This is a genomic window from Comamonas brasiliensis (assembly GCF_018292285.1).
In the GTDB taxonomy this organism is placed as follows: domain Bacteria; phylum Pseudomonadota; class Gammaproteobacteria; order Burkholderiales; family Burkholderiaceae_C; genus Comamonas; species Comamonas brasiliensis.
In genome coordinates this window covers 168,311-224,014 of the sequence record NZ_JAANES010000007.1, presented here as the reverse complement: position 1 = coordinate 224,014, position 55,704 = coordinate 168,311, and the positions used below count along the sequence as shown (strand labels likewise).

Annotated in this window: 50 protein-coding genes and 1 tRNA gene (2 of these 51 only partly in view); 26 read left to right on the top strand and 25 right to left on the bottom strand. The window is 62.3% G+C overall.

Annotated elements, in window-relative coordinates; genetic code table 11:
* Positions 1 to 2,662: the 5' portion of an MdtB/MuxB family multidrug efflux RND transporter permease subunit gene (locus DJFAAGMI_RS23555; protein ID WP_211459607.1), read on the bottom strand. 539 nt of this gene lie to the left of the window's left edge; only the first 2,662 of its 3,201 coding nucleotides appear in the window; it begins with the start codon at positions 2,660 to 2,662; its stop codon lies off the left edge, out of view.
* Between the two features lie 24 nt (positions 2,663 to 2,686).
* Positions 2,687 to 4,441, bottom strand: a complete 1,755-nt coding sequence (locus DJFAAGMI_RS23550) for an MdtA/MuxA family multidrug efflux RND transporter periplasmic adaptor subunit (RefSeq protein ID WP_211459605.1) — start codon at positions 4,439 to 4,441, stop codon at positions 2,687 to 2,689.
* A gap of 267 nt (positions 4,442 to 4,708) precedes the next feature.
* On the opposite strand from DJFAAGMI_RS23550, the gene DJFAAGMI_RS23545 reads away from it, so the two are divergent.
* The gene (locus DJFAAGMI_RS23545) at positions 4,709 to 5,092 is read left to right on the top strand and encodes a nuclear transport factor 2 family protein (protein ID WP_211459603.1); all 384 of its coding nucleotides are present in this window, start codon (positions 4,709 to 4,711) and stop codon (positions 5,090 to 5,092) included.
* Between the two features lie 63 nt (positions 5,093 to 5,155).
* On the opposite strand, the gene DJFAAGMI_RS23540 is transcribed toward DJFAAGMI_RS23545, so the two are convergent.
* The 6 genes from DJFAAGMI_RS23540 to DJFAAGMI_RS23515 all read right to left on the bottom strand — a co-directional run bounded on the left by DJFAAGMI_RS23540 (position 5,156) and on the right by DJFAAGMI_RS23515 (position 11,855).
* A complete protein-coding gene (locus DJFAAGMI_RS23540; RefSeq protein ID WP_211459601.1) occupies positions 5,156 to 5,803 on the bottom strand; it encodes an SRPBCC family protein in 648 nt (215 codons plus the stop codon).
* Between the two features lie 13 nt (positions 5,804 to 5,816).
* Positions 5,817 to 7,058: a vWA domain-containing protein gene (locus DJFAAGMI_RS23535; RefSeq protein WP_211459599.1), complete on the bottom strand. Its 1,242-nt coding sequence runs from the start codon at positions 7,056 to 7,058 to the stop codon at positions 5,817 to 5,819.
* Complete coding sequence (locus DJFAAGMI_RS23530) at positions 7,045 to 7,965, bottom strand: AAA family ATPase (RefSeq protein WP_211459597.1); 921 nt, start codon at positions 7,963 to 7,965, stop codon at positions 7,045 to 7,047. Before DJFAAGMI_RS23530 ends, DJFAAGMI_RS23535 begins: the two co-directional genes overlap by 14 nt.
* A 178-nt stretch (positions 7,966 to 8,143) precedes the next feature.
* Entirely contained in the window at positions 8,144 to 8,929 is a 786-nt protein-coding gene (locus DJFAAGMI_RS23525) for an FAD binding domain-containing protein (RefSeq protein WP_043004732.1), read from the bottom strand.
* Positions 8,930 to 8,963: 34 nt separating this feature from the next.
* The gene (locus DJFAAGMI_RS23520; protein ID WP_211459595.1) at positions 8,964 to 11,351 is read right to left on the bottom strand and encodes a xanthine dehydrogenase family protein molybdopterin-binding subunit; all 2,388 of its coding nucleotides are present in this window, start codon (positions 11,349 to 11,351) and stop codon (positions 8,964 to 8,966) included.
* A 33-nt stretch (positions 11,352 to 11,384) separates the two neighbouring features.
* Positions 11,385 to 11,855, bottom strand: a complete 471-nt coding sequence (locus tag DJFAAGMI_RS23515) for a (2Fe-2S)-binding protein (RefSeq protein ID WP_211459593.1) — start codon at positions 11,853 to 11,855, stop codon at positions 11,385 to 11,387.
* Between the two features lie 158 nt (positions 11,856 to 12,013).
* On the opposite strand from DJFAAGMI_RS23515, the gene DJFAAGMI_RS23510 reads away from it, so the two are divergent.
* The 4 genes from DJFAAGMI_RS23510 to DJFAAGMI_RS23495 all read left to right on the top strand — a co-directional run bounded on the left by DJFAAGMI_RS23510 (position 12,014) and on the right by DJFAAGMI_RS23495 (position 16,389).
* Positions 12,014 to 13,186 carry a helix-turn-helix domain-containing protein gene (locus DJFAAGMI_RS23510; RefSeq protein ID WP_211459590.1) on the top strand — a complete coding sequence of 391 codons (1,173 nt, stop codon included), beginning with the start codon at positions 12,014 to 12,016 and terminating at the stop codon, positions 13,184 to 13,186.
* A 346-nt stretch (positions 13,187 to 13,532) separates the two neighbouring features.
* The gene (locus DJFAAGMI_RS23505) at positions 13,533 to 14,153 is read left to right on the top strand and encodes a TRAP transporter small permease subunit (RefSeq protein WP_003069181.1); all 621 of its coding nucleotides are present in this window, start codon (positions 13,533 to 13,535) and stop codon (positions 14,151 to 14,153) included.
* A 19-nt stretch (positions 14,154 to 14,172) separates the two neighbouring features.
* Positions 14,173 to 16,002, top strand: a complete 1,830-nt coding sequence (locus DJFAAGMI_RS23500; RefSeq protein WP_211459588.1) for a TRAP transporter large permease — start codon at positions 14,173 to 14,175, stop codon at positions 16,000 to 16,002.
* 189 nt (positions 16,003 to 16,191) lie between these two features.
* On the top strand, positions 16,192 to 16,389 hold the full coding sequence (locus DJFAAGMI_RS23495) for a hypothetical protein (protein WP_211459586.1): 198 nt from the start codon (positions 16,192 to 16,194) through the stop codon (positions 16,387 to 16,389).
* Between the two features lie 12 nt (positions 16,390 to 16,401).
* Here the strand turns inward: DJFAAGMI_RS23495 and DJFAAGMI_RS23490 are convergent, their stop codons facing one another.
* From DJFAAGMI_RS23490 to xseB, 5 genes are all read right to left on the bottom strand, one after another.
* Entirely contained in the window at positions 16,402 to 17,484 is a 1,083-nt protein-coding gene (locus tag DJFAAGMI_RS23490; protein WP_003052850.1) for a TRAP transporter substrate-binding protein, read from the bottom strand.
* 185 nt (positions 17,485 to 17,669) lie between these two features.
* On the bottom strand, positions 17,670 to 18,752 hold the full coding sequence (locus DJFAAGMI_RS23485; RefSeq protein ID WP_211459583.1) for a type 2 periplasmic-binding domain-containing protein: 1,083 nt from the start codon (positions 18,750 to 18,752) through the stop codon (positions 17,670 to 17,672).
* Positions 18,753 to 18,965: 213 nt separating this feature from the next.
* Entirely contained in the window at positions 18,966 to 20,834 is a 1,869-nt protein-coding gene (dxs, locus tag DJFAAGMI_RS23480; RefSeq protein WP_211459582.1) for a 1-deoxy-D-xylulose-5-phosphate synthase, read from the bottom strand.
* 66 nt (positions 20,835 to 20,900) lie between these two features.
* Complete coding sequence (locus tag DJFAAGMI_RS23475) at positions 20,901 to 21,842, bottom strand: polyprenyl synthetase family protein (protein ID WP_211459580.1); 942 nt, start codon at positions 21,840 to 21,842, stop codon at positions 20,901 to 20,903.
* Positions 21,843 to 21,880: 38 nt separating this feature from the next.
* Positions 21,881 to 22,120 (bottom strand): exodeoxyribonuclease VII small subunit, encoded by a 240-nt coding sequence (gene xseB, locus DJFAAGMI_RS23470; RefSeq protein WP_003052843.1) that lies wholly within the window; start codon positions 22,118 to 22,120, stop codon positions 21,881 to 21,883.
* A gap of 434 nt (positions 22,121 to 22,554) precedes the next feature.
* On the opposite strand from xseB, the gene DJFAAGMI_RS23465 reads away from it, so the two are divergent.
* The 5 genes from DJFAAGMI_RS23465 to flhC all read left to right on the top strand — a co-directional run bounded on the left by DJFAAGMI_RS23465 (position 22,555) and on the right by flhC (position 27,299).
* Positions 22,555 to 23,694: an aromatic ring-hydroxylating oxygenase subunit alpha gene (locus DJFAAGMI_RS23465; RefSeq protein ID WP_003078766.1), complete on the top strand. Its 1,140-nt coding sequence runs from the start codon at positions 22,555 to 22,557 to the stop codon at positions 23,692 to 23,694.
* Positions 23,695 to 23,778: 84 nt separating this feature from the next.
* Positions 23,779 to 24,693, top strand: a complete 915-nt coding sequence (locus tag DJFAAGMI_RS23460) for a DMT family transporter (RefSeq protein WP_211459578.1) — start codon at positions 23,779 to 23,781, stop codon at positions 24,691 to 24,693.
* A 196-nt stretch (positions 24,694 to 24,889) separates the two neighbouring features.
* On the top strand, positions 24,890 to 25,801 hold the full coding sequence (locus DJFAAGMI_RS23455) for a sulfurtransferase (RefSeq protein ID WP_211459576.1): 912 nt from the start codon (positions 24,890 to 24,892) through the stop codon (positions 25,799 to 25,801).
* 581 nt (positions 25,802 to 26,382) lie between these two features.
* Positions 26,383 to 26,709, top strand: a complete 327-nt coding sequence (gene flhD / locus DJFAAGMI_RS23450) for a flagellar transcriptional regulator FlhD (RefSeq protein WP_003069145.1) — start codon at positions 26,383 to 26,385, stop codon at positions 26,707 to 26,709.
* A gap of 38 nt (positions 26,710 to 26,747) precedes the next feature.
* Entirely contained in the window at positions 26,748 to 27,299 is a 552-nt protein-coding gene (gene flhC / locus DJFAAGMI_RS23445) for a flagellar transcriptional regulator FlhC (protein ID WP_003052834.1), read from the top strand.
* A 228-nt stretch (positions 27,300 to 27,527) separates the two neighbouring features.
* Here flhC and ppc read toward each other — a convergent pair whose 3' ends face one another.
* Positions 27,528 to 30,377: a phosphoenolpyruvate carboxylase gene (gene ppc, locus DJFAAGMI_RS23440; RefSeq protein ID WP_211459574.1), complete on the bottom strand. Its 2,850-nt coding sequence runs from the start codon at positions 30,375 to 30,377 to the stop codon at positions 27,528 to 27,530.
* Between the two features lie 78 nt (positions 30,378 to 30,455).
* Here ppc and hemC point away from each other — a divergent pair, with 78 nt between their 5' ends.
* Genes hemC through DJFAAGMI_RS23420 form a run of 4 tightly spaced genes read left to right on the top strand, consistent with a single transcriptional unit; the run spans position 30,456 to position 34,687 of the window.
* Positions 30,456 to 31,400 carry a hydroxymethylbilane synthase gene (hemC, locus tag DJFAAGMI_RS23435; RefSeq protein ID WP_211459572.1) on the top strand — a complete coding sequence of 315 codons (945 nt, stop codon included), beginning with the start codon at positions 30,456 to 30,458 and terminating at the stop codon, positions 31,398 to 31,400.
* A 13-nt stretch (positions 31,401 to 31,413) separates the two neighbouring features.
* Positions 31,414 to 32,247, top strand: coding sequence for a uroporphyrinogen-III synthase (locus tag DJFAAGMI_RS23430; RefSeq protein ID WP_211459570.1), 834 nt, complete (start codon positions 31,414 to 31,416; stop codon positions 32,245 to 32,247).
* Positions 32,244 to 33,359, top strand: a complete 1,116-nt coding sequence (locus DJFAAGMI_RS23425) for a uroporphyrinogen-III C-methyltransferase (protein WP_211459568.1) — start codon at positions 32,244 to 32,246, stop codon at positions 33,357 to 33,359. The genes DJFAAGMI_RS23430 and DJFAAGMI_RS23425 overlap by 4 nt, the downstream gene beginning before the upstream one ends.
* Positions 33,360 to 33,376: 17 nt before the next feature.
* Positions 33,377 to 34,687: a heme biosynthesis protein HemY gene (locus tag DJFAAGMI_RS23420; RefSeq protein WP_211459567.1), complete on the top strand. Its 1,311-nt coding sequence runs from the start codon at positions 33,377 to 33,379 to the stop codon at positions 34,685 to 34,687.
* Positions 34,688 to 34,822: 135 nt separating this feature from the next.
* On the opposite strand, the gene DJFAAGMI_RS23415 is transcribed toward DJFAAGMI_RS23420, so the two are convergent.
* From DJFAAGMI_RS23415 to DJFAAGMI_RS23405, 3 genes are read right to left on the bottom strand one after another with little or no spacing between them, the layout of a single operon-like run.
* Positions 34,823 to 36,109: a cytochrome c gene (locus DJFAAGMI_RS23415; protein ID WP_211459566.1), complete on the bottom strand. Its 1,287-nt coding sequence runs from the start codon at positions 36,107 to 36,109 to the stop codon at positions 34,823 to 34,825.
* Positions 36,102 to 36,671, bottom strand: a complete 570-nt coding sequence (locus tag DJFAAGMI_RS23410; RefSeq protein ID WP_211459565.1) for a (2Fe-2S)-binding protein — start codon at positions 36,669 to 36,671, stop codon at positions 36,102 to 36,104. Before DJFAAGMI_RS23410 ends, DJFAAGMI_RS23415 begins: the two co-directional genes overlap by 8 nt.
* Positions 36,671 to 39,478: a xanthine dehydrogenase family protein molybdopterin-binding subunit gene (locus DJFAAGMI_RS23405; protein WP_211459564.1), complete on the bottom strand. Its 2,808-nt coding sequence runs from the start codon at positions 39,476 to 39,478 to the stop codon at positions 36,671 to 36,673. Before DJFAAGMI_RS23405 ends, DJFAAGMI_RS23410 begins: the two co-directional genes overlap by 1 nt.
* Positions 39,479 to 40,001: 523 nt before the next feature.
* Between DJFAAGMI_RS23405 and DJFAAGMI_RS23400 the strand changes: the two genes are divergently transcribed.
* The 4 genes from DJFAAGMI_RS23400 to DJFAAGMI_RS23385 all read left to right on the top strand — a co-directional run bounded on the left by DJFAAGMI_RS23400 (position 40,002) and on the right by DJFAAGMI_RS23385 (position 42,755).
* Positions 40,002 to 40,547 (top strand): cytochrome b, encoded by a 546-nt coding sequence (locus DJFAAGMI_RS23400; RefSeq protein ID WP_211459563.1) that lies wholly within the window; start codon positions 40,002 to 40,004, stop codon positions 40,545 to 40,547.
* A gap of 148 nt (positions 40,548 to 40,695) precedes the next feature.
* Positions 40,696 to 41,259, top strand: coding sequence for a YceI family protein (locus DJFAAGMI_RS23395; protein ID WP_211459562.1), 564 nt, complete (start codon positions 40,696 to 40,698; stop codon positions 41,257 to 41,259).
* An 82-nt stretch (positions 41,260 to 41,341) separates the two neighbouring features.
* The gene (locus DJFAAGMI_RS23390; protein ID WP_003052814.1) at positions 41,342 to 41,917 is read left to right on the top strand and encodes a YceI family protein; all 576 of its coding nucleotides are present in this window, start codon (positions 41,342 to 41,344) and stop codon (positions 41,915 to 41,917) included.
* Positions 41,918 to 42,098: 181 nt separating this feature from the next.
* The gene (locus tag DJFAAGMI_RS23385; protein ID WP_052223874.1) at positions 42,099 to 42,755 is read left to right on the top strand and encodes a VOC family protein; all 657 of its coding nucleotides are present in this window, start codon (positions 42,099 to 42,101) and stop codon (positions 42,753 to 42,755) included.
* A gap of 116 nt (positions 42,756 to 42,871) precedes the next feature.
* Here the strand turns inward: DJFAAGMI_RS23385 and DJFAAGMI_RS23380 are convergent, their stop codons facing one another.
* Positions 42,872 to 43,213 carry a zinc ribbon domain-containing protein YjdM gene (locus DJFAAGMI_RS23380; protein ID WP_211459560.1) on the bottom strand — a complete coding sequence of 114 codons (342 nt, stop codon included), beginning with the start codon at positions 43,211 to 43,213 and terminating at the stop codon, positions 42,872 to 42,874.
* Between the two features lie 270 nt (positions 43,214 to 43,483).
* Here DJFAAGMI_RS23380 and DJFAAGMI_RS23375 point away from each other — a divergent pair, with 270 nt between their 5' ends.
* Positions 43,484 to 46,375, top strand: a complete 2,892-nt coding sequence (locus DJFAAGMI_RS23375) for a valine--tRNA ligase (RefSeq protein WP_211459558.1) — start codon at positions 43,484 to 43,486, stop codon at positions 46,373 to 46,375.
* 72 nt (positions 46,376 to 46,447) lie between these two features.
* Positions 46,448 to 47,335, top strand: a complete 888-nt coding sequence (gene galU / locus DJFAAGMI_RS23370; RefSeq protein ID WP_003052802.1) for a UTP--glucose-1-phosphate uridylyltransferase GalU — start codon at positions 46,448 to 46,450, stop codon at positions 47,333 to 47,335.
* 70 nt (positions 47,336 to 47,405) lie between these two features.
* Here the strand turns inward: galU and DJFAAGMI_RS23365 are convergent, their stop codons facing one another.
* From DJFAAGMI_RS23365 to cysM, 3 genes are all read right to left on the bottom strand, one after another.
* Positions 47,406 to 47,633, bottom strand: a complete 228-nt coding sequence (locus DJFAAGMI_RS23365) for a sulfurtransferase TusA family protein (protein WP_003052800.1) — start codon at positions 47,631 to 47,633, stop codon at positions 47,406 to 47,408.
* Positions 47,634 to 47,701: 68 nt separating this feature from the next.
* Positions 47,702 to 48,325, bottom strand: a complete 624-nt coding sequence (locus DJFAAGMI_RS23360; RefSeq protein WP_211459556.1) for an NUDIX domain-containing protein — start codon at positions 48,323 to 48,325, stop codon at positions 47,702 to 47,704.
* Positions 48,326 to 48,522: 197 nt separating this feature from the next.
* Complete coding sequence (gene cysM / locus DJFAAGMI_RS23355) at positions 48,523 to 49,428, bottom strand: cysteine synthase CysM (protein ID WP_003052795.1); 906 nt, start codon at positions 49,426 to 49,428, stop codon at positions 48,523 to 48,525.
* Positions 49,429 to 49,468: 40 nt separating this feature from the next.
* Between cysM and DJFAAGMI_RS23350 the strand changes: the two genes are divergently transcribed.
* Positions 49,469 to 49,553 (top strand) — tRNA-Leu (locus DJFAAGMI_RS23350).
* A gap of 467 nt (positions 49,554 to 50,020) precedes the next feature.
* On the opposite strand, the gene DJFAAGMI_RS23345 is transcribed toward DJFAAGMI_RS23350, so the two are convergent.
* The 3 genes from DJFAAGMI_RS23345 to DJFAAGMI_RS25225 form a co-directional block, all read right to left on the bottom strand.
* Complete coding sequence (locus DJFAAGMI_RS23345) at positions 50,021 to 50,191, bottom strand: hypothetical protein (RefSeq protein WP_211459554.1); 171 nt, start codon at positions 50,189 to 50,191, stop codon at positions 50,021 to 50,023.
* A gap of 30 nt (positions 50,192 to 50,221) precedes the next feature.
* The gene (locus tag DJFAAGMI_RS23340; protein WP_211459552.1) at positions 50,222 to 50,986 is read right to left on the bottom strand and encodes a LuxR C-terminal-related transcriptional regulator; all 765 of its coding nucleotides are present in this window, start codon (positions 50,984 to 50,986) and stop codon (positions 50,222 to 50,224) included.
* Between the two features lie 490 nt (positions 50,987 to 51,476).
* Positions 51,477 to 51,656, bottom strand: coding sequence for a hypothetical protein (locus tag DJFAAGMI_RS25225; protein ID WP_349305270.1), 180 nt, complete (start codon positions 51,654 to 51,656; stop codon positions 51,477 to 51,479).
* On the opposite strand from DJFAAGMI_RS25225, the gene DJFAAGMI_RS23335 reads away from it, so the two are divergent.
* From DJFAAGMI_RS23335 to DJFAAGMI_RS23325, 3 genes are all read left to right on the top strand, one after another.
* Complete coding sequence (locus DJFAAGMI_RS23335) at positions 51,574 to 52,197, top strand: hypothetical protein (RefSeq protein WP_349305269.1); 624 nt, start codon at positions 51,574 to 51,576, stop codon at positions 52,195 to 52,197. The genes DJFAAGMI_RS25225 and DJFAAGMI_RS23335 overlap by 83 nt on opposite strands.
* Positions 52,198 to 52,450: 253 nt before the next feature.
* The gene (locus DJFAAGMI_RS23330; RefSeq protein WP_249334751.1) at positions 52,451 to 53,014 is read left to right on the top strand and encodes a hypothetical protein; all 564 of its coding nucleotides are present in this window, start codon (positions 52,451 to 52,453) and stop codon (positions 53,012 to 53,014) included.
* Between the two features lie 30 nt (positions 53,015 to 53,044).
* Positions 53,045 to 53,377 (top strand): hypothetical protein, encoded by a 333-nt coding sequence (locus DJFAAGMI_RS23325; RefSeq protein ID WP_211459546.1) that lies wholly within the window; start codon positions 53,045 to 53,047, stop codon positions 53,375 to 53,377.
* An 876-nt stretch (positions 53,378 to 54,253) separates the two neighbouring features.
* Here DJFAAGMI_RS23325 and DJFAAGMI_RS23320 read toward each other — a convergent pair.
* Entirely contained in the window at positions 54,254 to 54,472 is a 219-nt protein-coding gene (locus tag DJFAAGMI_RS23320; RefSeq protein WP_211459544.1) for a hypothetical protein, read from the bottom strand.
* 199 nt (positions 54,473 to 54,671) lie between these two features.
* Here DJFAAGMI_RS23320 and DJFAAGMI_RS23315 point away from each other — a divergent pair, with 199 nt between their 5' ends.
* Together DJFAAGMI_RS23315 and DJFAAGMI_RS23310 are read left to right on the top strand one after the other, a co-directional pair.
* Positions 54,672 to 55,061 (top strand): CidA/LrgA family protein, encoded by a 390-nt coding sequence (locus DJFAAGMI_RS23315; RefSeq protein WP_211459542.1) that lies wholly within the window; start codon positions 54,672 to 54,674, stop codon positions 55,059 to 55,061.
* Positions 55,058 to 55,704, top strand: partial view of an LrgB family protein gene (locus tag DJFAAGMI_RS23310; protein WP_211459540.1) — the 5' portion only. Its footprint extends 94 nt past the window's final position; 647 of the gene's 741 nt are visible here — the first part of the coding sequence; it begins with the start codon at positions 55,058 to 55,060; the stop codon falls past the right edge of the window. The genes DJFAAGMI_RS23315 and DJFAAGMI_RS23310 overlap by 4 nt, the downstream gene beginning before the upstream one ends.

Below are 55,704 nucleotides of genomic sequence, written 5' to 3'. Positions count from 1 at the left end.
GCACGCCCAGCACGATGTACATGGTGATGATGGCGGCCAGCACCAGCAGCAGCGTATTGGACAGCGAGGCCTGGAAAGCCAGCGCCGCGCCCTGGAACTGCGAGTCCACCGACAGCGGGATCTGCCCTTCGTCGCGCAGCTGCCCGATGATGGCCTGGGCCGCCTCCACCGCATGGCCCAGCGACACGCCGGATGCGGTGTTGAACGAAATGGTGGCCGCAGGCAGCTGCCCCACATGGTTGACGGCCAGCGCCATCGGGCGCTCGCTCACCGTGGCAATCGAGGACAGCGGCACCGGCGCTCCGTTGCTGGATGCGGCATAGATGTTCTGCAAGGCCTCGGGCCCGATCTTGAACTGCGGCGCCACCTCCAGCACCACCCGGTACTGGTTGGATTGCGTGAAGATGGTGGAGATCAGGCGCTGACCGAAAGCGTTGTAGAGGGCCGAGTCTACCGACGAGACCGTCACGCCCAGACGGCTGGCCTGCGCACGGTCGATCTGCACATAGGCCTGACGGCCCTGGTTCTGCAGATCGCTGCTCACATCCAGCAACTGGGGCAATTGCTGCAGACGCTCCACCAGAATTCGGGTACTGGCCGTGAGCTGGTTCATGTCCGGCGAGGAAAGCAGCAACTGGTACTGGGTGCGAGCCTGGCGGTCCTCTATCGTCAGATCCTGCACAGGCTGAGCATAGAGACGGATGCCGGGCACGGCCTGGGAATCGTCGGCCAGGCGATTGAGCACCACCGGCAGGCGATCGCGCTGGGCATGGGGCTTGAGGTCGATCTGAATGCGGCCGGTATTCAGCGTGGTATTGGTTCCATCGACGCCGATAAACGAAGAGATGGAAGCCACGGCCGGGTCCTTGAGCAAATGCTCGGCCAGCGCCTGCTGGCGCTCGGCCATGGCGGCAAAGGAGATGGACTGGTCGGCCTCGGTGGTCGCGGCAATCGTGCCCGTATCCTGCTCGGGGAAGAAGCCCTTGGGCACGACGAAGTACAGCAGCACCGTGACCACCAGCGTGGCGATGAACACCAGCCAGGTCAGCTTGCTGTGATCCAGCACCCAGGTCAGCATGCGGCCGTACTCGGCAATCACCTTGTCGAAAAAGCGCGCGACCGCAGCGCCGAAGCCCTTGGACTGCGCCTGGTTCTTCTCGCCCTCGGGCCGGTGGCGCAGCAGGCGCGCGCACAGCATGGGGGTCAGCGTGAGCGAAACCACGGCCGAGATCAGGATCGCCACCGTCATGGTGATGGCGAATTCGTGGAACAGACGCCCCACCACATCCCCCATGAACAGCAGCGGAATCAGCACCGCGACCAGGGAGATGGTCAGCGAGATGATGGTGAAGCCGATCTGCTTGGCACCCTTGAGCGCGGCCTGCATGGGCGCCTCGCCCTTTTCCACATAGCGGGCAATGTTCTCGATCATCACGATGGCATCGTCCACCACAAAGCCCGTGGCGATGGTCAGGGCCATCAGCGTGAGGTTGTTGATGGAAAAGCCCGCCAGATACATGACGCCGAAGGTGCCTATCAGCGACAGCGGCACCGCCACACTGGGAATCAAAGTGGCTGATGCGCTGCGCAGAAACAGGAAGATCACCATCACCACCAGGGCGATGGCCAGGGCCAGCTCGAACTGCATGTCCTTGACCGAGGCTCGGATGGTCACGGTGCGATCGGTCAGCACCTGCACGTCGACGGAGGCAGGCAGCGTCTCCTTGAGCTGGGGCAGAAGGTTCTTGATGGCATCGACCGTTTCGATCACATTCGCGCCGGGCTGGCGACGGATATTGAGAATCACGGCCGACTTGGAGCCGGTCTCCGGAGTGCCCGACCAGGCGGCCAGACGCGTGTTCTCGGCGTCGTCCACGGTCTGCGCCACATCGGACAGGCGCACGGGATTGCCGTTCTTGAAGGCGATGATCAGGTTGCGGTACTCGGCCGCCGACTGCATCTGGTCGTTGGCATCGATGGTCGATGCGCGGTTGGGGCCGTCAAAGCTGCCCTTGGCGGTCTTGACGTTGGCCGCAGAGATGGCGGTGCGCACATCATCCAGCGTCATGCCGAAGCTGGCCAGCGCAGCCGGGTTGGCCTGGATGCGCACGGCCGGGCGGCGCGCGCCGGCAATGGCCACCAGACCCACACCCTTGACCTGGGAGAGCTTGGGCGCGAGGCGGTTCTCCACCAGGTCGTTGATCCTGATGACGGGCAGCGAAGGCGAGCTGATGGCCAGCGTCAGCACCGGCGCATCGGCCGGGTTGACCTTGCTGTAGAGCGGGGGCATGGGCAGATCGCTGGGCAGCAGATTGGTGCCCGCGTTGATCGCGGCCTGCACCTGCTGCTCGGCCACGTCCATGGACATATCGAGTGCAAAGCGCAGGCTGATGACCGATGCGCCGCCCGAACTGGTCGAGGACATCTGGTCCAGGCCCGGCATCTGACCAAACTGGCGCTCCAGCGGTGCCGTGACATTGGAGGTCATCACATCGGGGCTGGCCCCGGGGTAGAGGGTGGTGACCTGTATGGTGGGGTAGTCCACCTCGGGCAGGGCCGAGATGGGCAGCAGGCGGTAGGCAAGAATGCCCGAGATCAGCACCGCCACCATCAGCAAGCTGGTGGCGATGGGCCTGAGAATGAAGAGGCGCGAGAGATTCATGATGGCCGCAGGCTCTGACTATGCTCAGCGACCCGCGCCGCCGGCTGCCGTTCCGGTCTGACCATTGGCTTCGCGCTCGGCGCGCAGCTTCTGGAAGAAGGCGCGGCGCTCTTCGGGCGACAGGGCCTCCAGCTTGGCGCGCTGCTCGGGCGTCAGCTGGGGACGGTCACCCCGGCCCTCGGCTCTTTCGGCTCGGCCCTCGCCGCCGCCACGCTCGGCGCCGGCCTGAGGCCTGGCCTCGCTCGCAGCGGCAGGCTTGCCATCCGGCTTCGCATCGGTCTTGGCGTCCGGCTTGGAGGGACTGCCCTGCGCCTCACGTGGCTGATCGCCACGGGCGTCCGCGCCGCGAGGTCCCGGGCCAGCATTGCCGCCATTGGCACCGCGCTCGGCGCGCAGCTTCTGGAAGAACTCCTTGCGTTCCTCGGGCGTCATCTTGGAGACTTTTTCACGCTGCTCGGGACTGAGGTTGCGCATCATGCCGCGCGGCTGGTTGGCGGCATCCTGCACGGCCTGGTCGACTTTCTTGACTTTTTCCGAGTCCACCACCGTCACCTGGGCGCCTTCGCGCAGACGGTCGATGCCGTCGGTCACCACCTTGTCGCCGGGCTCCAGCTCGCCGCGCACGCTGACATAGTCACCGTCCGTCACCCCTACCGTGATCTTGCGCTGGGTGACCGTGTTGTCGGGTTTGACCAGATAGACAAAGTTGTTCTGCACCGCATTCGCGGGCACGACCAGCGCCTGATCGATCTGGCGCAGCTGCAGCTTGACGTTGACGAACTGATTCGCGAACAGCTTGCGCTCCGCATTGTCGAACGAGGCCTTGGCCTTGACCGTGCCCGTGGTCGTGTCGATGGTGTTGTCCAGCGCATTGAGCTGGCCCTTGGCCAGTATCTGCTTTTGCTCGCGGTCCCAGAGTTCTACGGGCATGACCTTGCCCTCGCGCAGTTGCTGGGCCAGCGTACCGACATGGGCTTCGGGGACGGAGAAAACGGCATCGATGGGGCGAATCTGGGTGATCGTCACCAGCCCGTTGGTATCGGAAGGATTGACCACGTTGCCGAGGTCGGCCTGGCGCAGGCCCAGGCGCCCCGAGATGGGAGCCGTGATCCTGGTATAGCTCAGCTGCAGCTTGGCCGCGTCAACCTGACCCTGATCGGCCGCCACCGTACCCTGCAGCTGGCGCACCAGAGCTGCCTGGGTATCGACCTGCTGGCGGGCAATCGAGTCCTGGGCCTGCAGCTCCTTGTAGCGCTGCAGATCGAGCTGCGCATTCTTGAGTTGGGCCTGATCACGCGCCAGAGAGCCCTGCACCTGCGCCAGCGCGGCCGCAAAACTGCGCGGGTCGATCTCGGCCAGCAACTGACCGGCCTTGACCTCGTCACCTTCCTTGAAGTGCAGCTTGAGCAGCTCGCCCGAAACCTTGGCACGCACCACGGCTGTGGCACGTGCATTCATGGTGCCGATGGCGCTGACGAGCACACGCATGTCACGCTGCTCCACCACTCCGACGCTCACAGGCTGAGCCTGGCTCATGCCGCCGGGGCCGCCCGGCCCGGAGCGACCGTTGCGCCCGGCGCGAGCGCCAGACCCACCCGCTCCCTGTTTAGGAGCTGCAGACGCAGACGTATCGCCGCTTGCACCTTGTTTTTGCGTATACCACCAATAGCCGCCGCCAGCGGCTGCCACAGCGAGCACCACAGTGGCAAGCAAGGCAGGCCGGACCTTGCCCTGCTGTGGAAAATGACGATTGGGGTGCAGATTGGATGAGCTGGACATGGTTGAGCGCAGGAATTTCGAGCCTGAATTGGCGCCAATGGTATCCAGTTGCAAGCAAATTCCAGGTCAGGCAGCGCCGGCTTTGCCAGCATTTACCCCGGCTTTACCTCGGGTTTACCTCGTGAAGTTCCCTCTTGGCAGACTAAAACAGTGCTGACTTTCATAGCCGCAATGCCGGTGTTTTCAGGCCTCATGCTTGGCGGCTGACACTGCCATTGCTGCGTCCGCCTTGCGGCGCAAGGAATCCGGCTCCAAGGAGAAACCCATATGAACACCGAACGCCTGACCAATCACCCCGAAGAAGCCGCCGTGCGCGTGCCGCTGGAGCTGTACATGCGCGGCCATGCCGAAGACAAGGCCGAGCATATGCGCGCAGCCTTCATGCCCACGGCCCGGCTGGAGTCCGTGCGCGAAGGCCCGCTGACTTCATGGGACCTGGACTTCTACTGCCAGCGCTTCAAGAACACGCCCGCTGCCGACGAAGCCACGCGTCGCCGCGTCATCGACTCCCTGGACATCGTGGGCACGGCCGCCATGGCCAAGGTCACGCTCTACCATGGTGCAGTGACCTTCACCGACTACTTTGTGCTGCTCAAGACCGAGCAGGGCTGGAAGATCGCCAACAAGGCTTTCCACGCCCAACCTCAATAAGGCCAAGCCACCTGCACCAAGCCCCTGACCTCAGGCCCAGGGGCTTTTTTATTCATGCGCTGGTCAGCGAGTCAGCAGCCAGAGCGCGCCCAGGACGATGACAGCCCCCAGGCCCCAGGCCCAGACGGGGATGCCAGGCGATTCGCGCGGCGGCGCCGAGGGCGTGGCGTCCAGCGGTGCGTAGCTGGTGGAAGCCGCGTCGTGCTCCCAGGAGCGTGTATCCAGCTCCTCCGCACCGCCTTCGTCTTCGGGCGGCTCGCTCGGGTGGCGCTGCTGCATCAAGGCTTCGAAGCGCGCAAAGAAGTCCTCGGCCATGCTCTTGGCTGCACCGTCGATCAGGCGCTGGCCCAGCTGGGCAATCTTGCCGCCGACCTGGGCCTGCACCTCGTACTGTAGCTCGCAGTGGCGTTCATCGGCGGGAGTCAGATCCACCTTGGCCTGGCCCTTGCCAAAGCCGGCCACACCGCCCTGCCCTTCAAAGGCAATCGTGTAGCTCCTGGGCGGCTGCACGTCCGACAGCGTGACCCGGCCATTGAACTTAGCCGATACCGGACCGATCTTCACGGACATGATCACGGCATAGGAGCCATCGCCCGCATCCTCGAACTTCTCGCAGCCGGCCAGGCATTGCTGCAAGGTTTGCGGATCGTTGAGCGCCTCCCAGGCCTGCTGCTGGCTCACGGCAAGAGGGCGGCTGGCATGCATTTCCATGGTGTTCTCCTTTTCAATCTCGGTGCGGCAGCTGCAGCAGCTTCGCCAGGTGGGCAGCCAGTTGCTGCAATGACTGCAGGTTGTGCACGGCCAGCATGGCATGGCTGTGACGATGCAGCACCTGCGTGCCTTTGGCCAGCGGGGCATACCCGTCAAAGCGCAACAAGGGGTTGAGCCAGACAATGCGCGCGCTGTGCCGTGCCAGCCACTGCAGCTCGCGCTCCAGCAGCACACTGTCGCCGGTATCCAGCCCGTCGCTGACCAGCAGCACCAGGGTGCGCCTGCCCACCAGATGGCGCGCCTGCTGCCGGCGCAGCTGTGCCAGGCATTCCCCCAGGCAGGTGCCGCCGCCGAAATCGTCGATGTCGCGATTGAGCTGGGCCAGCATGGCATCGGGGTCGCTGTGGGCAAAAGCCCGGTTCAGCTCCTGAAGGCTGGTTCCCATGCTGTAGACATGGCGGCGCAGCTGCGGATAGCGCCGGGGGCTGGTGGCCTGGTGCAGAAATGCCAGCAACAGACGCACATAACGCTCCATGGAGCCCGACACATCGACCAGCGCCAGCCAGGGCATGGGCAGCCGCTTGCGCCTGCGCCATTTGAGACTTGCCAGCTCGCCACCCGTGGCTGCCGCAGCTTTCAGACTGGCGGGCCAGTGCACACGCAACCCCGAGGCGCGCAACTCGCTTCTGCGGCTGCGATAGCTGGGCAGCGGCAAGCGGATATCGCGCGCCAGTTGCTGCACCAGGCGGTACTCGCTGGCACTGAGCTGATTGAAATCCGCATGCTGCAGCCTGTGCCGGTCGCTGGCCGACATGGCGGCATCCAGCGTCAGTTCCTCGCTCGCGAGCGTTTGCTGCGCGGCACGAATCGCCGACAAGGCCTCCTGCACACGTGGCCTGTGACGCGGCCTGGCCGCCTCCGGCGAGCTTGGCAGCAGCTGGCTCAGAAGCTGCTGGGCCACCTCGGGATTGCGAAAGTAGGCCGCAAACAATTCGCGAAAGACCGCCAGGTCCTGTTCACGCGAAACCAGCACGGCCTCCAGCGCGGCGGCCACGTCCTTGCGGTTCATGTCCACCAGCATCAGGCCTTGCTGGGCCAGCGCCAGACGCTCGGCATCCACCGCCAGCCCCGCACGGCGCAGCGCGCGGCCAAACCCCAGCAGATTGATGGGCAGTTTGCCGCTGCGCGCGTCCCCCCACCAGCTCACGCTTGCGGGCCGCTCTGGCGACTGTGCTTGCAGCTCAGGCTGTGGCATCGGGCTCCAGCAATTGCTGCAGACGCTCTGGAGTGAGCGCCGCCACATCTTCGCGCTGCTTGAACAGAATGCCCGCCGTCTCGTGCACCAGCTCGGGGTCGATGACCAGCGTGTCTAGCGCTACCAGTGCCTTGGCCCATTCCACGCTTTCGGCAATGCCGGGCGTGCGCTCGAAGGCATCGGCAAACGGGCGGCTGCGCAGCCGGTCCACAAAACGGGCGATCTGTTCGGTCAACGCCGCCCCGGCTTCGGGCACCTTCGACCGGACAATGGCCAGCTCGCGCTCGCGCTCGGGGTAGTCCAGCCAGTGGTAGAGGCAGCGGCGCTTGACCGCATCATGCAGATCGCGCGTGCGATTGCTGGTCAGGATGGTGACGGGCGGCACCTGGGCCCGGACGACGCCGAGCTCGGGAATGCTGACCTGGTACTCGCCCAGATACTCGAGCAAAAAGGCCTCGAAAGGCTCGTCGGCCCGGTCCACCTCGTCAATCAGCAGCACCGCGCCGGGCGCAGGTGCCTGCAGAGCCTGCAGCAAAGGGCGGCGTACCAGATAGCGAGGCTGATAGACCTCCTGCTCGACAGCTTCCAGTTCCGCCGCGCCACGCAGCTCGGCCGCGCGCAGGTGCAACAGCTGAGCCGCGTAATTCCACTCATACAGCGCTTCCCGCTGCTCCAGGCCGTCATAGCACTGCAGCCGGATCAGCTGCCGCGCCAGCACCTGGGACAGCGCCTGCGCCAGCGAGGTCTTGCCCACGCCCGGTTCGCCCTCCAGCAGCAGGGGCCGCTGAAGCCTGAGCGCCAGAAACACGGCCGTGGCCAGACGCCGGTCCGCAAAATAGCCCACCTCCTGCAAGGCGGCGAGCAGCCCATCCACCGACTGCAGAGCGCTCTTCACTTCAGTATTCATAGCTGCTTGCGCTTTACCGATAAGGGATTAAGCCACTTTTTATTCAAAAATCACATCCTATGACAGTCACACTGCCGCAAAGAGACGGCAAGCAAGCGGCCTGCCGACCGCCCACTCGCCCCACCCTTGGCGAGGCTGCCCTCCGCCCAGGCAGGAGCAGCCACCCAGACAAAACCGCTCAGGGAGAGAGCAGTTGATCCACTGCCCGCTGCGTCAGGACGCTGATCAGCTGCGCCCGGTAGCGCGCACTCGCGTGCAGATCGCTGTTGAGCTCGCTGTCGTCAATAGGCACCGCAGCCGCCGCAGCGGCCGTGAGACTCTGGTTGAGCGCCGCTTCCAGGCCTGCGTGGCGGAAGACCGATAGTCCCGCACCGGTCACGGCCACGCGCACGCCCTGCGCCGTCTGCGCCACAAACACGCCCACCAGTGCAAAGCGCGACGCGGGCTGCTTGAACTTGATATAGGCAGCCTTTCTGGGCACGGGAAAGCGTACCGCCTTGATCAGCTCCCCCTCTTCCAGTGCCGTGGTGTACATGCCCTGGAAGAAGTCGTCCGCCGCAATTTCGCGCCGACTGGTGACCACGACAGCGCCCAGACCCAGCACCGCACTGGGATAGCAGGCCGCAGGGTCGTTATTGGCCAGCGAGCCGCCAATCGTGCCGCGCGCTCGCACCTGGCGGTCGCCAATACCGCCTGCCAACTCGGCCAGCGCAGGAATGGCTGCCTGCACCTCACGGCTGGCGGCGACATCGGCATGACGGGTCATGGCGCCGATCTCGACCTGATCGCCGCCAACGCGGATTCCCGCCAGGCCATCGACCTGGTTGAGATCCACAATCGCGCCGGGCTGGGCCAGGCGCAGCTTCATGGAAGGAATCAGGCTCTGGCCGCCGGCCAGAAACTGACCGCTGGCAACGCTCACCTCATCCAGCGTCCGGGGGTTGGAGTAACTGAAGGCATACATATGTGTTGTCCTCTCTTCCTCTCAGTCGGGTGCCTCAGGGGCGTGCAGCATCAATCGCTTCCCACACGCGGTGCGGGCTGGCAGGCATGTCCAGGTCCTTGACGCCCAGGGAATGCAGGGCATCGAGCACGGCATTGATGACGGCGGGCGGCGAGCCTATGGCCCCAGCCTCGCCGCAGCCCTTGGTACCCAGCGGGTTATGCGTGCAGGGCGTGCAGACCGTGCCCAGCTTAAAGTCGGGCAGATCGTCGGCGCGGGGCATGGCGTAGTCCATGAAACTACCAGTCAGCAACTGACCCGAGTCACGGTCGTAGACGCAGTTCTCCAGTAACGCCTGACCTATCCCCTGGGCCAGTCCGCCATGAACCTGACCCTCCACGATCATGGGATTGATGATGGTGCCGAAATCGTCCACGGCACTGAAGCGGTCGACGCGCACCACGCCCGTGGCAGGGTCCACCTCGACCTCGCAGATATAGGTGCCGGCCGGGAAGGTAAAGTTGGTGGGGTCGTAGAAAGCAGTCTCGTCCAGCCCCGGCTCCAGCTTGTCCAGCGGATAGTTGTGCGGCACATAGGCCGTCAGCGCAATCTGGGCAAACGGCAGCTTTCTGTCGGTGCCGCGCACCGTGAACTCGCCTCCCGCGAAATCGATGTCGGCATCGCTGGCCTCCATCAGGTGGGCGGCGATCTTCTTGGCCTTGGCCTCGATCTTGTCCAGCGCCTTCATGATGGCCGCCCCTCCCACGCTGATGGAACGCGAGCCATAGGTTCCCATGCCAAAGGGCACACGACCCGTATCGCCATGGACGATCTCGACATGCTCGACGGGAATGCCCAGCCGCGCCGCCACCACCTGGGCAAAAGTCGTCTCATGCCCCTGACCGTGGCTGTGCGAGCCCGTGAACACCGTCACGCTGCCCGTGGGGTGGACGCGCACCTCGCCGCACTCGAACAGACCGGCACGTGCACCCAGCGCCCCGGCAATATTGCTGGGCGCCAGACCGCAGGCTTCGATGTAGCTGCTGTAGCCCAGGCCGCGCTTGAGGCCTCTGGCCTCGCTGGCCGCGCGCCGCGCCGCAAAGCCCGCCACATCGGCCAGTTGCTCGGCCTGATCCATGCAGGCTTTGTAGTCGCCGATGTCGTACTGCAGCGCCACCGGCGTCTGATAGGGAAAGCTGGTGATGAAGTTGCGGCGCCTGATCTCGGCCTGGGACAGATTCATCTCCCAGGCACAGCGGCTGACCAGGCGCTCGAGCAGGTACGTGGCCTCGGGGCGGCCAGCGCCCCGGTAGGCATCCACGGGCGAAGTGTTGGTGAACCAGGCATCGACCTCGATATGGATTTGCGGCGTGGTGTACTGCCCCGCCAGCAGCGTTGCGTAAAGAATCGTCGGAACGGCGCTGGCGAAGGTGGACAGGTAGGCGCCCAGATTCGCATCGGTGTGCACACGCATGGCGAGGAACTTGCCGTCGGCATCCATGGCCATCTCGGCATGGCTGACATGGTCGCGGCCATGGGCATCGGTCAGAAAGGACTCGCTGCGATCGGCCGTCCACTTGATGTTTCGGTTGAGCTTCTTGGCAGCCCAGGTCAGGCAGACATCCTCGGCATACAGGAAAATCTTGGAGCCAAAGCCGCCACCCACATCGGGCGCAATCACGCGCACCTTGCTCTCGGGCAGACCCATGACGAAGGCCGTCATCAGCAGCCGCTCCACATGCGGGTTCTGATTGGCCACGTACAGCGTGTACTCATCCATGGCGCGGTTGTAGCTGCCTATGGCCACGCGCGGCTCCATGGCATTGGGTATCAGGCGGTTGTTGACCAGATCCAGACGGGTCACATGGGCGGCGCCGGCAAACACCGCATCCACTGCCGCCTTGTCGCCAATCGCCCATTTGTAGCAATGGTTGTCAGGGGCAATGTCGTGAACCACGGCGCCAGGCTTTTTGCCGCCCGCCGCGTCGGCCACGTTCACGACCGCAGGCAGCACCGCGTAATCGACCTCCACCAGCTCGGCCGCATCGCGTGCCTGCTGCAGGGTCTCGGCGACCACCATGGCCACCTGATCGCCCACATAGCGCACGGTATCGAGGGCCAATATCGGGTGCGGCGGCTCCTTCATGGGCTCGCCATTGGTGCTGGTGATCAGCCAGCCGCAGGGCAGGCCGTTGATGCCGGCGGCCGCCACATCGGCCCCCGTGAGCACGCCGACCACGCCTGGTGCCGCCTTGGCGGCATCCACGTTGACGCTGCGCAGCCTTGCATGGGCATGGGGCGAGCGCACGAACACCGCATAGGCCTGTGCGCCCAGTGTGATGTCGTCCGTGTACTGGCCAGCGCCGGTCAGAAAGCGATCATCCTCGCGGCGCAGAACGGCTTCGCCGATATGCGGCAGCTTGGAAAAGTCAGATGCACCCATGGTGTGTCTCCTCTTCTAGTTGTGATGCGCTGCTCAGGTGGCGCTCATGCCGTCGCGACCCGCTTTGACGGCGGCGACGATGTTCTGGTAGCCCGTGCAGCGGCAGATATTGCCTTCGAGCAGTTCGCGGATCTCGGCATCGGTGGCCTGAGGCTTCTGGCGGCACAGGTCCACGGCACTCATCACCATGCCGGGTGTGCAGAAGCCACATTGCAGGCCGTGGCACTGTTTGAAGGCCGCCTGCATGGGGTGCATGGTTCCATCGGCAGCGGCCATGCCCTCTATGGTCTGAACCTCGGCACCCTGGGCCTGCACGGCCAGCATGGTGCAGGACTTGATGGCCTTGCCATTGACCAGCACCGTGCAGGCTCCGCACTGGCTGGTATCGCAGCCCACATGGGTGCCCGTCAGGCGCAGCTGTTCACGCAGCGCCTGCACCAGCAAGGTATTGGGGGGGACGTCAATGCTGGCCGCGCGGCCATTGACCGTGAACTGAACATTCATCGTGATGCCTCCTGCCTATATCCGAAGAATTGGGTAACAAAGCACAACCGCACTCTCTATGGTGGGCAGTTACCACCATGCAAGGCGCTAGGGTTGACCCCCAAGCCAGGCGAAACACGCACAGATATTCTCAAAATGAAACACTGTCCGGAGTCCGCATGTCGCCCGCCAGCCTCGCCACATCCGCGCAAGCCGCAGCCCATCCAGGTGCACGCCATTCCCTGCTTGCCCAGGCCAGGCAGCAGTTGCTGGCGATGGACTCATCCCATGCGTTGGTTCCGTCTGGTCTTGCCCCCTGGCTCTGGCGCTCTTGGCAGCGCTGCGTGGCGCAAGGCCGTCATCCCGCTCAAACAGTGGAGTTCGAGGCCGTCGGACCTCACGCGCTGCGCCACGCCCAGGACAAGCACCAACTGCTGCTGCAGGCCGCACGTCCGGTCATGACGCAACTGGTCGCAGCCGTGGGCGCCATGCGCTACTTCTGTCTGCTGACCGATGCCCAGGGACTGGCCCTGGAAGTGCAAGGCCCCGTCGACCACAGCGATCTGCGTGCGCTGGCCGTGGGCCGTGTCGGTGTGGATCTGTCCGAGCGCGGCGTGGGCACCTCGGCCATAGGCGCGACACTGGCCGAACTCAGCCCGGTATGGCTGCACAGGCAGGAGCATTTTTTTGACGATCTGCGCGACTACAGCTGCGCAGGTGCTCCGGTATTCGGCCCTCAGGGCGAATGCCTGGGCATGCTGGACATCACCGGCATTGATGTCCCCGAGCGCCCCGAGCTGCTGCTGCTGGCGCTGCGCTGCGCACGTGCCATCGAAGATCGATTGCTGCGGGCCCTGCCTCACACCCTGCTGCTGCGCGTGAACTGGCCCGGCGGGCCGCTGGGCCAGGAGGGCGAAGGCCTGATGGTGTTTGATGCCGAAGGCCGATTGCTGGGCAGCAATACCGTGGCCAGGCAACTGGTGCCACGTCCTCTGCAAGCCCCCGGGGAGGACTCGCTCATTCAGAGCCATGAGCTGCTGGCCCTGCCCTGGAGCCATCTGATCGAGCATGCGCGCCAGCGACCCGAGGCGCCACTGCAGCTGCCGCTGTGGTCCGGTCTGCGCCTGCTGGCGCTGGCACAGGCCGGCCCCTTGCTGCGCACTCCCGTCATGACTGGTTCCGGCGCAGCCAGCCGGGGAGTACCTGCCAATGCCATGGCCACACCGCTGCGCACCAGCGAGTTGCTGCTGATTCAGCAGGCCATGCAGGAGGCGCACGGAAATGTAAGCGTGGCAGCCCGCAACCTGGGATTGAGCCGGGCCACGCTCTACCGCCGACTCGCCAGCAAATAGGAGGTCTTGAACCGGATTCAAGGCAGTTTGACTCCCTCAGGATTTGCCCTAGTTTCAGCACGCAGACACCTTCCACGACAGCAGGCGCACACTAGCACCCAAGCCCATCAAGAACACAAAATACCTCAATAAAACAATCACCTAAGCGGCACCAGCCATGCGCTTGCAGCTATCGTGCGCATAGCAGACACAACTGACGCTCGGGCGCCACATTTGCGTGCGTATTTGTAAAAAACACCATACCTGCGTCCGTAGAATCTCCAGTTCGGTTCAAAAACTCAGATCGCCCTAAGGCTTACCAGCCCCAACAGCGCGACGCATACACGGCCTACTTTTTGGAGACACCATGCAGGCTTTACTTGCCCTGTCCAGGGCTATCGACAGGCTCAACGCCTTTGTCGGCAAATATTCAATCTGGCTGATATTTGCCGCCACCTTCATCAGCGCCGCCAACGCCATTGTTCGCAAGGCCTTCGACACCAGCTCCAATGCCTTTCTGGAAGTCCAGTGGTATCTGTTCGCATGGTCCTTTCTGATTGCGGCGGGCTACACCCTTCTGCACCGCGAGCATGTGCGCATCGACGTGATCAACAGCCGTCTGTCCAAAAAGGCCCAGGTCTGGATCGACATCATCGGCTTTGCCTTCTTTCTCACCCCTCTATGCCTGACCATTCTGTGGCTGAGCATGCCGGTGGTGATTCAGATGTACCAGTCCGGCGAGATGTCGGGCAACCCCGGCGGACTGATCCGCTGGCCCGTGTGGACAGCGATTCCTGTGGGCATCACCTTGCTGCTGCTGCAGGGCATCTCCGAGCTGATCAAGCGCATTGCCTTCCTGACCGGTGACGGCCCCGACCCCATGGGCAAGCTCAGCGACAAGAGCGCCGAGGAAGAGCTGGCCGAGGCCCTGCGTGCCGAAGCCGATCGCAAGCAGGCTGAGGCGCTGGCCGCCCAGGCCAAGGCATAACGGTAGCGGGAGACAATCAATGGAATTCATCGCTACCAACTACGCCCCCATCATGTTTGCGGGGCTGATCTGCTTTTTGCTGCTGGGCTTTCCAGTCGCCTTCAGCCTGGGTGCTGCGGGCCTGGCCTTCGGCTTTCTGGGCATCGAACTGGGCGTCTTCCCCTCCTCCGTAATGGCCTGGCTGCCCCAGCGCCTGATTGGCATCATGGCCAACGACACCCTGCTGGCCGTGCCCTTCTTCACCTTGATGGGCCTGATTCTCGAACGTTCCGGCATGGCGGAAGACCTGCTTGACACTGTCGGTCAGGTCTTCGGTCCCATCCGCGGCGGTCTGGCGCTGGCCGTGATCTTTGTGGGCGCCTTGCTGGCTGCCACCACCGGTGTGGTTGCCGCTTCGGTGATCTCCATGGGCCTGATCTCTCTGCCCATCATGCTGCGTTACGGCTATGACCGCCGCCTGGCATCGGGCGTGATTGCGGCCTCTGGCACGCTGGCCCAGATCATCCCGCCCTCGCTGGTGCTGATTCTGATGGCCGACCAGCTGGGCAAGAGCGTTGGAGATATGTACAAGGGTGCCTTCATCCCCGGCTTCATGCTCATGGGCCTGTACGTGGTCTGGGTGGCATTCCTGGCCATCTTCAAGCCCCATACCGTGCCTGCACTGCCGCCCGAAGCACGCATCTACCGCGAGTCCAACGGCAACTCCGGCTACACCTCGTTGGTCGTGGTGATGGGTCTGTCCACCATCGTGGCCATCTTCCTGGCCAGCCACATGGCCGACCTGCACACCTGGTGGCAGGGCAAGGAAATCACCGAAGTCGCCACCGACGAGAAGATCGTCACCGCCATGTGCGGCGGCACCTTCATCGCCTTCGTGATCGCCTCACTCAACCGGGTCCTCAAGCTGGGCCTGCTGTCCAAGCTGGCCGAGCGCGTGACCTTTGTGCTGATCCCCCCTCTGCTGCTGATCTTCCTGGTGCTGGGCACCATCTTCCTGGGCATTGCAACACCTACCGAAGGCGGTGCCATGGGCGCCATGGCGGCACTGATCATGGGTTTTGCCCGCCGTCGCCTGAACATGGACCTGCTCAAGCAGGCCCTGGCCTCGACCACCAAGCTGGCCAGCTTTGTGATGTTCATCATGATCGGCGCCACCACCTTCAGTCTGGTCTTCCAGGCTGCAGACGGGCCCAAGTGGGTGGAGCATCTGCTGACCAGCCTGCCCGGCGGCCAGGTGGGCTTCCTGATCGTGGTCAACATCATGATCTTCTTCCTGGCCTTCTTCCTGGACTACTTTGAACTCTCGTTCATCGTGGTGCCACTGCTGGGCCCCGTGGCCGAGAAGATGGGCATCGATCTGATCTGGTTCGGCGTACTGCTTGCCGTGAACATGCAGACCTCGTTCATGCATCCGCCCTTCGGCTTTGCACTGTTCTTCCTGCGCTCCGTCGCGCCGGACAAGCAGTACATGGACAAGGTCACACACAAGGTGATAGCGCCCGTCACCACCATGCAGATCTACAAGGGTGCCGTGCCCTTTGTGCTGATCCAGCTGGTGATGGTGGGCGTGCTGATCGCCTTCCCCGGCATCGTGACCGGCGCACTCGACAAGCCCGTGGTTGTGGACATGAACAAGGTGGGCGATGAAATGCTCAACCAGCTCAACGATGCCGGCGGCGGCTATGGTGCGGACAACCCGTTTAGAGCGCCTGAAGGCGGCGAGGAAGGCTCGGCCCCTGCAGAAGGCAGCCAGCCGGCTCCGGCTGCGCCCGATGCCAACGGCTATGGATCGGATGACCCGGCCAAGGCCTTGCAGGATTCACTGAGCGCGGCACCTGCAGCCAAGTAAATCGACAGCTGCTACCGACATAGCCCCGGCTCGCCAGAGCCGGGGCTTTTTCATGGCTTGGAGGTTGATGGGTAATAGATTCGCTATCCATCGGCAAGCCCTCCTGAGCATCACCGAGCTGCTGACTGCCGTCCCCGTCAATCCTGTGCCGATCTGCTGTCTCAAGCCGCCAATGCCCAGGAGTCTTGTGTGGAGCCGGCCTATCGCAGCAGCGATGGAATGCTGGCAACCGAAGGAATATGGGAACTGCCCTGCCGGGCCGATGTCATCCGCCTATCGAAAGACACCACCGAGGCAGCGCAGGAGGACTCCCGGCATGATCTCGATGGCATGAAAAAACCGCAGCAAGCTGCGGTTTTTTCAACAGCCAGCGCATGGCGCCGGTGACTCTGATCGGGATCAGATCTTGGCAGTCGCCATGTACTGATTGAAGGGGAACTCGGAGAAGCGGTTCCACAGGATCTGGTCGCGCTGGAAAGCGCGCATGTCCTGGTGAATCTTCTTGAATTCGGGCGACTTGGCTTCGTGCTCGGCAAACACCTCCATGGAAGCCTTGAAACCGGCGTCCATCAGCGGCTTGGGGAACATCTTCAGCTGGGTCTTGTTGGCCACCAGGCGCTTGATGGCCTGAGGGTTGAGCACCTGGTACTTGCTGGTCATGTCGGCGGCAGCCACGCGGGTTGCGGCGTCCAGGATCGCCTTGTTCTCGGGCGACAGTGCGTTGTACTTCTTCAGATTGATGAAGAACTCCAGGTCAGCAGAACCTTCCCACCAGCCGGGGTAGTAGTAGTAGGGAGCAACCTTGTTGAAGCCCAGCTTCTCATCGTCATAGGGACCGACGAATTCCACGGCATCCAGCGTACCCTTTTCCAGGGCCTGATAGACATCGCCGGCAGGCATGTTCTGTGCCACCACGCCCAGCTTGGCCATGGCTTCGCCGAACACGCCGCCACCCAGACGCATTTTCAGACCCTTGAGGTCTTCCACGGTCTTGATTTCCTTGCGGTACCAGCCACCCATCTGGGTCGTGGTGTTGCCTGCGGATGCGGTCTTGAAGTTGTACTTGGCAAAGAAGGCATCCAGCAGCTTGCGGCCATTGCCATGGTCTTTCCAGCCGTTCATCTGCAGCGTGGTCAGGCCGAAGGGCACGGCGCAGCTGAAGGCGAAGATGGGGTCCTTGCCGGTGAAATAGTAGGCCGCAGTCTGTGCCATATCGATGGTGTCGCCCTGCAGTGCATCCACCACACCGAAAGCGGGCATCAGCTCGCCAGCGGGGTGCACCGAGATCTCGAACTTGCCGCCCGACATGGCCTTGACCACTTGCGACAGCTTTTCAGCGCTGCCGAAGATGGTGTCCAGCGACTTGGGAAAGCTCGAGGCCAGGCGCCAGCGCACGGCGGCCTGGGCGTGAACAGCAGGTGCGGCGCCCGCAGCCAGCACGCCAGCGATACCGGCATTTTTCAGAATGGAACGACGATCCACTTTAGTCTCCTTGAGGAACAGATTGGCTGACACAGACCACTGATCTATGCCAGCTTGACTTATGCAACAGGCACAAAATGTACACGAGTCAATCGTTCAGCATGCGATAAAAAGTGACCGTTAGCTTAAGAAGTTCTACCTAGTTAGGTGTATCGAATTCGGCCTCGGCGGCCTGCCTGCGCTGCTTACAGCCGTACCGCGCTCATATAGCTGGCATAGCGGAATTCGGAGAAGCGATCCCAGAGCAGCTGGTCATGCTGGAATCCACGCATGCTGCGGTGAATTTTCTTGAACTGCGCCGACTTGGCCTCATGCTCGGCCATGGTGGCCATCACGGCCTTGAAGCCCGCATCCATGAGCTCGCGTGGAAAGGCGCGCAGCTGCACGCGTTCGCTGAGCAGCTTTTTGAGTGCCGCAGGGTTGTATGCCAAGTATTTGGCCGTCAGATCCTTGGCGGCCAGTGCCGCCGCGGCTTCCACCATGGCGCGCAGCTCGGGCGTCAGCGCCGCAAAGGACTTGGTATTGATGAAATAGGCCAGCTCGGCACCGCCTTCCCACCAGCCCGGATAGTAGTAGTAGGGCGCGATCTTGCCGAAGCCCAGCTTCTGATCGTCATAGGGGCCGACGAACTCCACCGCATCGAGACGATTCTTTTCCAGCGCCTGCTGCGCATCCGCAATAGGCATGTTGACGGCTTGCACGCCCAGCTTTTGCAGCGCATCGCCGAGCAAGCCGCCGCCGGCGCGCATGCGCAGCCCGTGCAAGTCCTGCACGGTCCTGATTTCCTTGCGGTACCAACCGCCCATCTGCGTGCCAGTGTTGCCGGCGCTCAGGCTCTTGATGTTGTACTGGGCGTAGAAATCATCCATGAGCTTGCGCCCGCCGCCCCACTCCATCCAGGCATCCATCTGCCGCGCCGTCAGACCGAAGGGCACGGCGCACCCGAGTGCAAAGCAGTAGTCCTTGTCGGTGAAGTAGTACGGTGCCGTCAAAGCCATTTCGACCACGCCGTTCTGTACTCCCTCCATCACGCCAAACGCGGGCATCAGCTCGCCCGCGGAGTGCACGCTGACTTCGATCTGACCACCCGACATGAGACGCAGCGACTGGGCAAACTTCTCGGCCCCGCCAGAGATGGCGTCAAGGACTTTGGGAAAACTCGTCACCAGGCGCCAGCGCAGCACCTCCTGGCTGCGCACTGCCGGAGCCACGCCAGCAGCCAGCACACCAGCCATGCCCACATGTTTGACGAGTGAGCGACGATCCATGAATATTTCTCCGCTAGTAGTTGTCGATTGCCAAGCTGGCCGCAACCGTCCGATCACAGCCGGCAGCCACAGGCATTCTAGGAACGCAGACGCCGTCCGTGTGGCGATTCACGGTTGCCGTCAGTTTTCTTGACAGCAAGCAAAGAAAAAGGCCCTCCATGGAAGGGCCTGGTGTCAATCCATCGGACTTGCGCAAACCATGTCCGTATCGCGTCAGCCTGCAGCCAGACGCTTGCGGATGGAGGCTTCGATGCCTGCGGCATCCAGCCCCTGCAGCGCCAGCAGCTTGGCGGGATCGCCATGCTCGATGAACGCGTCGGGCAGGCCCAGCTGCAGCACGCTCTTGCTCAGACCGTTGGCGGCGAGGCACTCCATCACGGCACTGCCAGCGCCGCCCATGACACAACCCTCTTCCAGCGTGACGATGAGTTCATGCTCGGCGGCGATCTTGAGCAGCAGTGCTTCGTCAAGCGGCTTGGCCCAGCGCATATTGGCCACGCTGGCGTCGAGCGCTTCGGCAGCTTGCAGCGCGGGATAGAGCAAGGTACCGAAGGCCAGAATCGCCACTTTCCCGGAGCTCGATTCGCGGCGCATCTCACCCTTGCCAAAGGGCAGACCTTCCAGGCTTTCCAGCGGCGTCACCCCCACACCGGCACCGCGCGGATAGCGCACGCAGACGGGGTGATCCTGCTCATAGGCCGTGGTCAGCAACTGGCGCGTTTCGCGCTCGTCGGCCGGACAGGCCATGCTCATATTGGGAATGCAACGCACAAACGCAATGTCATAGGCGCCCGCGTGCGTGGCCCCGTCGGCACCCACCAGACCTGCGCGGTCCAGCGCGAACACCACGGGCAGGTTCTGCAGCGCGACGTCGTGGATCAGTTGGTCATAGGCACGCTGCAGGAACGTGGAATAGATGGCCACCACGGGCTTGACGCCTTCGCAGGCCATGCCGCCGGCAAAGGTCACGGCATGCTGCTCGGCAATGCCCACGTCGTAGTAGCGACCTGGAAAGCGCTTGTGGAACTCCACCATGCCCGAGCCCTCGCGCATGGCGGGCGTGATGCCGACCAGGCGCTGGTCCTTGGCAGCCATATCGCAGAGCCAATGGCCGAACACCTGGGTGAAGGTCTGCTTGGCAGGGATGGCGGACTTGACCAGACCGACAGCCGGATCGAATTTCCCGGGCCCGTGATAGGCCACGGGATCGGCCTCGGCCAGCTTGTAGCCCTGGCCCTTCTTGGTGACCACATGCAGAAACTGCGGGCCCTTGAGACCCTTGATGTTCTCCAGCGTGGGGATCAGCGAGTCGAGGTCATGACCGTCGATGGGACCGATGTAGTTGAAGCCGAACTGCTCGAACATGGTGGCAGGCACGACCATGCCCTTGGCCTGCTGTTCCAGGCGCTTGGCCAGCTCCAGCAAGGGCGGCACCTGCTTGAGAACGCTCTTGCCCACATCGCGGGCCTTGGCATAGAACTGCCCGCTCATCAGCTGTGCCAGATAGCGATTGAGCGCACCCACGGGCGGACTGATGCTCATGTCGTTGTCGTTGAGGATGACCAGCAGATTGGCATCGTGCACGCCACCGTTGTTCAGTGCCTCGAAAGCCATGCCGGCCGTCATCGCACCGTCGCCGATCACGGCGATTGCACGGCGATCCTCGCCTTTTTGCTTGGCGGCCAGCGCCATGCCCAGCGCAGCAGAAATGCTGGTGGACGAGTGTGCCGTGCCAAAGGTGTCGTACTCGCTCTCGGCACGCTGAGGAAAGCCGGACAGGCCGCCGAACTGGCGCAGGGTGGCCATGCGATCGCGGCGACCGGTCAGGATCTTGTGCGGATAGGTCTGGTGGCCCACGTCCCAGACGATGCGGTCATAGGGCGTGTTGAACACCGAGTGCAGCGCCACGGTCAACTCCACCGTCCCCAGGTTGGAGCTGAGGTGCCCGCCGGTCCTTGAGACGCTGTCGATCACATAGGTGCGCAGCTCTGCGGCCAGCGTCTTGAGCTGGGCACGCGAGAGGCCGCGCATGTCTGCGGGATCGTTGATGTTGTGCAGCAGGGAAGAAGTATTCGTGGACATGTTCTATATTTTTTAATAGCTGCTAGCGCCAGCCAATATTCGGTTACAGAGCTTTTCCATTCAATCTCAATGGGTGCGCTGCACGACCATATCAGCAAGTGCGGCCAGGGCCTGGGTGTCGGCCAGACCGCTGCGAGTCAACGCGGCGTGGGCCAGCAGGCGCAACTCCTCGGCATGGGCTCTTGCAGCCTCCAGCCCCAGCAGCGATACAAAAGTGGGCTTGTCATTGGCCGCATCCTTGCCCGCCGTCTTGCCCAACGTTGCAGAGTCGGCCACTACGTCCAGAATATCGTCCACCACCTGGAACGCCACGCCCAGTGCCTGGCCGTAGTCGGTCAGCGCGGCCAGTGCCCTGGCGTCGGTCTGTGCATTGCAGGCGGCCCCCATGAGCACGCTGCCCAGCAGCAGCGCACCGGTCTTGAGACGGTGCATCTCGCGCAGTTGCGCCTCGCTCAGTTGCTTGCCCACGCTGGCCAGATCGATGGCCTGACCGCCAGCCATGCCGTGGCTGCCCGCCGCCGCGCCCAGCAGGCGGCACAGCCTGGCCTGCATGGAGCAGGGAATGCCATCGTCTTCAGGCAGCAGCAGCTCGAAGGCCAGGGCCTGCAGAGCATCGCCGGCCAGCAGGGCCGAGGCTTCGCCGAACTGCACATGCACGGTGGGCTTGCCGCGACGCATGGTGTCGTTGTCCATGCAGGGCATGTCGTCGTGCACCAGGGAGTAAGCATGAATCAGCTCCACGGCACAGCCGGCACGCAGCGTGGCCGCGGCCTGACCGCCAACCGCCTCGGCGGCCGCCCAGACCAGCAACGGCCGCAAGCGCTTGCCGCCATCGAGCACGGCGTAGCGCATGGCCTCACCCAGACCCGCAGGTGCATTGATGCCCACCCAGCGCGACAGCGCGTCTTCGGTGCGCACCAGTCGCTCCTGCATCCAGACGGAAAAATCCAGGGCAGTCTTGCCCTCGTTCAAAGGCGTCGATGGTTCGGCAATCATTGATTCATTCATGGGCTGCATCTTCAAGGCAAAACGCGCGGACACCGGGATCAGTCCTGGGTCCAGGCAGACAGCTTGCCTTCGTCCAATACCTTGACCTGCTCCTGCACCGCATCGAGCTGGCTACGGCAAAAAACCAGCAGCTCCGCAGCGCGCTGGTAGCCGCTGAGCATCTGCTCCAGCGGCAGCTGACCGGATTCGATCTGTGCAATCAGTTGCTCCAGCTCCTGCAAAGCAGCTTCATAGCTGACAGGCTGTTCAGATTTTTTGGCGGCAGCGGCCTTGGGCATGGATGGTGTGGTCGATGTTGGACGGAAGCGACGATTTTAGGCGTCCCTGCACCATTGGCGTGCAATGCCCGCAAAGCCGGCTGGCGCGATATGTTTTGGCTGTAAATTCCCGACCGGTCCGGGCCTGCTGCGCCCGCCTTTTTGCCCAGCGGCAAGGGTTTGCAGGCGGCTGGCAACTTGCTGACAGGCTCCGACGGCACATGGACGAAATAGCGTCAATACACGTACCAGAAAAACGGAAATAACCCCACAGCCTATAATCCCATTCCCGTCAAGCCGGCCCCGTGCCTGGTCATCCTGGTCGGGCAAACGCGTCGGCAGGCCATGCGCCACCGCCCATTGCCTGAGGCCCGTGTCCAGACAAGGCCGGTTTCGTTTTTTACCGTGTGCGCACGTGCACCCTCCCTGTGGGGAGTCTTTAGGTCAAGTCATCCATGACTGATTTAAGTCTTCAACTGCAGCAGGCCGCAAGCCAACTACCAGTTTCAAGTTATTTCGACGAAGCGCTGTTCCAGCGCGAGTTGGAAACGATTTTCAAGCGCGGCCCGCGCTACGTGGGCCACCAGCTGGCCGTTCCCGAGATAGGCGACTACTACGCCCTGCCTCAGGAAAAAGAGGGGCGGGCGCTGGTACGCAATGCCAAAGGCGAGATCGAGCTGATCTCCAACGTCTGCCGCCACCGCCAGGCCGTGATGCTCAAGGGGCGCGGCAATCTGCTGTCCGAAGGCAAAGGCCATGCCGGCGGCAATATCGTCTGCCCGCTGCACCGCTGGACCTACAGCACCAGCGGCGAGCTGCTGGGCGCCCCGCATTTCAGCCACGACCCCTGCCTGAACCTCAACAACTACCGCCTGCGCGAGTGGAACGGACTGCTGTTCGAGGACAACGGCCGCGACATCGAGGCCGATCTGGCCGGCATGAAGCTGCGCGAGCAGCTCCAGTTCGACGGCTTTGTGCTCGACCATGTCGAGATGCACGAGTGCAACTACAACTGGAAGACCTTTATCGAGGTCTATCTGGAGGACTACCACGTCGGCCCCTTCCACCCCGGTCTGGGCAACTTCGTCACCTGCGACGATCTGAAGTGGGAATTCGCCAGCGAGTACTCGGTGCAGACCGTGGGCGTGGCCCCCAGCTTCGGCAACCCGGGCTCGGACATCTACAAGAAGTGGCACGAGGTGCTGCTGGCCTACCGCAACGGCGAACTGCCCGATCGCGGAGCCATCTGGCTGACCTACTACCCCCACATCATGGTGGAGTGGTATCCGCATGTGCTGACCGTCTCGACCCTGCACCCGCTGGCCGTGGACAGGACGCTGAACGTGGTGGAGTTCTTCTACCCCGAGGAAATCGCCGCCTTCGAGCCAGAGTTCGTGCAGGCCCAGAAGGCCGCCTACATGGAAACCTGCATCGAGGACGACGAGATCGCCGAGCGCATGGACGGTGGCCGCAAGGCCCTGTATGAACGCGGCGACAACGAGGTCGGCCCCTATCAGAGCCCCATGGAAGACGGCATGCAACATTTCCATGAGTGGTATCGCCGCATCATGGGTGACAGCGTTCCCCAACGCTGAATGAGGTAAACCTCAAAGACTGATAGCTGCTATCGCTTACCCCATAAGCACAGCAGCTATTTTTTATGCTGAATTGAGTGAGATATGCAAGCCCTGTGGATGGTGTTGGCCGCGTTGATTTTTGCGGTCATGAGTGTGTGTGTGAAGTTTGCCTCCCAGGACTTCAATGCGGCAGAGATCGTGTTCTACCGCGGCCTGGTCAGCATGGCGCTGCTGGTCTGGCTGGCCAGGCGCAGCGGCGTGACGCTGACCACCCAGTACTCGCGCGAACATGCCTGGCGCAGCTTTGTCGGCGTGATCTCCATGGGAGCCTGGTTCTACGCCATCGGCCACCTGCCGCTGGCCACGGCCACCACGCTCAACTCCATGAGCAGCATCTGGATGGCGGTGTTTCTCATCGCCCAGGGCCTGTGGATGCGCCATACGCTGCGCAAGTCCTATGCGGCCGAGCCCGAAACCCGCCGTGCCATTCCACCCTTCCCCTGGGGCCTCGTGTCCACCGTGGTGGCGGGCTTTGTCGGCGTGCTGCTGGTGCTGCGCCCGACCAGCGCACCGGCCAGCGAATGGGTGGCCGCGCTCGGCGGCCTGTTTGGCGGTATGTTTGCGGCCATGGCCTATATGCAGGTGACAACCCTGTCGCGCCTGGGCGAGCCTGAGACCCGCGTAGTGTTCTATTTCTCGGTCGGTTCGGCCATTGCCGGCGGCATCACCATGCTGTTGACCGGCATCTCGCCCTTCCCCGGCTGGAGCGCTCTGTGGCTGGTGCCCGTGGGCGTGCTGGCCGCCGTGGCCCAGGTCTGCATGACCAAGGCCTATGCCTCGGCCGGCAGCAAGAGCAACACCCTGGTCGTCGCCAATCTGCAGTACTCGGGCATTGTGTTTGCCGCCTTGCTCAGCCTGGTGCTGTTCGGCGAGAGCATTCCCCTGATCGGCTGGGGAGGCATCGTGCTCATCGTCGCCAGCGGCGCCGCTGCCACTACCTTGCGCTCCAGAGGCTAACCGTGCCGGGGGTGCGGAGCATCTGCGCCATGCCCCCTGCCTGCGGCAGCGGCCAGGCCAGATCCGCGCGGCTGGCCATATCCAAACAATGAAGGCCGCTTGAGTCCGGTGCGCTGACCCGATCGCATAATGGTTTGCATCGCGCAAGGCTGCACGCAGTGCCGTCTGCAACAGTCAATCTTTGGAGCAGCAAGCCATGAACCACTCGACGCCCGAGCACTACAACACCCTGATTTCCGTCGAACAGCTGGCCCGGCTCAAGGCCAGCGGCAAGCCCTTGATGGTGTTTGACTGCAGCTTTGACCTCATGAACCCGCCTGCCGGCCGCGAGCAGTATCTGCAGGCCCATATCCCGGGCGCCGTCTTCGCCGACCTAGACAAAAATCTCAGCGCGCCGCATGGCACGCCCGGCGAGGATGGACAGGTCGCCACCAGCGTGCAATCGGCTTCGGGCGGTCGCCACCCGCTGCCCACGCGCGAGCGCTTTTCCGCCTGGCTGTCTTCCATAGGCTTTGCCAACGATATGCAGGCCGTGGTTTATGACCGCAACGCCGCCAATTACTGCGGCCGCCTGTGGTGGATGCTGCGCTGGGCCGGCCACGATGCCGTGGCGGTGCTCGATGGCGGGCTGCAGGCCTGGCAGGCGGCCGGCCAGCCCCTGGGCAGCGGGGAAGAGCCCGGCCATTTCCAGTCCAACTTTGAACTGGGCCAGCCGCTGGAGACGCTCAAGACCGTCGCTCAGGTCGAGGCCGATCTGGGTCAGGCCACCCAGACCCTCATCGATGCCCGCGCCCCGGCTCGCTACCGCGGCGAGGTGGAGCCCCTGGACCCGGTGGCGGGCCATATTCCGGGCGCGCTGAACCGCCCGTTCAGCAGCAATATCGCCGCCGACGGACGCTTCAAGCCCGCAGCGCTGCTCAAGGCCGAGTTTGACCAGTTGCTGGCCGGACGCGATCCCGCCAGCGTGGTGCACCAGTGCGGCAGCGGCGTCAGCGCCACCCCCAATGTGCTGGCCATGCGCATTGCCGGCTTCGCGCCCACAGCCTTGTTTGCCGGCAGCTGGAGCGAGTGGTGCAGCCAGCCTTCGCGGCCGGCCGAGAGGGGCTGAGCCTGACGCATGCCGGTGCCGCTCCAGGCACCGGCTTCGAGCGGGCATGCCTGTCTCCCTGCACTTGCCGGGTTCACTCCCCGATCCTTGAGCAGGCCAGGCCGTGATCAGCGCCGTACCCATGTAGGCCAGGCCCGCTCCATCGCAGTGCTCCGGGTCTTGGCGGCATGGCCGACATCCATGTCCGCGCTCGCATGTCGATGCGGCTTGGCAACCCGGATGCAGGCCGTTATCACAGGGAATCCGGGCCGTCTTGTTTCATAGGCGATCAGATACCGAACAAAAAGCCGCCTATTTCCTCGTTTGTCATGTTCCGGACAGATTCACAATACATGCACCAGCGGAATCCGGCCTGATGCAATGTCAGCCCCCAACCGGCATCCCGAGTCATCCCGACGGACGGCAAGGCAGTAAGGGAAATCTTACAGGCCTGCCTGTGAAACCAGACCGGCGATACCGACGCTCCCCGACTTCAGTTCGATCAAGGCTTGAAACACAATTCATTTCAACAGATCGAAACACTTTTAACGTCTTGTTTGTGTGTGCCGTGACGGTCTGTCGAGATTGAAAGGACTGGACCCATGAACAACGAACAACTGCTTGCCGAGATCCGCGAAGCCAACCTCACCTACCTGATGCTGGCCCAGACCCTGATCCGCCAGGACAAGGCCGAGGCCGTGTTCCGTCTGGGTCTGAATGAAGAGTCCTGCGACCTGCTGGGCTCGCTGTCTTCGGCCCAGGTGCTCAAGCTGGCATCGCGCAACACCTTGCTGGCCAGCTTCCGCGCCGATGACGAAATGGTCTGGAGCCTGCTGACCAACCACAGCAGCAACAAGATCGGCAACGCCGCCACCAATACGCTGCACGCCAACATCCTGATGGCCAGCCGTGTCTCCGAAGTGCTCTGAGCACCCGCTAGCGACTACCTGGTTTTAAGGAGAGACAGATGCCCGCCGCCAAGACTGCCACCAAAAGCGTTCTGAACGAATCCAAGCAAATCGAGCGCGCCGCCATGCTCATCGAGATGGGCGCCCGCATGCAGGTGCTGGAGTCCGAGACCACGCTGTCTTATGAACGCCTGATCCGGCTGTACAAGGAAATCTCGGGCAAGTCTCCCTCCAAGGGCCAGCTGCCGTTTTCCACGGACTGGTTTCTGACCTGGCAGGAAAACATCCACAGCTCGCTGTTCCTCAACATCTACGAATACCTGTCCAAGGGTGTGGAGCTGGACTCGGCCGAGCAGCTGACCAAGGCCTATCGCCTCTATACCGAACAGATTCAGGCTGCCGAACTCGAGGTGCTGCTGTCCTTTACCCGCGCCTGGCGCCTGGTGAAGTTTGTCGATGCACAGATGCTGACGCGCACCCAGTGCTCGGTCTGCAAGGGCCAGTTCGTGACCGAGCCTTACGAGAATGCACGCCACTACCAGTGCGGTCTGTGCAATCCTCCCGCTCGCGCCGGCAAGAGCAAGGCGGCTGGCTCCTTGATGCTTCACTAACCCCCTGAGCGGCTGTGCCGCCTCCACCTCTCTCTTCGGGAGGGGGACGGCAGCCTCGCGGCGCGGCGGCGCTTGCTCGCTGCCTCTGGCCTGAAACACGCCAGTTTTAAAACTCAACTTTCATAGCTGGTAGCGCCATTCAACAAAGGGTTTGAAGCAAATAAATGCCTCAAACCCTTTATTCATAGGCGCAAGAAGCTCCTGATTCAGGAGCTTGCACGATCTGCCTCAGCCCGTGTTGCGCACTCCGGCGGCAATGCCGTTGATGGACAGGTGTATGCCGTTCTTGACCCTGTCGTCGGTCTGTCCCGCGCGCCAGCGGCGCACCAGCTCCACCTGCAGGTGGTTCAGAGGATCGATATAGGGGAAGCGGTGGCGGATGGAACGCGCCAGCGCGGAGTTGTGCTCCAGGCGCTGCTTGTCGCCCGTGATCTGGTTGAGCGCTTCCACCGTGCTCTGCCACTCGGCCTCGATCGCACCGAAGATGCGGCGGCGCAAGCGTGTGTCGGTCACCAGTTCGCTGTAGCGCGAGGCCAGGTTCAGGTCGCTCTTGGCCAGCACCATGTCCATATTCGACAGCAGGGTGCGGAAGAACGGCCACTGGCGGTACATCTTCTGCAGCAGCGCCAGCTGCGCCTTCGCATCCTTGCCGGGGCGGTGGATGAAGGCCTGAATCGCCGAGCCGAAACCGTACCAGCCCGGCAGCGTCAGGCGGCACTGACCCCAGCTGAAGCCCCAGGGAATGGCGCGCAGGTCCTCGATGGCCTGGGTCGCCTTGCGCGATGCGGGGCGTGAGCCGATATTGAGCTCGGCGATCTCGCGAATCGGCGTGCTGCTGAAGAAGTAATTGGTAAAGCCCGGAGTCTCGTAGACCAGGGCGCGGTAGGCCGCCATGCTGGTTTCGGACAGAAACGCAGCAGCCTCCAGGAAGGCCTTGGTCGCCGGCTTGGTCGGCTGCAGCAGCGTGGCCTCCAGCGTGGCGGCCACCAGGGTCTCCAGATTGCGGCGTCCGATCTCGGGGTTGGCATATTTGGAGGCGATGACCTCGCCCTGCTCGGTCAAGCGGATCTGACCGCGCACCGTGCCTGGCGGCTGCGCCAGAATGGCCTGGTAGCTCGGGCCGCCGCCACGCCCCACCGTGCCGCCGCGGCCGTGGAACATGCGCAGCCGGATGCCGTAGTGATCGGCCAGATCGTCAAACAGATCGACCAGCGCAATCTCGGCCCGGTACAGCTCCCAGTTGCTGGTGAAGATGCCGCCGTCCTTGTTGCTGTCGCTGTAGCCCAGCATGATGTCCTGCTCGCCGCCGCTTTTCCGGACCAGCTCGGCAATGCCGGGCAATTGGTAGTAGCGGCGCATGATGGGCGCGGCATTGCGCAGGTCCTCGATGGTCTCGAACAGCGGCACGACGATCAGATCGCATTGCGCACCGTCCTGCAGGGTGCCGCGCAGCAGGCCCACTTCCTTTTGCAGCAGCAGCACCTCGAGCAGATCGCTGACGGTCTCGGTGTGGCTGATGATGCAATGGCGAATCGCCTCGCCGCCCAGGCGCTCGCGCAGGCGTTTGGCGGTCTCGAAGATGGCCAGCTCGCTGCGCGTGTGGTCGCCGTAGTCGCCGCCCATGACGCGCAGGGGGCGTGCGTCTTCGAGCAGACGCACCAGCAGCGCGCATTTGGCGTCTTCCTCAAGCAGGCTGTAATCGAGCTCGACCTTGGCGACCGAGAGCAGCTCGCGCACCACTTCCTCATGCTTGTCCGAGCTTTGGCGCAGGTCCACCGTGGACAGATAGAAGCCGAAGACCCGCACCGCGCGCATCAGCGGGCGCAGGCGCTGCGGCGCCAGGGCGTCGCCGTGATAACGCGACAGCGAGTCGTCGATGATCTGCAGATCGGCCAGAAACGCATCGGCCGATGCATAGGCATTCTGGGGCGCCACGGCATGGCGTGCCGCCTCGCCGCCCGTCAGCTGCCTGAGCGTCGCGGCCAGACGCGCATAGATGCCCGTCAGCGCCCGGCGATAAGGCTCGTCGCTGCGGTGCACATTGTGGTCGGGCGATGCATCGGCCAGCGCCTGCATCTCGGGCGTGATGTCGACCAGATTGGCCGACAGCGACAGCTCGCCGCCCAGGTAGTGCACCTCGCGCAGATAGTGGCGCAGCGCCACGTCGGCCTGACGCGTCAGGGCCAACTCCAGACTCTCGGCCGTCACAAAGGGATTGCCGTCGCGATCGCCGCCAATCCATTGGCCCATGCGCAAAAAGCTCTGTTCGGGCAGCTTCTCGCCCAGCTCCTGCTCCAGCTGCTCGTAGATCTTGGGGATCTCCTGCAGGAACGTCGCCTCGTAATAGGACAGGGCATTCTCGATCTCGTCGGCCACCGTGAGCTTGGAATGGCGCAGCAGCCGGGTCTGCCAGAGCTGGGCCACGCAGGCACGCAACTGCGCCTCCACCCGCGTCAGCTCGCGCGGGGTCAGTGCATCCTTGGCACTGTTGTAGAGCTGGGCGCGCATCAGGATATCGTCGCGCTCGGCCAGCAACTGGGCAATGCGGCGCTCGGCCGTCAGAATGCTCTGGCGCTGCACCTCGGTGGGGTGGGCCGTCAGCACGGGCGAGATGAAGCTCCTGGCCAGCGTGTCGACCACCGTGGCGGGCGAGATGCCCGCCCAGCGCAGGCGTGCCAGTGCCACCTCGATGCTGCCTTCCTGTGTGTTGCCGGCGCGCTCGTGCACGGCGCGGCGGCGGATGTGGTGGCGGTCTTCGGCCAGATTGGCCAGGTGCGAGAAATAGGTGAAGGCGCGAATCACGCTCACCGTCTGGTCGCTGGACAGTCCCTTGAGCAGCTTCTTGAGCGCCTTGTCGGCCGCTTCGTCGGCATCGCGCCGGAAGGCCACCGAAAGCTGGCGTACCTGCTCGACCAGCTCGTAGGCCGGCCCACCTTCCTGCTCGCGAATCACATCGCCCAGAATGCGCCCCAGCAGCCGTATGTCCTCGATCAACGGCAAATCCTTGTCGGTCTTGCGTGCCGGTTTTTCGCCATGTTTGTCTGCATGTGCGGCGCTCTTGGGGCGGGCGGAAGGCATGAACTATTCTCCTTGGGCACGGTGTAAGGCAACTCGCCATGCTAGCATTCCCTGTTACCCGTTCGAGACCGCGCCGTCATGAAATTTTCTGCATCCTCACCCACATCCATCGTCATTGCCACACGCGAGAGCCAGCTGGCCATGTGGCAGGCCGAGCATGTGCAGGCGATCTTGCGCGGCCGCGGCCACAGCGTGGATCTGCTGGGGATGACGACCAAGGGCGACCAGATTCTGGACCGTGCCCTGTCCAAGGTGGGCGGCAAGGGCCTGTTCGTCAAGGAGCTGGAAGTGGCTCTCGAGGAAGGCCGCGCCGATCTGGCCGTGCACTCCTTGAAGGATGTGCCCATGGAGCTGCCCGAGGGCTTTGTGCTGGCCTGCGTGATGACGCGCGAAGACCCGCGCGACGCCTTTGTCTCCAACCGCTATGCATCGCTGGACGAGCTGCCCCAGGGTGCCGTGGTCGGCACCTCCAGCCTGCGTCGCCAGGCCCTGCTGCAGGCGCTGCGCCCCGACCTCAAGATCGAGGCCTTGCGCGGCAATGTCAACACCCGCCTGCGCAAGCTCGACGAAGGTCAGTACGACGCCATCGTGCTCGCCGCCGCCGGCCTGATGCGCCTGGAGATGAGCGATCGCATCCGCACCAGGTTCGATCCGGCCCAGATGCTTCCCGCCGCCGGCCAGGGCGCTTTGGGCATCGAGGTGCGCGCAGACCGCCAGGACATCATCGACGCCCTGGCCCCGCTGGCCCATATGCCCACCTGGCTGACCGTGACTGCCGAGCGCGCCGTCAGCCGCTGCATGGGTGGCAGCTGCTCCATGCCGCTGGCCGCCTATGGCCGCTTTGAAGACGACACCCTGCACATGGATGCTGCCTGGGGCGACATGGAAGGCGACAAGGGCCTGGTGCGCGTACAGGCCAGCGCCAGCGTGACGGACTTTGCCAGCGCCAACGCCCTGGGCGAACAACTGGCCGCGCAGCTGCAAGCGGCGGGTGCCGTGCCTGCTGCCCCCAAGCGGGACTGAGCCGCGCCTGCCCATGCGCCGCGTTCTGGTCACCCGCCCTTTGCATGATGCGAAACCCTGGGTCGACGCGTTTCGTGCCCGCGGCCTGCAGGCCGAGGCCTTGCCGCTGCTGGCCATCGCTGGCTGCGCGGACCCGGCTGCCCATCAAGCTCTGCTGAGCGCACGCCAGCTGGCGCTCAAGCCCGGGCACTACCGGGCCGTGATGTTTGTCAGCGGCAATGCAGCGCAGTATTTCTTTACGCCAAACACACCTCAAACGCTTACTGGAAAAGCGCTTTTAGCTCCTGATACCAGAGCATGGACTCCGGGCCCGGGTACGGAGCGTGCCTTGCTGGAACTCGGGTTGAACTCCCACCAGATCGACGGCCCCAGCCCCGATGCCGCCCAGTTCGAGTCCGAAGCGCTGTGGCAGAACGTCCATGATCAGATCCGGACCGGCGACCGCGTGCTGATCGTGCGCGGCGCCAGCCCCGCCACCGGCAATGCTGGCAAGCCTGCACCATCCACCCAAGGTGCGGGCCGTGACTGGCTCGCAGCCCGGCTGCGTGAAGCCGGCGCCGAGGTGGAGCTGCTGGCCGTGTATGAGCGCCAGCTTCCCAGCTGGACGGCGCAGCAGCTGGATGTCGCGCGGCAGGCCGCCAGCGACGGCAGCCTGTGGCTGTTCAGCAGCTCGGAAGCTGTTGCCAACCTGCAACAGCTTCTGCCCCAACAAAAATGGGACCTGGGGTTAGCGCTCACCACCCATGAACGCATTGCCAGCAAAGCACTTTCAGCAGGTTTCGGTCGGGTTTTGCACAGTCGCCCAAGTCTGGACGATGTGGTGGCGTCTATAGAATCGGCTCTATGAGCTCCGATGCCATCCCCACCTCCGACAAGCAACCCATAGCCCCACCACCCAGCCAGGACCATCCCGCCCCCGTTCAGACCGGGCGGGGCGCGCCCGTGGCTCTGGTGCTGACGCTGGGCACGGTGGCTGCCGCAGCCCTGGTTGCCTGCGGCATGCTGTGGCAGCGTGTAGGCAATATGCAGGAGCAATTGGCGCGTCAGTCGGCGCAATCGGGCGCTCAGTCGGTGGAGGCACGCACCCTGGCCAAGGACGCTCAGGATCTGGCCCGCGACAGTGCTGCACGCGTTTCCGTAATGGAGGCCCGGGTGGCCGAAATCAGCCTGCAGCGCAACCAGCTTGAAGAGCTGATGCAGAGCATGTCACGCTCACGCGATGAAAACCTGGTGGCAGATATCGACTCCTCGGTACGCATGGCCCAGCAGCAGGCCGAGCTCTCGGGCAGCCTGCAGCCGCTGGTCGCCAGCCTCAAATCGGCGAGAAAGCGTGTGGAAAGCACGGCCCAGCCGCGCCTGGCCCCGGTGGTGCGCGCCATCGACCTGGATCTGGACAAGCTCTCGCGCATGAGCGTGACCGACACCACGGGAGTGCTCAGCCGTATCGAAGACCTGATCCGTCAGGTGGACGACCTGGCCCTGATCAACGATGTGGGTCGCCCGCGCGCGCGCGATGCCCAGCCCCGCAAGACGGCGGCCGCCCATGACACGCCCGAGGACGCCAATCTCTCGCCCACGCAGTGGATCTGGTGGCAAGGCCAGGGCCAGCGGGTCTGGGACTCCTTCAGGGACGGCGCGGCCGATCTGGTGCGCGTGCGCCGCATCGATCACCCCGAGGTGGCCCTGCTGGCTCCCGAGCAGGGCTATTTCCTGCGCGAAAACCTCAAGCTGCAACTGCTCAATGCCCGTCTGGCCCTGCTGTCACGCCAATGGGAGTCGGCCCGTGCCGACCTGAGCGCGGCAGGCGCCCTGCTCAACAAATACTTCGACGCACGCTCGCGGCGTACCCAGATCGCCCAGGCACAACTGCAGCAGATTCAGGCCAATCTGCATTCGGGCGGGCGCGTACAGCTTGAAGACACGCTGAATGCACTGGCCACGGCGGCAGCCGGCCGCTGATCGGGGAGGACACAGAAATGCGCGCCGCCTTGTGGTTGATGGGTCTGTTTGCCGTGGCCGTGGCCATGGCCTTGTTTGCCGGCAATAACCAAAGCTCGGTCACCTGGTTCTGGTCGCCCTACCGGGTGGACATGTCGCTGAACCTGGCCCTGGTTCTGCTCTTTCTCGCGTTCGTGCTGCTCTATGCCGCGCTGCGCGCTCTGGCGGTGCTGCTGCAAATGCCGCACCAGGCACGCCGCTGGCGCATGCAGCAAAAAGAGCGCGGCATGAACCAGAGCCTGCTCGAAGCGCTCTCGCATCTGCAAGCCGGCCGCTTCTTGCGCGCCCGCAAGTCCGCGCTCGCGGCCCTGTCCACCGAGCAATCGCTGCGCGACGCCAAGGCTGGCCTGCCTTATGGCGAGCGCCTCAACGCCACCGCCCATCTGATCGCCGCCGATGCATCCCATGCCTTGCAGGATGCCGCCCTGCGCGACCAGCACTGGCAGCAGGCTCTGGACGTGCTGCCAGTGCCCGGCAACACCCAGGACTCGGAAATTCGCGAAGGAACCCAGATGCGCGCCGCCCGCTGGGCACTGGACGACCGCGATGCCGCCGAATCGATTCGACGCCTGGGCGAGCTGCCACTGGGTGCGGGCCGCCGCACGATTGCCCTGCGAATCAAGCTCAAGGCCGCACGCCTGTCCGGCAACACGCAGGTGGCGCTGGACACCGCCCGTCTGCTGGCCAAGCACCGCGCCTTCTCTCCCGCAGCCTCGGCCAGCGTGGTGCGCGGCCTGCTGCTGGCCAGCATCCGCGATGCGCGCGACACCTCGTCGCTGCAGCAGTTCTGGCTGTCGCTGGACGAGGACGAGCGCGCCATGCCCGAAGTGGCCATTCCGGCCACCGAGCGCCTGATCGAACTGGGCGGCGAAGCCCAGCAGGCGCGCACCTGGCTGCTGCCGGTTTGGGAACATCTGCTGACCCAGCCCGGCCCGCGCACGGAAACGCATCTGCCCAAGCTGGTGGAGGTGCTGCAATCGAGCCTGGGCAAGCTGGATGGCGCCTGGCTGGCGCGCATGGAGGCTGCGGCCAATGCCAACCCGCGCGAGCCGCGCCTGCAATACCTGGCCGGCATGGCCTGCGTGCAGCGCGAGCTGTGGGGCAAGGCCCAGCAGTTGCTGACCCGCGCCGCACCGCTGCTGCAGGACCCCCAGTTGCGCACCCGCGCCTGGCAGCGTCTGGCGCTGATGGCCGAGCACCGTGGCGATATGGAGGCCTCGGCCATCGCCTGGAAGCTCGCAGCCCAGGCCATGGTGGTGCTGCCGGACAATCCGGCGCAGGACGAATAGGCGCAGCCTCGCAAGGAACACGGCGTCGCGCGAATGCTGTGCGGCCAACGACCCCGCAGCCCCGCTGGCGCAAAGCAAAAGGCCACAGCCGCCGCGGCAAATCGCGAGCGACCGTGGCCTCAAGCCAGTCCGGAGTTACTTGCTGTGCTCTATGGTCTTCACATGCTCAGCCACCTGCGCGGCGGTCACGTCGCCAGGGCGACCGCCCCAGGTCTGACGCATGTAGTTGACCAGGTCGGCCATCTCCTCGTTGCTGAGCTTGTCGGCATAGCCCGGCATGGTCTGCATGCGCTCGCCATGAGCCAGATCACGCTCGTGCACGCCCTCGCGGATCACGCGAATCAGGTTGATGGGCGTGGGGAACATGGCCGTGGTGTTGGTGCTCATGGGCACCGACGAATGCGGCTGGCCCTGGCCTTGCGCACCGTGACAGCCCGCGCACAGGCCCAGGTACAGGTTCTCACCCTTGACGCTGATCTGCCCCTCGGCAGCCTTGACCTTGGGCCCGGGCATCTCGCGGTTCTGGGTCAGATAGGCGGCCATGGCGCGCACATCGGCCTCTGCCATGCGCGAAGTGGAATGCTCGAGCACCGATGACATGCGGAAAGTCATCACCCCTTGCGGCGACAGGCCGGTGCGGAAGAATCTGACCAGATCGTCCTTGGTCCACCCGCGCTCGCTCAGGGCATCGGGGGTCAGCGCCGGAGCGTACGAACCCTCGATGGTATTGCCATCGAGATAGCGCGAGCCATCCATGGCGAAGGTGGCCTTGGTGCGCGGGCTGTGGCATTCGGCACAGTGGCCCAGCACATCCACCAGATACTTGCCGCGCACCAGTTCGTCCACCGACATGTCGAACTCCTTGGCAGCGGGGCGATTGAGCGCATTCCACATGGCCACGGCAGGACGGATGTTGAACGGGAAGCTCATCTCGCTGGGCTTGTTGGCGACTTCCACGGCCGGCTGCTTCATCAGCCACACCCAGAGCGCATCGACATCGGCACGCGTGATCTGGTGGTAGCTGGCATACGGCATGGCCGGATACAGGTTCTTGCGCCCTGGTGCCATGCCGGCAGCCACTGCCCGGTACAGATCGTCGGCCGTCCAGCCACCGATGCCGTGCTCCTTGGAAGGAGAGATATTGGTACCGTAAAGCGTTCCCATGGGAGTGACCATGGGTACACCGCCCGCCAGTTCCGCCCCCGTGGTCGGAGAGCTGTGGCAGGCCGCGCAGTCACCACCGCGAAACACCTGCTCGCCGCGCTTGTACAGCGCATCGAACTCCTGCGGGCCCAGCTTGGCAAAGTCCACCGTGGCCGGCGGGACGTCACCGCTTGCGCTGCCGTACAGGTACATGCCTCCGGCCACGAGCACGCCCAGAATGGCGGCTGCGCCCAGGCCCTTGATCCAGGTTTTAGCCATTGTTCACGACCTCCTTGCTGCGCTTGCCTGTGGTCAGGCCCGGCGTCTTCAGGATCACGTCGCGCACGGCGTTGTAGTAGCGCACATAGCCGGTACAGCGGCAGATATGGGGCTCCAGCTGCTCCTCGATGGCTTTTTCCACATCATCGGCGGGCACGGGGTGCTTCTGGAGTTTTTCCACCAGCACGGTGGCCGAGTTCACGAAACCGGGCGTGCAGTAGCCGCACTGAAAGGAGTAGTGCTCGAGAAAAGCCTTCTGCACCGGCGAAGGATGGACCACCCCCTTGTCGTCCACCGAGGCAATGCCCTCCACCGTACGAATGGTCTTGCCGTTGAGCCAGGTCACGCCGGTCACGCAGGCCGGCACGGTGATCGAGCCTTTTTCCGGGTCGTCGACGATGATGGTGCAGGCGCGGCATACGCCCTGGCCGCAGCCCAGACGTGTGCCGTTCATGCCCGCGTATTCCTGCAGGAACTCGATCATCATCAAGTCCTTGGGAACGTCTACGGGGCCTACCTGTTTGCGATTGATGGTGGCGGAAAATTGAATACGGTCCTGCATCACAGTGCCTCTTTGATTTTGTCGGGGGTCACGGGGGTGGCATGAAAGCGCTTACCCGTGGCATGGGCGATGGCGTTGACGCAGGCGGCGACCACCGGAATCATCACCACCTCGGCCATGCCCTTGGGCGGATCGGTGCGCGACAGCGGCGGCAGCACCACGCCCTCGGCCGTCCATACGGCCACTTCGCTGGCGCGCGGCACGTGGTAGCGGTTCAGGTTCCACTGGCCGTTGCCGGGGCCGGTCTCATGGAGCGGCAGGTCTTCGTACAGCGCATGGCCAATGCCCATGGCCACGCCGCCCTGGATCTGGCCGGATACCAGCTCGGGCACGATCTGCGTGCCGCATTCCAGCCAGGTCTTGTGCGAGAGAATGTTCACCTTGCCCGTGCCCGGGGACACGGACAACTCCACCATGGTGGCGCAGGGCGCGTAGTACACCGTGCCCGCATTGGTGCGCTGCACCGGCGGGTAATAGACCTTGTCGCGTGCGATGAAGGCATAGCCGCCGGATTTCATCGCAGCCTTCTTGGCCTCGCCGGCACCCTTGCCGTACTGCACGGACAGGGCGTCGATCATGGCCTGGAACTTTCTGCCCTCGACCGTGAAGTCGGCCTTGGCCCAGGCCCAGCGGTTGAAGGCATGCACACAGACACCGGTCACCATGCCCAGCTCGTGTGCGCGAGCGGCCAGGCGCTCCAGGCTCAGCGGCTCCAGGCCCTCGGCCACGAGCATGCGATCACGCCACTCCAGCATGTCTTCGGTGACGGTGCTCGGCAGCAGCTGACCACCACCCTCCTTGCCGGACCAGATCGACTGGGCCGCAGGCCACAGGCAGAGCTTGAGCAGCAGCTGCGCTGCCTGCTGCGTGGCGTGGCGGAAGTAGTAGGCCGAGTTCGAAGCCGATACCGGCGAGACCAGGCGTGGTGTCCAGGTCGGGTCCCGCGCCAGCTCGTCCTCCTTGGCCTGAGGTGTGGTGTAAGGCTCGTCCTTGGTATGCAGCGGCAGGTTGTCCCAGTGGTTCACCGCGAAGTCCACATCGTCGGCCGGGCGGCCCAGGAAAGGCTCGACCGCCACCAGCTGCGCCGTGGTGCTGCCGGTGCCGATCTCGGTGGCGATGTGGCGCATCTTGATGCGGCCCTCGGGCGTGATCTCCAGTTGCGCGATCGAGGCTTCCGCCCCGGTGCCGAAGTCCTTTTGCACCGCACCGAAGCCTATGCCGTAGCGCAGGCCGGGGTTGGCAGCCTCGAAGTCGGCCTTGCGCTTGGCGCGCTCGGTCCACATCGCATCCTTGGCAGCCATGTCGAGGATCTCGCCAATGCGCAGATGCCCCGAGGGCGAGGCACCCTGAGTGTTCTTCATGCTGCTCTTGAGCACATTGCGTCGGCGCAGCTCGATGGCATCCAGGCCGATCTCCTGGGCGATCTCGTCGACCAGCATCTCGGTATAGGCCATGGACTGCACCGTGCCGTAGCCGCGCATGGAGCCGGCCGTGACGCCGATGGAGGGGTACACCTCGGTCGACAGGTCGCTCTCGGGGAAGTAGTAAATGGATTGCGCCGCCGTCACCGCCACCGTGCCCACCGAGGGGCTGAAATTGGTCACGCCGCCGCCGTCGCCCACCATATGGCAGGTCAGTGCGTGGAACTTGCCGTCCTTGTCCACCGAGATCGCAGTCTCCACATCGAAGGGATGGCGCTTGAGTGCGAACTGGAAATGCTTCCAGCGATCCAGCGCCAGCCGCACCGGGCGGCCCTGTGCGTACAACGAGGCCAGTGCCACATAGAACGGGAAGGGATGATGCTCCTTCTGCCCGTAGCCCACGGTGTAGGAGCTGATGTAGTCGAGCTGGTTCAGCGGCAGCTTGCTGTCCTTGAGCATGTGCATCACATGCTCGGCCGTGCCGTAGGGAGCCTGGCTCGCGGCGACCATGTGCAGCGCACCGCTGTCACGTTCGTACCAGGCCAGGCCGTTTTCCATTTCCATGGCCACATGCTCGATGGACTGGCTGTAGTACTTGCGTGCAAACGCGCGCAAGCCGTCCTTTGGCTGCTTCATCTCGGCCTGGATGCGGGCCGACTCGCCCATCAGCGCCCCGAAGGCCGGGTGGCTGCTGTCGGGCCAGTGCACGCCTTTTTCATCGAGCTGCGGCCAGATGACGGTGTTCTTCATGGGCGAGAACCTGTCCTCGCCATAGCCGTCCTCGCCCTGCACTCGCACATAGCGCGCAGCCACATAAGGCGCGCGCGGTGGCTGGGCAGCCTCGGCACCGAAGCGGAAGATCGCGTCATTGAAACGCAGGCGCTGGCTGGCCACGCGGAACTTCTCGTAGTCGTGCCAGATGGCCACGGCCACCGGGTGCCCCAGCATGGGCGAGACCTGACCCTTCTTGACGAAGAACTCGCCGTAGAAGCCCGGCTCGGGCATTCCCACGCCGTCGGCGGCGATGGACTCGGCGTCGATCAGCACATCGGGCTGGTAGTCGCTACCCAGCACCGACAGATCCAGGCCTTCGTAGATGCGGTCGGCGCGCGGAATATGGATGGTCAGTGCATGCGACTGCTGCGCGGGCCAGCCCTGCATGTCCCTGGCGCGCAGGTCGATGGCAAAGACCTTCTGCCCGGTGACCTTGGCCAGGCCGTCGCGGCGGTAGTTGAGGGTGTTGCCATTGATCCAGTGGGTCTCCTGACCGCTGGCGGGCGTTATCAATTCCGCAAGCGCGTCTTTGACCGGGCGCACACTCGCAATCACGCCCATGGCGGCGGCAGCCTTCAGAAAACTGCGCCGATTCAAGTCCAGTTTGGACACGGTTCCAACTCCTTGCTGCAATGCGCACAGCAACAGCAAGGACTGGCGTGGGCACATCGCTAGATGACTATGTATTCCAGGACGTTGTAGACGCCCAGGAGTCAAAAAGCAGGTGATAACGGCTGCAGTTGTTGTCGGCATTACTGCCCACATATCGCCAGCCTTGGCCGTCCGCCACGCTTTGGTCTTTGAAAAGACTAAGAGGCGCGGAGTATAGAAACAGCGGCTGCAAAGCCAGTCTACGCATTCAAATCACAAGTTAATTACTCGGAAAATTGATTCCCATCTACACCGATTCCCGACATTGGTGCTTGTTGCGTAAAACGGCATATCCATATTCCGCACGGTGCTGAAGAAGTCCGCGGCACTGCTGCAGCCTGTGGTCCGGGCTTTGGTCATTCAGCTTTTTTGAATTGAGACCTCAATCCTGCTGAACCTTTTTGCATTCGCCGCTTCATACACTGCATATCAATTTCAGCAGGCCCCCAGTGCCCGCAACCCGCACTTTCTGATTGCAGTTTCCATGAACTCAAGCTCCCGCTACACCGGTACCGCCATCGCCCTGCACTGGGTTCTGGCCCTGGCGCTGATCGGCATCTTCGCCTTTGGTCTCTATATGACAGGCCTGCCTTTCTCGCCCACACGCCTCAAGTACTTCAACTGGCACAAATGGGCGGGCATGACGATTCTGATCCTGTCCGTGCTGCGCCTGGTCTGGCGCGTCACCCACCGGCCGCCGGAACTGCCCGAAGCCGTCACCCGCACCATGCCCGGCTGGCAGCGCATGGCCCACCATGGTGTGCACCACCTGATGTATGCGCTGTTCTTTGCCATCCCGCTGGTTGGATGGATGTACAGCTCGGCCGCAGGCTTTCCCATCGTGCTCTTCGGTCAGTTGCCTCTGCCCGACCTGGTGAGCAAGAGCCCCGAGCTAGCCGAAGCGCTCAAGCCCTGGCATGGCTATCTGGCCTACGCGCTGGCTGCCCTGGTGGTGATGCATATCGCCGCCGTCATCAAGCATCAGATCATTGACCGCGACGGACTGCTGTCACGCATGATTCCAAGCTAGTAGCCCCCCTGAGCGGCTTTGCCGGGGCGGCCACGCCGTCTCCCCCAGGGGGACGACAGCTTTGCTGCGCTGCGGCGCTTGCTGTCTCGCTCCTTCAAGCCGTACCGGCTTTTGAGTTTTTTGTACGTTCATCACAAGGAGTTTTTTGATGAAAATCCTTTTTTCCTCCGCACTGATCGCCACCGCCTTCATAGGCACTGCCGCCCAGGCGGCTCAAGCCCTGGTGCCCGCACAAAGCGCCGTCAACTTTGAAGCCAAGCAGATGGGCGTGCCGCTCAAGGGCCACTTCAAGAAGTTCGACGCCCAGATCGCCTTCGACGCCGCCAAGCCCGAGAGCAGCAAGATCCATTTCACGGTCGATACCGGCAGCGCCACCATGGGCGCCAAGGAAACCGATGCCGAACTGCCCAAGGCAGACTGGTTCAACGTTGCCAAGTTTCCTCAGGCTACCTTCGACTCCAGCGCCGTCAAGGCTCTGGGCGGCGGCAAGTTCCAGGTGGACGGCACGCTGATCATCAAGGGCAATGCACAGAAGGTAAGCCTGCCCGTGACGCTGACCCAGTCCGGAGCCACCACCACGGCCGCCGGCACGCTGGCACTCAAGCGCCTGACCTTCAAGATCGGCGACGGCGACTGGAAGGACACCTCCATGGTGGCCGACGAGGTCAATGTGCAATTCAAGCTGGCTCTGACCGGCGTCGGCAAGCTTTAAGCGTTTTTCGGCTCCAGCCCTTGATGGTCAAGCGCTGATAGCTCATTTTTTGATAGTTCCAATCCCTGAAGGAGTATTCACCATGCGTTCCACTCTGTTCGCCCTGGCCGCTGCGTCCCTGTTTGCCACCGCTGCCCAGGCGGCACCTGCCACTTACGCCATCGACCCCACGCACACGTTCGCGACTTTCGAGATCGATCACTTTGGTGCTTCCACCAACCGTGCGCGCTTCGACAAGAAAAGCGGCACCGTGCAGTTCGACAAGGCAGCCAAGACCGGCAAGGTGGAAGTGACCCTGGACATGACTTCGGTGAACTCCGGCACGCCCGCCTTCAACAAGCACCTGCAAAGCGCCGACATCTTCAACGTGGAGAAATTCCCCGAAGCCAAGTTCGTCTCCGACAAGTTTGTGTTTGACGGCGACAAGCTCAAGGAAGTGACCGGCCAGCTGACCCTGCTGGGCAAGACCGCCCCCATCACCGTCAAGGCCAACAAGTTCACCTGCTACGAAAGCCCCATGCTGCAAAAGCGTGAAGTCTGCGGCGGCGACTTCGAGGCCACCATCGACCGCACCCAGTGGGGCGTGAACTACGGCATCCCCTACGGTTTCCCCAAGGAAGTGCGTCTGGTCCTGCAGATCGAAGCCGTGAAGCAGTAATCCATCCGCAAAGACTCTCGAGTGAAGCCCTTTGCGGGCTCTCTCTTTGGCCTGGCCCGTGCAAACGGTCCGGGCTTTTTTGCGTCTGCACCCCGCCAATTCCCCCAATGAAAATTTACTTTAGGTTAATCAATTACGAATAGTAGAATAATCTCACTCACACAATCGAAGGAGACATCGCATGAGCCAAGCCGCCCCTACCCCGGTTTACTCCCAGCCCCGGCGTGCGGACATGAGCCAGCTGCCCGCACCTGCCTCCGTGCAGCAGCTGCACCACTACGCCTACAAGGCCAAAGATGCGGAAGAGACCCGTCACTTCTACGAGGACATCCTGGGCCTGCCGCTCTATCACATCATCCAGAGCGACTACGTTCCCTCCACCGGCGAGTACTGCCCCTACACCCATTTCTTCTTCCGCCTCAAGGACGGCTCCTTCATCGCCTTCTTCGACATTGGCGACGACGAAGCAGCCCTGCCCTCCCCCAACACGCCCATCTGGATCAATCACATCTCCTTCCGCGTGGACTCCGTGCAGGAACTGGAGAACACCAAGGCCCGTCTGCAGGCCTGCGGCGTGGAAGTACTGGGTGTGACAGACCACCACATCTTCAAGAGCATCTATTTCTTCGACCCCAACGGCATCCGCCTGGAACTGACGGCCCAGTTGGCCGACGAACTGCAGATGCTCAAGGAAAGCAAGACCGCCCATGCACGCCTGGACGAGTGGACAGCACGCAAGGAGCAGTGGCGCAAGGAACGTGCCGAAGGCAAGTCCGGCGCTCCGCTCAAGCCGCAAAGCAACGACCGCCCGGAGTTCGTGCCTCCCGGCACGGTTTAAGAACAGCGCTCCGGGCACCCCAGACGGCTGCTCGTCCAGATCAATATCGAAGCGCGGCAATAAAAAAGGCATCCCCCAGGGATGCCTTTTGTGCTTTGGGCCAGTCAGACGCCGACTCAGGCCTTTTTCACGAACTCCGTCTTCAGGCTCATGGCGCCAAAGCCATCGATCTTGCAGTCGATATCGTGATCCCCATCGACCAGGCGGATGTTCTTCACTTTGGTGCCCACCTTGACCACACCTGCCGAGCCCTTGAGCTTCAGATCCTTGATGACGGTGACGCTATCGCCATCCTGCAGCACATTGCCTACGCTGTCGCGGTAGACCCTGGACTCCGGCTCGCCCGCTGCCTGGGACTCGACGGACCACTCAAGGGCACATTCGGGGCAGACGAACAGGCCTCCATCCTCATAGGTGAACTCGGAACGGCATTGGGGACAGGGGGGAAATGTGCTCATGGGTAATCCTCTCGTTGCGCGGCCGGGCTGCGGAAACCTCCGGGGCCGGTCGCTATCTGCGCCGGGACGGCTCAGGCCATCCTCGTGCATCTGGGCCACGGGGTGGCAAGCCAGGGCTATGGATGCAGTTTACCCGCCCGGTCTTCGCGGCCCTGCTAAAGCCAGTACCCACCTGCGCCGCTCACATGTACCAGATCGCTAGAATCGGTCAATCCGTCTCGAACTATCGACCGCATCCCCAGGGATGCCGTTTTCCTTGACAAGCAAACTATGAGCGACACCCCTGCACAACCCGGCCTGGAGAGCCTGTCCAAATCCTTCGAACCCGCCGCCATCGAGGCCCACTGGGGCCCCGAGTGGGAAAAGCGCGGCTACGGCCACGCCGGCGTGCGCGGCACGGGCAAGCCCGATGCAACCCAGCCCTCGTTCTCCATCCAGCTTCCGCCTCCCAATGTGACCGGCACGCTGCACATGGGCCACGCGTTCAACCAGACCATCATGGACTCGCTGACGCGCTACCACCGCATGAAGGGCTACAACACGGCCTGGATTCCCGGCACCGACCACGCAGGCATTGCCACCCAGATTGTGGTGGAACGCCAGCTGCAGACCCAGGGCGTGAGCCGTTATGACCTGGGCCGCGACGAGTTCACCAAGAAGGTCTGGGAGTGGAAGGAAAAGTCCGGCAACACCATCACCACGCAGATGCGCCGCATGGGCGACACCGTGGACTGGAGCCGCGAGTACTTCACCATGGACGACAAGCTGTCCAAGGTGGTGACCGAGACCTTCGTGAAGCTGTACCAGCAAGGCCTGATCTACCGCGGCAAGCGTCTGGTGAACTGGGATCCGGTGCTGCAGTCGGCCGTGTCCGACCTAGAAGTGGAAAACCAGGAAAAGGATGGCTCGCTCTGGCACATTGCCTACCCGCTGACCAGCGGCGCGGGCAATCTGGTGGTCGCCACCACCCGCCCCGAAACCATGCTGGGCGACGTGGCCGTGATGGTCCACCCAGAAGACGAGCGTTACAAGCACCTGATCGGCCAGACCGTGACCCTGCCGCTGGTGGGCCGCCAGATCCCCATCATCGCCGACGAATACGTGGACCGAGAGTTCGGCACCGGCGTGGTGAAGGTCACGCCTGCCCACGACCAGAACGACTATCAGGTGGGCCAGCGCCACAAGCTGCCCATGATCTGCGTGCTGACGCTGACCGCCAAGATCAACGACGAAGCCCCCGAGAAATACCGCGGCATGGACCGTTTCGTGGCCCGCAAGGCCATCGTCGCCGACCTGGAAGAGCTGGGCCTGATGGTCGAGATCAAGAAGCACAAGCTGATGGTGCCGATCTGCGACCGTACCGGCCAGGTGATCGAGCCCATGCTGACCGATCAATGGTTTATCGCCATGAGCAAGGTCAGCGACCAGGATCCGAGCGGCAAGTCCATCGCCCAGAAGGCCATCGACGCCGTCGCTTCCGGCGAAGTCCAGTTCGTGCCCGAGAACTGGGTCAATACCTACAACCAGTGGATGAACAACATCCAGGACTGGTGCATCTCGCGCCAGCTCTGGTGGGGCCACCAGATTCCAGCCTGGTATGACGAAGAAGGCAATATCTATGTTGCCAAGAACGAAGCAGAAGCCCAGGCGCAGGCCCCCGGCAAGAAGCTGACCCGCGATGCCGACGTGCTGGACACCTGGTACTCCTCTGCCATGGTGCCGTTCAGCACCATGGGCTGGCCCGAGCAGGGCAATGCCGCCGACGATGACTACAACCTCTACCTGCCCTCTTCGGTGCTGGTGACGGGTTACGACATCATCTTCTTCTGGGTCGCTCGCATGATCATGATGAGCACGCACTTCACCGGTCGCGTGCCGTTCAAGCATGTCTACATCCACGGCTTGGTGCGCGATGCACAGGGCAAGAAGATGAGCAAGTCCGAAGGCAATGTGCTGGACCCGGTCGATCTGATCGACGGCATCTCGCTGGAGCCGCTGCTGGAAAAGCGCACCACCGGCTTGCGCAAGCCCGAGACCGCGCCCCAGGTGCGCAAGAACACGCAAAAGGAATTCCCGGAAGGCATTCCCGCCTACGGCGCCGATGCACTGCGTTTCACCTTTGCGGCCCTGGCCTCGCTGGGCCGCAGCATCAACTTCGACAGCAAGCGCTGCGAGGGCTACCGTAACTTCTGCAACAAGCTCTGGAATGCTTCGCGCTTTGTGCTGATGAACTGCGAAGGCCATGACTGCGGCCTGGCTCCTCACACCAAGGAACAATGCCAGCCCGGCGGCGAGTTCGCCGGCTATATGCAATTCAGCCAGCCCGACCGCTGGATCGCCTCACAGCTGCAGAAGGTCGAGGCCGAAGTGGCCAAGGGCTTTGCCGAATTCCGCCTGGACAATGTCGCCAACACGATTTACGACTTCGTCTGGAACGAGTTCTGCGACTGGTACCTGGAAATCGCCAAGGTGCAGATCCAGATCGGCAACGAAGCCCAGCAGCGCGCCACCCGCCGCACGCTGATCCGTACGCTGGAAGCGATTCTGCGTCTGGCCCACCCCATCATTCCGTTTGTGACGGAAGAACTGTGGCAGCAGGTTGCGCCCGTGGCCGGCCTCAAGGGCGACTCCATCGCTGTGGCACGCTACCCCGAAGCTCAGCCCGAGAAGATCGACGAAGCATCGATTGCCTACGTGGCCCGCATCAAGCAGATGGTGGACGCTTGCCGTGCCCTGCGCGGCGAGATGGGTGTATCGCCCGCCCAGCGCCTACCACTGCTGGCCGTGGCCGGCAATGCCGATGATTCGGCCTTCCTGCGCGCCAATGCCGACGTGCTCAAGAACCTGGCCAAGCTCAGCGAAGTCAAGGTGTTTGATGACGAAGCTGCCTGGGCCGCCGCGGCTCAAGCCTCGCCCGTGAACGTGATGGGCGATATCCGTCTGGCGCTGTTCGTGGAGATCGACGTGGAAGCCGAAAAGGCCCGCCTGAGCAAGGAAGCCAAGCGTCTGGAAGGTGAAATCGTGAAAGCCAATGGCAAGCTGAGCAACGAAGCCTTCTGCGCCAAGGCGCCCGCCGCCGTGCTGGAGCAGGAGCGCAAGCGTCTGGCCGACTTTGGCGCGACGCTGACACGCATCAACGAGCAACTGGCTCGCCTCGGTTAAACACCGCTAAACTGCCTGATAAAACAAGGCGCAGGCAACTGCGCCTTTTTTCCATCCAGAAAAGACAAGCACATGAGCAATCAAACCCGCGTCCGCAAAGCCGTGTTCCCCGTTGCAGGTCTGGGCACCCGTTTTCTGCCCGCCACCAAAGCTTCGCCCAAAGAGATGCTGCCTGTCGTGGACAAGCCACTGATCCAGTACGCTGTGGAAGAGGCTTACGAGGCCGGCATCCGCGACATGGTCTTTGTCACCGGTCGCAGCAAGCGGGCCATCGAAGACCATTTCGACACCTCCTACGAACTCGAGAATGAACTCGAGAATGCCGGCAAACAGGCCATGCTGGATCTGGTGCGCAGCGTCAGCCCGGCCGATATGAACTGCCTGTTCGTGCGCCAGCCCCGCTCCCTGGGCCTGGGTCATGCCGTGCTGTGCGCAGAGCCTCTGGTGGGGAACGAGCCCTTTGCCGTGATTCTGGCCGACGACCTGATGACCGGAGAGAATGGCGGCCCCGGCGTGATGGCACAGATGACGGCCGCCTTCCAGAAGCAGGGCCGCTCGCTGCTGGCCGTGCAGGAAGTGCCGCTGGAGCACACCAAGCGCTACGGCATCGTCAAGGGCGAGCCTGCGGGCGGACCGCTGATGCGTATCGACGAGATCGTGGAAAAGCCCGCTCCGGAAAAAGCCCCGTCGCGCATGGGCGTGGCCGGCCGCTATGTACTGACCCCGGCCATCTTCGACCAGATCCGCAACCAGCCCCAGGGCGTAGGTGGAGAGATACAGCTGACCGATGCCATTGAGCGCCTGATGCAGCACGAGGCCGTCTACGCCTTCCAGTACGCAGGCAAACGCTATGACTGCGGCAGCAAGGAAGGCTTTCTGCAGGCGACGGTGGAACTGGCGCTGCAGCACCCCGATGTGGGCGACAGCTTTCGCGAGTACCTCAAGAACTTGAGCCTCTAAGCCCGGCCCCCCAAGCCCCTGATGACAAAGGCCTGCAAATGCAGGCCTTTGTCACTTCAAGCACCGGTCTTCAACGTCGGCGCAGGATATGGATGAATTCATCACCGACCGTCTGCTGCTCCACCAGTTCATTGCCGGTCTGCTTGGCAAAGGCCTGGAAGTCCCGGATGGAGCCGGTATCCGTGGCCACGACCTTGAGCAACTGACCGCTTTGCATGGCAGCCAGTGCTTTCTTGGCCTTGAGAATGGGCAGCGGACAGTTCAGGCCGCGGGTGTCAACTTCTTGGTCTACGTGCATGGGGTGGATTCCTCGTCTGCACCGATTGTAGAAAAACCGGGCGCTGCGAGTGCCAGCGCGGTCTTTGCTCAAACCAGAGCCGGGGCCACCGTAAAGCGCGGGTCCTCAGCCCAGCGTCGCACAGGCCATTTGGCGGGATCAGGCTCGGGATTCTGACCGGGACGGAAAGCACCAAAGCGCGGCTCAAAGCCTTTTTGCTTGATCCACTCGGCCAGCGCGTAGCCCGTGCCCGCAGGCCAGCACAGCGACTCCTCGGCCGTCTGCCAACGATACTCCAGCAGCTCCGGAGAAAGCCTCACGTCTTCGGGCCTGCCTTCCACGCGTACATGGTAGGCAATCAGCACCTGATTCATGCGCAGAAACTCCGAGCAGCACAGCAGACGCAGCGCTTTCACGCGCAGCCCTGTTTCTTCGAGCACCTCGCGACAGATTCCGGCTTCGGGCGATTCACCGGCCTCCATAAAGCCTGTGATCAGGCCGAAAACGCCCTCCTGCCACAGCGCATTTCGCGCCAGCAGCACACGCCCATCGTCACCTTCCACTACGGCCGCGAGCACCGGCGTGGGATTGCCCCAATGCGTGAACCCGCAATTCGGGCAACGCAGACGCTGTACCTCGCCGCTGTCCTCGCTGGCCACAATCCATTGCAGCTCGGTCGCGCAGTTGGAACAAAAGCGGACTTCATAAGCCATGAGGCTCTCCGTATTCTTCAGGACTTACGCAAAACGGGTTCAGGCGAGGCGTCTGTCTCATAAGGCAGGCCGCTGTTGCAATCTTGTTTGCGTCAGTCCTATTCTTGATATTGATAGCAGTCAGCGCTTGATGGATAAGCGCTGCCTGTCATTTGGAGCTTTGATTCACTTTTGCGCTATCACGCAAAAGACATGGCTCATGCCGGGAACACGCCCGTAGAGAGGTAACGATCACCGCGGTCGCAAACCACAAACACGATGGTGGCGTTCTGCTCGCGCTTGGCAATCTCCTGGGCCACCCATAATGCACCGGCGGCCGAGATGCCTGCGAAGATGCCCTCTTCGCGCGCCATGCGGCGGGCCATGTCCTCGGCATCGTCCTGAGACACATAGACCAGCTCGTCGACCAGCGAAGCGTCATAGATCTTGGGCAGATATTCCTCGGGCCATTTGCGGATTCCAGGAATGCGCGAGCCCTCGGAAGGCTGAGCGCCGATGATCTTGATGTTCGGGTTCTTTTCCTTGAGGAACTTGGCCACGCCGGTAATGGTTCCGGTGGTGCCCATGGCGCTCACAAAGTGGGTGATCTCGCCACCGGTTTGCTCCCAAAGCTCCGGGCCTGTGGTTTCGTAGTGGGCCCGCGGGTTGTCGGGGTTGGCAAACTGGTCCAGCAACACGCCCTTGCCCTGCGCCACCATCTGGTCAGCCAGATCGCGCGCATATTCCATGCCGCCGCTCTTGGGCGTCAGAATCAGTTCGGCACCGTAGGCCTTCATGGTCTGGGCGCGTTCGATGGACAGATCCTCGGGCATGATCAGAATCATGCGATAGCCCTTGATGGCAGCAGCCATGGCCAAGGCAATGCCCGTATTGCCCGACGTTGCCTCGATCAGTGCATCGCCCGGCTTGATTTCACCGCGCTCTTCAGCACGCTGGATCATGGACAGCGCAGGCCGGTCCTTGACGGAGCCGGCCGGGTTGTTGCCTTCGAGCTTGCCCAGCACTACGTTTGCACGTTCGCGGTTGGCATCCGCGCCGATGCGTTGCAATGCCACCAGCGGCGTGTGACCGATAGCATGTTCGATGGTCGAATAAGTTTTCATGTCCAATACTGTGCCATAATTCGCGTCTGCGCTAAGCGAAGCCCGGGTGGTGAAATTGGTAGACGCAGGGGACTCAAAATCCCCCGCCGCAAGGCGTGCCGGTTCGATTCCGGCCCCGGGCACCACATACTGAAAGCCGTTAAGTTTCAAAGACTTGACGGCTTTTCTTTTTACCGGTTTGACTCGTGTTTCCCTGCGACAATCATGGTTGATTAATGGGCCGTTCGTGAAAATGACTGCAAGCTCATGACGCAATTTGAGGTCAATTAGCTAAGCCTCGCGCTAGCTCCGCCAGCAAGTTAACAAGCGCAAGGCCGTGTGCGTCCGGGCTTGTTCAATGCCTGGCATCTCGATTGAAATCACGCGGCGCCCGTCTTGCTCGGGTTGTGGGACGGGCTCTGCACCGAGCTGCTGCACGACATCCGATCCGCGAGCCTGCGCACGATTTCTGCCAGTTCAGAAGATGAAGTAACGCCGAAGCCACCGGTAGCGAAGAGCCAGGAAAACAGACTCGCGCGCAGTCTCTGCGCGATAGATGCGGCTTCGCAGCCAGCCGGACCAAGGAAACTGATGAAGCGGGAGAACTGCTGGATCACGGCAATGCGGACATCGATTGCGTGGCCTGCACCGGGCGAAAAGATTGAAAACCTGGCAAAGCGACTGACAGTTGGCGGCCCGGCATTGCACTATCAAAAAATATCAAGCCTAATATTTCAGAATCGATTTCTCTTCTAATTGTTCCTGTAAGAAAATTCGCTTTCATGGATTTTAAAGACTCTGCGGTCAACAATATTTAAATGATACCTTTCAATACCGCATATCTGACAGCCTGCGCCCTGGTTCTGACTTGCATTTTTCGGTAAATGTTTTTCACATGCGTTGATACCGTCAATGTGCTTATTTTCAAGTAGGAGCCAATCTCGTGTGTTCTTTTTCCTTGAGCGATCAATCGCAAAACCTCTTTTTCTCTTTCGGTCAATGGCTCGTAGTTCTTATATTCAAGAGGATTTTCTTCAGGAATGGAGGTTTGAAATATCTTGGGAAGAATTTTCTTCGCAACTATTGGAGATATAGAGGCCCCACCATTGGCCACTTCCAGAACGGCTTGCGAATAACTTCCAAACCATGAGTTTTTCAGCAGATATCCCACAACACCTTTTTTAAAAGCATCCATGGCAACATCGTCTTTTTCACTGGAAGATATTGCAATACTCAACACACCGGGCATTCTCAATTGGACCCAATCCAGTAAATCAGCCCCCTGCCCTTCGCTGAGAGAGAGATCAATGAGGAGCACATCGAACTCCTGCACAAAGATGCTCTTGCGCGCCTCCCGGTAGCTGGAAGCTTGCCCTACCAGGATGGTCCGAGGGTCTCGCATGAGCTCCTGCGAGATCACATTCCTGATATGACTGTCTTCGTCAACCAGAAAAACTCGCACTGGCTGGCTCTTCTGGCCCTTCATGTCAGATGGCCACATATGTCCCAGAACTGAGGACGTGACTTCGGCGCCGCCTGCATCAAAGCGTGGCCCCTTGGATGAGTCGGAGAGGTACATGTGACACCCCATCTGGTGTAAAGGAAAGTTAAAAATTCCCCAGAAAAATAAAATCTCATCTCGAAAAAATCCATTGAAAACTCATAAAGAAAAATTAAGTTTATTTTCTTACAATTTTTCACTTGATAAATAGGTATTAATTTTCAGCTGCCGATAAAAATTAGATAGAAACCCTTTGGTTTTGAAACACAAGAAATAATATAAAAATGAAATAAAGATTACTTTTTCTAACACTGTAAGAATTTTTCGCCAAATACTATATTTTTAATAGCAATGATTGCAATCGTCACGTGGAAATATTCATTTATTTCAAATGAAAATCTTCCCTGAAAAATACCTTCAAAAAGGGTATTACCGTTTACACATCGTTTTCTGAAACTGCTTCCAACCGAAAGCGTGTTTTGGGAAGTAACTTAAAACTCCAAAACATGATGGCGGTTAACACTGGCCTTTGCTTAATACCGAGCACTGGTCTTTCGCTCACACACTCTCAGTTGTCTGAGAACTCGCTATTCAAAGGAACGATCATGAAAAAGTCTCTGATTGCCATGGCGGTTATTGCGTTGGCTGGTGTTGCATCTGCTGCAGTGAGCGGCTCAAGCATCGCTGCCACAAACACGACGTCAAGTGCATCTTCGGCAACGGTCTCGGGCGCGGCCAGTTCGGGCAACGGTGCCGCGCTGAGCATGAATAGCGCCACCTCCGGTGCAACTTCCAACGCCAATGCAGCTGGGGGCGGTATTGCTGTCGGCCCTTACGGTGCAGGCGGCGCCGCGGTCAGTGGTGGCGCAACGACCTACGGTAATGTGAAGAGCCTGTCTGCCACTTCGGGCAACGCTGTTGCCGGTGGCGGTGCTGCGACCAATGCCAACGCAGGTTCTGCAGCTCTCGCTGGCTATAGCGCCGGCCCCGTCAGCGGCGGCGCAGCTGGCGTGGCCACTTCGCACACAGCCAACCAGGTCGCTACTGGCGCTGGCCCTGGCGGTGGACTGTCCTATGTGAATAGCAATGCTGGAACCACCTCCGGCTATGGTGCAACTTCGGCCGCTATCTCGGGCCCTGGCGGTGCCTGGACCAACACCGGATCGGGTGCAACCTCGGTGGGTACCGTCCATCAGAACGCTGGAGCCTTTGGCAACGCTGGTTACTTCTCTAACGGCGGCGGCACTTCCGGTACTGCTGGTGCAGGCTCTACCGCCAATGCCAACTAAAGCAGAAGTCCCAAGATAGTCGTGTTTGTCCCGGGCCTGGCTGCATGGCCGGGCTCGGGCAACGTAGGAGCCTAGCATGAAACTCTCAATAGCTCTGTTAAGTCTTTGCGTTCCTTTGTGCAGTTATGCGCAAAGTGCCGACAGCAGCGCGCAAAGCTCCTCCAGCTCCTCATCCGTGGGGGCCCAGCAAAATCAATCGGTCACCATTGTCAATCCGGTTGCGGCTCCTGCGGAGAGTCGGTCGGTGTCCACAATGGATAGCAGGTCCACCTCGACTTCCGATCAGAACATTACAACGAACGGAACGACAACCCAGAACCTGAACAGTACGGTGTCCGGGACTTCCAAGAACATCGTGGAGTACACGGGCACTTACACCATGAAGAACGTTCCCAGCGTGAATGGCCCCAACCTCACGACCAGCAACGACACCTGCATGGGCAGCAGCAGCGGCAGTGCCAACGGTCCCGGCTTTGGCGTGAGCTTCGGCACGACCTGGACGGACGAGCATTGCAAGCGCCTGAAAATGAGCCGCGAACTCTGGAACAAGGGCATGAAGGCCGCCTCGCTGGCGATGGACTGCATGGACCCGGCAGCGCGCGTGGCCCTGGAGATCACGGGCTCGAAATGCCCGCAGTCCATGACTGCAGACGAGCGCCGAAACAACTACGGACCGGATGCGTCGGCACAAGGCAGCCCGAATCCTGCTGCGCCGCCTGCAGAGGCTCAGTCCAGCCTGGCACCTGAAGTCACTCGCCCCTCGGTTGTCACCTCCGTGATGGATGATCCACGTACAGCGCAGCTGTATGACAATTAGTAGGCGTGATTCCTAATCTAGGAGGCCGCTATGGGCAAGACTCTAGCTCTTTTAGCGATGGCACTATGTGGCGCTTCCTCTCTGGCAGCACCCGATTCCAGGGCGGTCAATGAACCGTTGAGCATTCAGCGCCAGATCTTCGGAAGTGGCGAGCAAGGTGCGACGGGATCGCAGCAAGCCGAGCCAGTGGGTGACTATGGCGTCTGGCATGTGCCCCAGTACCTGCCCGGTTACCCGACGGCAGCAACGATCTGGCCTCGCGCCATCCCTGTGAAGTGCAAGGACAGGCAGTGCGAGGGCTATGTGATCACCCCGCAGATGGGGCCAGGTGAGTACCTGTTTTTCGTGCCTACAAGCGAGTAGGCCGCTCAAAGCCATTACAGCGCAACAGCATTTCCATTGTGCTGACCGACAGTCAAGCAACCAGGGCGGGCTCACCCTCCCTGGTTGTTTTTGCATCGCACAAATACGCTCTCATCGGGTACTGACAGCAGCAACCCGCATACCCTCAGGCAATGCAAGCCAGGCGAGACAGCACGCCCGATCTCATTCGGCGCCAGGTGTTTTTTGCCAGAAGAGAGCCTAAAGCAATTCCAGCGCCCCAATATGGGCTACAATCCGCCTCCCCATGGACAAGCGCCAGGGTCCAGGAATCTCATGCTTTCAAGGCATGTCCCTGATTCCGGGCATATCCGGCCCAGAGCTAGCTTCGCTAGCGCAGCCTCCTTTCTCCGTGTGAGAAACCGGAGCATCCAATACGCCACAGACACCTGTCTTTCCCGGCTTGATAAGGCTGGGCCGGTCTTATTCGCTCATTTTTTCGAAGTTGCACAGCCGCTGTGCATAACTTTGCCCAATCTGGTGCATCCACCTGCTCTCGGATCTCATGTCTGGTCGGGATCGCACCCTTGTTCCCTACAGATGTCGATTCGCTCCGAGCGAGCTGCGCATGCCTGTCTCCAGGATCTTTTCCCTCTCAAAGATCTGATTTGAGCACCACCAAAGCTGGACTGTCAGCCAGACCTGTCGCTGTCAATCCTCGCAAGCCTGGCTTGATTCAGATCATAAAAAAATCGCTGTTCATGACAGCGATTTTTTTCCACAGTTCATGTGGACAAGATTGTGGACATTCAGTGGAATCCTGGTGACAAAGGCTCACAAGCCCTTGTGCTTGCAGCCCGAAAGGTAGGTTGCCTTCAAATCAGGCAACTGCAACCCAGGGGTTAACCCTTGAGCTTTTCAGAGCTGGCGCCGGATCACCATACGCCCCGACTCGGTGATATGCCAATGCTTGTCTGCATCCTGCTCCACCAGCCCCCGCTCCAGCAGGCGCCTGGAGAGATACTCCTTTGCCGCAGACCACAAGGAGACATCCTCGCCCAACTCCAGCTTCTTGAGTGTTTCCAATTCATCGACCGTAGGTTCATACACAGGTGCGCGATAGACTGCGGTTTGCATGGTGACTTCTCCTAAGCTCGTGCGATGACTGGCCGCTTCGGCTCCGAAGCGCCTGAGATCCAAGATAAACCTGTCATCCGCGACACGCAATAGTTACCCGCCTGCTTTACCTTTATTCACCCAACCCATACCCCCCCCTTACAGAGTTGGCAGCCTGGCAACAGGCTGCCAACTCATTATTCAGGAGCGAACCACCTTTATGCTGTATGCGCTTGCCGTACTTTTTGCCTTTCAGCTACTGGGGGAGTTCCTGGCCCGCGTCACGGGCTTGCCTCTGCCCGGCGCGCTGATCGGCACCCTGCTTTTGCTGCTGGGCCTGCTGTTTTACAAACGCCTACCCAAGACACTGGAAGACACGGCTCAGGTGTTGTTGCAGAACATGATGCTGCTTTTCATCCCCGTCATTGCGGGCGTGATGCTGGAATTCGACCATCTGCGCCGCGAATGGCTGCCGTTTGTTCTGGCCTGCATCGCCGGAGCTGCCATCACATTCACCGCGACTGCCCTCACCTTCCGCTTCTGCCTGCAGCGCCAGCGCACTCGCAAGCAGGATGACGAGTCCGCCGCAAAGCAGGAGGCCAGCGTATGAGCACCTCACTGCTTGAACGTCTGCACACCGCCTGGCTGAGCCTGGCCGAAGGCTCGCCCCTGCCCTGGCTGGTGCTGACCATGCTGGTCTATATGGCGGCCATGGCCATCTACAAAAAAAGCGGCAACCGCCCCATGCTGATACCGGTGTTCACGGGCGTGGTCGTCATCGTCGCCATTCTGATGATCACGGGCACACCTTATGCGACCTACCGCAGCGGCGTCTCCCTGCTGGGCCTGATGATAGGGCCGGCCACCGTGGCACTGGCCATCCCGCTGTACGCCCAGCGCGAACGCATCAGCCAACTGTGGCTGCCCATCAGCGTGGCACTGCTGGTGGGCTGCCTGGTCGCGCTGCTTTCAGCCCTGGGCATTGCCTGGGCTTTCGGCGGCTCTCAAGCCACGCTGATCGCCGTGGCCCCCAAGTCGGCCACCATTCCCATCGCCCTGCCCATGACCGAGCGTTTTGGCGGAACACCCTCGCTGGCCGCCGTGGCCGTGGCCATTACCGGCATCAGCGGCACCATGATGGCACCGCTGCTGTGCCGCGTCCTGCGTCTCAAGGACCCGGCAGTCCAAGGCTTTGCCATCGGGCTCACGGCCCATGCCATTGGCACGGCACGCGCCATTCAGCTCAACCCCAC

Bases quoted from the DNA above. Each gene is read 5' to 3' on its own strand.
- DJFAAGMI_RS23550 (WP_211459605.1), bottom strand. From the start codon at position 4,441: ATGTCCAGCTCATCCAATCTGCACCCCAATCGTCATTTTCCACAGCAG.
- DJFAAGMI_RS23545 (WP_211459603.1), top strand. From the start codon at position 4,709: ATGAACACCGAACGCCTGACCAATCACCCCGAAGAAGCCGCCGTGCGC.
- DJFAAGMI_RS23540 (WP_211459601.1), bottom strand. From the start codon at position 5,803: ATGGAAATGCATGCCAGCCGCCCTCTTGCCGTGAGCCAGCAGCAGGCC.
- DJFAAGMI_RS23535 (WP_211459599.1), bottom strand. From the start codon at position 7,058: ATGCCACAGCCTGAGCTGCAAGCACAGTCGCCAGAGCGGCCCGCAAGC.
- DJFAAGMI_RS23530 (WP_211459597.1), bottom strand. From the start codon at position 7,965: ATGAATACTGAAGTGAAGAGCGCTCTGCAGTCGGTGGATGGGCTGCTC.
- DJFAAGMI_RS23525 (WP_043004732.1), bottom strand. From the start codon at position 8,929: ATGTATGCCTTCAGTTACTCCAACCCCCGGACGCTGGATGAGGTGAGC.
- DJFAAGMI_RS23520 (WP_211459595.1), bottom strand. From the start codon at position 11,351: ATGGGTGCATCTGACTTTTCCAAGCTGCCGCATATCGGCGAAGCCGTT.
- DJFAAGMI_RS23515 (WP_211459593.1), bottom strand. From the start codon at position 11,855: ATGAATGTTCAGTTCACGGTCAATGGCCGCGCGGCCAGCATTGACGTC.
- DJFAAGMI_RS23510 (WP_211459590.1), top strand. From the start codon at position 12,014: ATGTCGCCCGCCAGCCTCGCCACATCCGCGCAAGCCGCAGCCCATCCA.
- DJFAAGMI_RS23505 (WP_003069181.1), top strand. From the start codon at position 13,533: ATGCAGGCTTTACTTGCCCTGTCCAGGGCTATCGACAGGCTCAACGCC.
- DJFAAGMI_RS23500 (WP_211459588.1), top strand. From the start codon at position 14,173: ATGGAATTCATCGCTACCAACTACGCCCCCATCATGTTTGCGGGGCTG.
- DJFAAGMI_RS23485 (WP_211459583.1), bottom strand. From the start codon at position 18,752: ATGGATCGTCGCTCACTCGTCAAACATGTGGGCATGGCTGGTGTGCTG.
- dxs (WP_211459582.1), bottom strand. From the start codon at position 20,834: ATGTCCACGAATACTTCTTCCCTGCTGCACAACATCAACGATCCCGCA.
- DJFAAGMI_RS23475 (WP_211459580.1), bottom strand. From the start codon at position 21,842: ATGAATGAATCAATGATTGCCGAACCATCGACGCCTTTGAACGAGGGC.
- xseB (WP_003052843.1), bottom strand. From the start codon at position 22,120: ATGCCCAAGGCCGCTGCCGCCAAAAAATCTGAACAGCCTGTCAGCTAT.
- DJFAAGMI_RS23465 (WP_003078766.1), top strand. From the start codon at position 22,555: ATGACTGATTTAAGTCTTCAACTGCAGCAGGCCGCAAGCCAACTACCA.
- DJFAAGMI_RS23460 (WP_211459578.1), top strand. From the start codon at position 23,779: ATGCAAGCCCTGTGGATGGTGTTGGCCGCGTTGATTTTTGCGGTCATG.
- DJFAAGMI_RS23455 (WP_211459576.1), top strand. From the start codon at position 24,890: ATGAACCACTCGACGCCCGAGCACTACAACACCCTGATTTCCGTCGAA.
- flhD (WP_003069145.1), top strand. From the start codon at position 26,383: ATGAACAACGAACAACTGCTTGCCGAGATCCGCGAAGCCAACCTCACC.
- flhC (WP_003052834.1), top strand. From the start codon at position 26,748: ATGCCCGCCGCCAAGACTGCCACCAAAAGCGTTCTGAACGAATCCAAG.
- ppc (WP_211459574.1), bottom strand. From the start codon at position 30,377: ATGCCTTCCGCCCGCCCCAAGAGCGCCGCACATGCAGACAAACATGGC.
- hemC (WP_211459572.1), top strand. From the start codon at position 30,456: ATGAAATTTTCTGCATCCTCACCCACATCCATCGTCATTGCCACACGC.
- DJFAAGMI_RS23430 (WP_211459570.1), top strand. From the start codon at position 31,414: ATGCGCCGCGTTCTGGTCACCCGCCCTTTGCATGATGCGAAACCCTGG.
- DJFAAGMI_RS23425 (WP_211459568.1), top strand. From the start codon at position 32,244: ATGAGCTCCGATGCCATCCCCACCTCCGACAAGCAACCCATAGCCCCA.
- DJFAAGMI_RS23420 (WP_211459567.1), top strand. From the start codon at position 33,377: ATGCGCGCCGCCTTGTGGTTGATGGGTCTGTTTGCCGTGGCCGTGGCC.
- DJFAAGMI_RS23415 (WP_211459566.1), bottom strand. From the start codon at position 36,109: ATGGCTAAAACCTGGATCAAGGGCCTGGGCGCAGCCGCCATTCTGGGC.
- DJFAAGMI_RS23410 (WP_211459565.1), bottom strand. From the start codon at position 36,671: ATGCAGGACCGTATTCAATTTTCCGCCACCATCAATCGCAAACAGGTA.
- DJFAAGMI_RS23400 (WP_211459563.1), top strand. From the start codon at position 40,002: ATGAACTCAAGCTCCCGCTACACCGGTACCGCCATCGCCCTGCACTGG.
- DJFAAGMI_RS23395 (WP_211459562.1), top strand. From the start codon at position 40,696: ATGAAAATCCTTTTTTCCTCCGCACTGATCGCCACCGCCTTCATAGGC.
- DJFAAGMI_RS23390 (WP_003052814.1), top strand. From the start codon at position 41,342: ATGCGTTCCACTCTGTTCGCCCTGGCCGCTGCGTCCCTGTTTGCCACC.
- DJFAAGMI_RS23385 (WP_052223874.1), top strand. From the start codon at position 42,099: ATGAGCCAAGCCGCCCCTACCCCGGTTTACTCCCAGCCCCGGCGTGCG.
- DJFAAGMI_RS23380 (WP_211459560.1), bottom strand. From the start codon at position 43,213: ATGAGCACATTTCCCCCCTGTCCCCAATGCCGTTCCGAGTTCACCTAT.
- DJFAAGMI_RS23375 (WP_211459558.1), top strand. From the start codon at position 43,484: ATGAGCGACACCCCTGCACAACCCGGCCTGGAGAGCCTGTCCAAATCC.
- galU (WP_003052802.1), top strand. From the start codon at position 46,448: ATGAGCAATCAAACCCGCGTCCGCAAAGCCGTGTTCCCCGTTGCAGGT.
- DJFAAGMI_RS23365 (WP_003052800.1), bottom strand. From the start codon at position 47,633: ATGCACGTAGACCAAGAAGTTGACACCCGCGGCCTGAACTGTCCGCTG.
- DJFAAGMI_RS23360 (WP_211459556.1), bottom strand. From the start codon at position 48,325: ATGGCTTATGAAGTCCGCTTTTGTTCCAACTGCGCGACCGAGCTGCAA.
- cysM (WP_003052795.1), bottom strand. From the start codon at position 49,428: ATGAAAACTTATTCGACCATCGAACATGCTATCGGTCACACGCCGCTG.
- DJFAAGMI_RS23345 (WP_211459554.1), bottom strand. From the start codon at position 50,191: ATGAAAGCGAATTTTCTTACAGGAACAATTAGAAGAGAAATCGATTCT.
- DJFAAGMI_RS23340 (WP_211459552.1), bottom strand. From the start codon at position 50,986: ATGTACCTCTCCGACTCATCCAAGGGGCCACGCTTTGATGCAGGCGGC.
- DJFAAGMI_RS23330 (WP_249334751.1), top strand. From the start codon at position 52,451: ATGGATAGCAGGTCCACCTCGACTTCCGATCAGAACATTACAACGAAC.
- DJFAAGMI_RS23325 (WP_211459546.1), top strand. From the start codon at position 53,045: ATGGGCAAGACTCTAGCTCTTTTAGCGATGGCACTATGTGGCGCTTCC.
- DJFAAGMI_RS23320 (WP_211459544.1), bottom strand. From the start codon at position 54,472: ATGCAAACCGCAGTCTATCGCGCACCTGTGTATGAACCTACGGTCGAT.
- DJFAAGMI_RS23315 (WP_211459542.1), top strand. From the start codon at position 54,672: ATGCTGTATGCGCTTGCCGTACTTTTTGCCTTTCAGCTACTGGGGGAG.